Origin of the sequence: Escherichia sp. KCJ4928 (assembly GCF_004352695.1) — a bacterium.
Taxonomy (GTDB): domain Bacteria; phylum Pseudomonadota; class Gammaproteobacteria; order Enterobacterales; family Enterobacteriaceae; genus ECMA0423.
The window spans coordinates 1-47,706 of record NZ_SJWV01000015.1 but is presented as its reverse complement, the minus strand read 5'-3'; the positions used below and the strand labels follow the sequence as shown (position 1 = coordinate 47,706).

At 51.5% G+C, this 47,706-nt stretch carries 49 protein-coding genes and 1 tRNA gene; 26 read left to right on the top strand and 24 right to left on the bottom strand.

What is annotated here, in order from left to right; translation table 11 throughout:
- Window positions 1–275 precede the first annotated feature (275 nt).
- Complete coding sequence (gene cbpA, locus E0D98_RS04420) at window positions 276–1,196, top strand: curved DNA-binding protein (protein WP_000420629.1); 921 nt, start codon at window positions 276–278, stop codon at window positions 1,194–1,196.
- The gene (gene cbpM / locus E0D98_RS04415; protein ID WP_000024560.1) at window positions 1,196–1,501 is read left to right on the top strand and encodes a chaperone modulator CbpM; all 306 of its coding nucleotides are present in this window, start codon (window positions 1,196–1,198) and stop codon (window positions 1,499–1,501) included. The genes cbpA and cbpM overlap by 1 nt, the downstream gene beginning before the upstream one ends.
- Before the next feature lie 92 nt (window positions 1,502–1,593).
- Here cbpM and torD read toward each other — a convergent pair whose 3' ends face one another.
- Genes torD through torC form a run of 3 tightly spaced genes read right to left on the bottom strand, consistent with a single transcriptional unit; the run spans window position 1,594 to window position 5,908 of the window.
- Window positions 1,594–2,193, bottom strand: coding sequence for a molecular chaperone TorD (gene torD, locus E0D98_RS04410; protein ID WP_000209869.1), 600 nt, complete (start codon window positions 2,191–2,193; stop codon window positions 1,594–1,596).
- On the bottom strand, window positions 2,190–4,736 hold the full coding sequence (gene torA, locus E0D98_RS04405; RefSeq protein ID WP_001062098.1) for a trimethylamine-N-oxide reductase TorA: 2,547 nt from the start codon (window positions 4,734–4,736) through the stop codon (window positions 2,190–2,192). The genes torD and torA overlap by 4 nt, the downstream gene beginning before the upstream one ends.
- Entirely contained in the window at window positions 4,736–5,908 is a 1,173-nt protein-coding gene (torC, locus tag E0D98_RS04400) for a pentaheme c-type cytochrome TorC (RefSeq protein ID WP_001230242.1), read from the bottom strand. The genes torA and torC overlap by 1 nt, the downstream gene beginning before the upstream one ends.
- 129 nt (window positions 5,909–6,037) lie before the next feature.
- On the opposite strand from torC, the gene torR reads away from it, so the two are divergent.
- Window positions 6,038–6,730 carry a two-component system response regulator TorR gene (gene torR / locus E0D98_RS04395; RefSeq protein ID WP_001120112.1) on the top strand — a complete coding sequence of 231 codons (693 nt, stop codon included), beginning with the start codon at window positions 6,038–6,040 and terminating at the stop codon, window positions 6,728–6,730.
- Here torR and torT read toward each other — a convergent pair.
- Window positions 6,703–7,731, bottom strand: coding sequence for a TMAO reductase system periplasmic protein TorT (gene torT / locus E0D98_RS04390; RefSeq protein WP_001264955.1), 1,029 nt, complete (start codon window positions 7,729–7,731; stop codon window positions 6,703–6,705). The two genes, torR and torT, sit on opposite strands and share 28 nt — an antisense overlap.
- Window positions 7,732–7,813: 82 nt before the next feature.
- Here torT and torS point away from each other — a divergent pair, with 82 nt between their 5' ends.
- Both torS and E0D98_RS04380 read left to right on the top strand, forming a co-directional pair.
- Entirely contained in the window at window positions 7,814–10,558 is a 2,745-nt protein-coding gene (gene torS, locus E0D98_RS04385; RefSeq protein ID WP_001307096.1) for a TMAO reductase system sensor histidine kinase/response regulator TorS, read from the top strand.
- A gap of 71 nt (window positions 10,559–10,629) precedes the next feature.
- Window positions 10,630–11,703: a 4Fe-4S binding protein gene (locus E0D98_RS04380; RefSeq protein WP_000829668.1), complete on the top strand. Its 1,074-nt coding sequence runs from the start codon at window positions 10,630–10,632 to the stop codon at window positions 11,701–11,703.
- Window positions 11,704–11,750: 47 nt separating this feature from the next.
- On the opposite strand, the gene E0D98_RS04375 is transcribed toward E0D98_RS04380, so the two are convergent.
- Genes E0D98_RS04375 through cspG form a run of 4 tightly spaced genes read right to left on the bottom strand, consistent with a single transcriptional unit; the run spans window position 11,751 to window position 12,530 of the window.
- The gene (locus tag E0D98_RS04375; protein ID WP_001019197.1) at window positions 11,751–11,924 is read right to left on the bottom strand and encodes an addiction module toxin, GnsA/GnsB family; all 174 of its coding nucleotides are present in this window, start codon (window positions 11,922–11,924) and stop codon (window positions 11,751–11,753) included.
- Window positions 11,914–12,144, bottom strand: coding sequence for a protein YmcE (gene ymcE / locus E0D98_RS04370; RefSeq protein ID WP_001316982.1), 231 nt, complete (start codon window positions 12,142–12,144; stop codon window positions 11,914–11,916). The genes E0D98_RS04375 and ymcE overlap by 11 nt, the downstream gene beginning before the upstream one ends.
- Window positions 12,119–12,307 (bottom strand): cold-shock protein, encoded by a 189-nt coding sequence (locus E0D98_RS04365; protein ID WP_071524879.1) that lies wholly within the window; start codon window positions 12,305–12,307, stop codon window positions 12,119–12,121. Before E0D98_RS04365 ends, ymcE begins: the two co-directional genes overlap by 26 nt.
- A gap of 10 nt (window positions 12,308–12,317) precedes the next feature.
- Window positions 12,318–12,530: a cold shock protein CspG gene (gene cspG / locus E0D98_RS04360; protein ID WP_000066490.1), complete on the bottom strand. Its 213-nt coding sequence runs from the start codon at window positions 12,528–12,530 to the stop codon at window positions 12,318–12,320.
- A 285-nt stretch (window positions 12,531–12,815) separates the two neighbouring features.
- On the opposite strand from cspG, the gene cspH reads away from it, so the two are divergent.
- The 8 genes from cspH to etk all read left to right on the top strand — a co-directional run bounded on the left by cspH (window position 12,816) and on the right by etk (window position 21,184).
- The gene (cspH, locus tag E0D98_RS04355) at window positions 12,816–13,028 is read left to right on the top strand and encodes a cold shock-like protein CspH (RefSeq protein ID WP_000087763.1); all 213 of its coding nucleotides are present in this window, start codon (window positions 12,816–12,818) and stop codon (window positions 13,026–13,028) included.
- Between the two features lie 441 nt (window positions 13,029–13,469).
- Window positions 13,470–13,775, top strand: a complete 306-nt coding sequence (locus E0D98_RS04350) for a threonine-rich inner membrane protein GfcA (RefSeq protein ID WP_001295358.1) — start codon at window positions 13,470–13,472, stop codon at window positions 13,773–13,775.
- A gap of 106 nt (window positions 13,776–13,881) precedes the next feature.
- Complete coding sequence (gfcB, locus tag E0D98_RS04345; protein WP_001247610.1) at window positions 13,882–14,526, top strand: lipoprotein GfcB; 645 nt, start codon at window positions 13,882–13,884, stop codon at window positions 14,524–14,526.
- Window positions 14,523–15,269 carry a capsule biosynthesis GfcC family protein gene (locus E0D98_RS04340; RefSeq protein ID WP_001038062.1) on the top strand — a complete coding sequence of 249 codons (747 nt, stop codon included), beginning with the start codon at window positions 14,523–14,525 and terminating at the stop codon, window positions 15,267–15,269. Before gfcB ends, E0D98_RS04340 begins: the two co-directional genes overlap by 4 nt.
- Window positions 15,269–17,365 (top strand): YjbH domain-containing protein, encoded by a 2,097-nt coding sequence (locus E0D98_RS04335; RefSeq protein WP_000742348.1) that lies wholly within the window; start codon window positions 15,269–15,271, stop codon window positions 17,363–17,365. The genes E0D98_RS04340 and E0D98_RS04335 overlap by 1 nt, the downstream gene beginning before the upstream one ends.
- Before the next feature lie 45 nt (window positions 17,366–17,410).
- Entirely contained in the window at window positions 17,411–18,550 is a 1,140-nt protein-coding gene (locus E0D98_RS04330) for a polysaccharide export protein (RefSeq protein WP_001295357.1), read from the top strand.
- Window positions 18,538–18,984, top strand: coding sequence for a protein-tyrosine-phosphatase Etp (etp, locus tag E0D98_RS04325; protein WP_000057871.1), 447 nt, complete (start codon window positions 18,538–18,540; stop codon window positions 18,982–18,984). The genes E0D98_RS04330 and etp overlap by 13 nt, the downstream gene beginning before the upstream one ends.
- A 19-nt stretch (window positions 18,985–19,003) precedes the next feature.
- Window positions 19,004–21,184: a tyrosine-protein kinase gene (gene etk / locus E0D98_RS04320; protein WP_000208650.1), complete on the top strand. Its 2,181-nt coding sequence runs from the start codon at window positions 19,004–19,006 to the stop codon at window positions 21,182–21,184.
- A 114-nt stretch (window positions 21,185–21,298) separates the two neighbouring features.
- On the opposite strand, the gene appA is transcribed toward etk, so the two are convergent.
- From appA to hyaA, 10 genes are all read right to left on the bottom strand, one after another.
- A complete protein-coding gene (gene appA, locus E0D98_RS04315; protein ID WP_001300464.1) occupies window positions 21,299–22,597 on the bottom strand; it encodes a bifunctional acid phosphatase/4-phytase in 1,299 nt (432 codons plus the stop codon).
- Between the two features lie 79 nt (window positions 22,598–22,676).
- The gene (gene cbdX / locus E0D98_RS04310; protein WP_000270305.1) at window positions 22,677–22,769 is read right to left on the bottom strand and encodes a cytochrome bd-II oxidase subunit CbdX; all 93 of its coding nucleotides are present in this window, start codon (window positions 22,767–22,769) and stop codon (window positions 22,677–22,679) included.
- Between the two features lie 12 nt (window positions 22,770–22,781).
- Entirely contained in the window at window positions 22,782–23,918 is a 1,137-nt protein-coding gene (gene appB / locus E0D98_RS04305; RefSeq protein WP_000460803.1) for a cytochrome d ubiquinol oxidase subunit II, read from the bottom strand.
- A gap of 11 nt (window positions 23,919–23,929) precedes the next feature.
- Complete coding sequence (gene appC, locus E0D98_RS04300) at window positions 23,930–25,474, bottom strand: cytochrome bd-II oxidase subunit 1 (RefSeq protein WP_000263563.1); 1,545 nt, start codon at window positions 25,472–25,474, stop codon at window positions 23,930–23,932.
- Between the two features lie 133 nt (window positions 25,475–25,607).
- Window positions 25,608–26,465, bottom strand: coding sequence for a hydrogenase expression/formation protein (locus tag E0D98_RS04295; protein WP_000004904.1), 858 nt, complete (start codon window positions 26,463–26,465; stop codon window positions 25,608–25,610).
- A complete protein-coding gene (gene hyaE / locus E0D98_RS04290; protein ID WP_000063978.1) occupies window positions 26,462–26,860 on the bottom strand; it encodes a hydrogenase-1 operon protein HyaE in 399 nt (132 codons plus the stop codon). Before hyaE ends, E0D98_RS04295 begins: the two co-directional genes overlap by 4 nt.
- Complete coding sequence (hyaD, locus tag E0D98_RS04285) at window positions 26,857–27,444, bottom strand: hydrogenase 1 maturation protease (protein ID WP_000003671.1); 588 nt, start codon at window positions 27,442–27,444, stop codon at window positions 26,857–26,859. Before hyaD ends, hyaE begins: the two co-directional genes overlap by 4 nt.
- A complete protein-coding gene (gene hyaC / locus E0D98_RS04280; RefSeq protein WP_001186424.1) occupies window positions 27,441–28,148 on the bottom strand; it encodes a Ni/Fe-hydrogenase b-type cytochrome subunit in 708 nt (235 codons plus the stop codon). Before hyaC ends, hyaD begins: the two co-directional genes overlap by 4 nt.
- An 18-nt stretch (window positions 28,149–28,166) precedes the next feature.
- Window positions 28,167–29,960, bottom strand: coding sequence for a Ni/Fe-hydrogenase large subunit (gene hyaB / locus E0D98_RS04275; RefSeq protein WP_000107384.1), 1,794 nt, complete (start codon window positions 29,958–29,960; stop codon window positions 28,167–28,169).
- Window positions 29,957–31,075, bottom strand: a complete 1,119-nt coding sequence (gene hyaA / locus E0D98_RS04270) for a hydrogenase 1 small subunit (protein ID WP_001058323.1) — start codon at window positions 31,073–31,075, stop codon at window positions 29,957–29,959. Before hyaA ends, hyaB begins: the two co-directional genes overlap by 4 nt.
- A gap of 426 nt (window positions 31,076–31,501) precedes the next feature.
- On the opposite strand from hyaA, the gene E0D98_RS04265 reads away from it, so the two are divergent.
- The 3 genes from E0D98_RS04265 (at window position 31,502) to tusE (ending at window position 32,875) form a co-directional block, all read left to right on the top strand.
- Window positions 31,502–31,589, top strand: a tRNA-Ser gene (locus E0D98_RS04265).
- A gap of 206 nt (window positions 31,590–31,795) precedes the next feature.
- Complete coding sequence (gene yccA / locus E0D98_RS04260) at window positions 31,796–32,455, top strand: FtsH protease modulator YccA (RefSeq protein ID WP_000375136.1); 660 nt, start codon at window positions 31,796–31,798, stop codon at window positions 32,453–32,455.
- A 90-nt stretch (window positions 32,456–32,545) separates the two neighbouring features.
- The gene (gene tusE / locus E0D98_RS04255) at window positions 32,546–32,875 is read left to right on the top strand and encodes a sulfurtransferase TusE (RefSeq protein WP_000904442.1); all 330 of its coding nucleotides are present in this window, start codon (window positions 32,546–32,548) and stop codon (window positions 32,873–32,875) included.
- On the opposite strand, the gene yccX is transcribed toward tusE, so the two are convergent.
- A complete protein-coding gene (gene yccX / locus E0D98_RS04250; protein WP_000048250.1) occupies window positions 32,872–33,150 on the bottom strand; it encodes an acylphosphatase in 279 nt (92 codons plus the stop codon). The genes tusE and yccX overlap by 4 nt on opposite strands.
- 94 nt (window positions 33,151–33,244) lie before the next feature.
- Here yccX and rlmI point away from each other — a divergent pair, with 94 nt between their 5' ends.
- Both rlmI and hspQ read left to right on the top strand, forming a co-directional pair.
- On the top strand, window positions 33,245–34,435 hold the full coding sequence (gene rlmI / locus E0D98_RS04245; RefSeq protein ID WP_000116288.1) for a 23S rRNA (cytosine(1962)-C(5))-methyltransferase RlmI: 1,191 nt from the start codon (window positions 33,245–33,247) through the stop codon (window positions 34,433–34,435).
- Between the two features lie 57 nt (window positions 34,436–34,492).
- Window positions 34,493–34,810: a heat shock protein HspQ gene (gene hspQ, locus E0D98_RS04240; RefSeq protein ID WP_001295356.1), complete on the top strand. Its 318-nt coding sequence runs from the start codon at window positions 34,493–34,495 to the stop codon at window positions 34,808–34,810.
- A 44-nt stretch (window positions 34,811–34,854) separates the two neighbouring features.
- Here hspQ and E0D98_RS04235 read toward each other — a convergent pair whose 3' ends face one another.
- Window positions 34,855–35,268 carry a CoA-binding protein gene (locus E0D98_RS04235; RefSeq protein WP_000665217.1) on the bottom strand — a complete coding sequence of 138 codons (414 nt, stop codon included), beginning with the start codon at window positions 35,266–35,268 and terminating at the stop codon, window positions 34,855–34,857.
- A 172-nt stretch (window positions 35,269–35,440) separates the two neighbouring features.
- Between E0D98_RS04235 and E0D98_RS04230 the strand changes: the two genes are divergently transcribed.
- Together E0D98_RS04230 and mgsA are read left to right on the top strand one after the other, a co-directional pair.
- Window positions 35,441–36,103, top strand: a complete 663-nt coding sequence (locus E0D98_RS04230) for a DUF2057 family protein (protein WP_000847791.1) — start codon at window positions 35,441–35,443, stop codon at window positions 36,101–36,103.
- Between the two features lie 95 nt (window positions 36,104–36,198).
- Window positions 36,199–36,657: a methylglyoxal synthase gene (gene mgsA / locus E0D98_RS04225; RefSeq protein ID WP_000424181.1), complete on the top strand. Its 459-nt coding sequence runs from the start codon at window positions 36,199–36,201 to the stop codon at window positions 36,655–36,657.
- Between the two features lie 31 nt (window positions 36,658–36,688).
- On the opposite strand, the gene helD is transcribed toward mgsA, so the two are convergent.
- The gene (helD, locus tag E0D98_RS04220) at window positions 36,689–38,743 is read right to left on the bottom strand and encodes a DNA helicase IV (RefSeq protein ID WP_001377983.1); all 2,055 of its coding nucleotides are present in this window, start codon (window positions 38,741–38,743) and stop codon (window positions 36,689–36,691) included.
- 122 nt (window positions 38,744–38,865) lie between these two features.
- Here helD and E0D98_RS04215 point away from each other — a divergent pair, with 122 nt between their 5' ends.
- Window positions 38,866–39,312 (top strand): YccF domain-containing protein, encoded by a 447-nt coding sequence (locus E0D98_RS04215; RefSeq protein ID WP_001261231.1) that lies wholly within the window; start codon window positions 38,866–38,868, stop codon window positions 39,310–39,312.
- Window positions 39,313–39,321: 9 nt separating this feature from the next.
- A complete protein-coding gene (yccS, locus tag E0D98_RS04210) occupies window positions 39,322–41,484 on the top strand; it encodes a YccS family putative transporter (protein ID WP_000875044.1) in 2,163 nt (720 codons plus the stop codon).
- Here yccS and sxy read toward each other — a convergent pair.
- Window positions 41,447–42,076: a CRP-S regulon transcriptional coactivator Sxy gene (gene sxy / locus E0D98_RS04205; protein ID WP_000839153.1), complete on the bottom strand. Its 630-nt coding sequence runs from the start codon at window positions 42,074–42,076 to the stop codon at window positions 41,447–41,449. The genes yccS and sxy overlap by 38 nt on opposite strands.
- 218 nt (window positions 42,077–42,294) lie before the next feature.
- Between sxy and sulA the strand changes: the two genes are divergently transcribed.
- Window positions 42,295–42,804, top strand: coding sequence for an SOS-induced cell division inhibitor SulA (gene sulA / locus E0D98_RS04200; RefSeq protein ID WP_000288710.1), 510 nt, complete (start codon window positions 42,295–42,297; stop codon window positions 42,802–42,804).
- 356 nt (window positions 42,805–43,160) lie between these two features.
- Entirely contained in the window at window positions 43,161–44,201 is a 1,041-nt protein-coding gene (ompA, locus tag E0D98_RS04195) for a porin OmpA (RefSeq protein ID WP_000750416.1), read from the top strand.
- A 75-nt stretch (window positions 44,202–44,276) separates the two neighbouring features.
- Here the strand turns inward: ompA and matP are convergent, their stop codons facing one another.
- Window positions 44,277–44,729 (bottom strand): macrodomain Ter protein MatP, encoded by a 453-nt coding sequence (matP, locus tag E0D98_RS04190; protein ID WP_000877161.1) that lies wholly within the window; start codon window positions 44,727–44,729, stop codon window positions 44,277–44,279.
- A 185-nt stretch (window positions 44,730–44,914) separates the two neighbouring features.
- On the opposite strand from matP, the gene E0D98_RS04185 reads away from it, so the two are divergent.
- Both E0D98_RS04185 and fabA read left to right on the top strand, forming a co-directional pair.
- Window positions 44,915–46,675 (top strand): Lon protease family protein, encoded by a 1,761-nt coding sequence (locus E0D98_RS04185; protein ID WP_000156526.1) that lies wholly within the window; start codon window positions 44,915–44,917, stop codon window positions 46,673–46,675.
- A gap of 68 nt (window positions 46,676–46,743) precedes the next feature.
- Window positions 46,744–47,262, top strand: a complete 519-nt coding sequence (fabA, locus tag E0D98_RS04180) for a bifunctional 3-hydroxydecanoyl-ACP dehydratase/trans-2-decenoyl-ACP isomerase (protein WP_000227927.1) — start codon at window positions 46,744–46,746, stop codon at window positions 47,260–47,262.
- A gap of 69 nt (window positions 47,263–47,331) precedes the next feature.
- On the opposite strand, the gene rmf is transcribed toward fabA, so the two are convergent.
- Window positions 47,332–47,499: a ribosome modulation factor gene (gene rmf / locus E0D98_RS04175; protein WP_000828648.1), complete on the bottom strand. Its 168-nt coding sequence runs from the start codon at window positions 47,497–47,499 to the stop codon at window positions 47,332–47,334.
- Between the last annotated feature and the right edge of the window lie 207 nt (window positions 47,500–47,706).

Here is a 47,706-nt window from a genome sequence, read left to right as displayed (position 1 = left end):
GTATATTACTACTCATATATAGCGCCTATAAAATTTAATAAATAATGACGCCCCAGTTAAACTTAAAGTGCCTGGTTCCACTATCAAAAATCGCTCACCCTTTTTCACCTGTTTGAAATATGTTCAGCACCCCACCTTGAGGCGACCTCCTCTCCGCGATGATTTCAATAACATATTCTGTGTTGGCATATGAAATTTTGAGGATTACCCTACACTTATAGGAGTTACCTTACAGGGGTTCCTTCAATTTGTGTTGATTTACGCGAGATAACGCTATGGAATTAAAGGATTATTACGCCATCATGGGCGTGAAACCGACGGACGATCTCAAGACAATCAAGACCGCCTATCGTCGACTGGCCCGCAAATACCATCCTGATGTCAGCAAAGAACCGGATGCCGAAGCCCGCTTCAAAGAGGTCGCTGAAGCCTGGGAAGTGTTAAGTGATGAACAACGTCGCGCTGAGTATGATCAGATGTGGCAACATCGCAACGATCCGCAATTTAACCGTCAGTTCCATCATAGCGACGGTCAGAGTTTTAACGCCGAAGATTTTGACGATATCTTCTCGTCAATTTTCGGTCAGCATGCCCGCCAGAGCCGTCAACGCCCCGCCACACGCGGCCACGATATTGAAATCGAAGTGGCGGTATTCCTCGAAGAAACGCTTACTGAGCATAAGCGTACCATCAGCTATAACCTGCCGGTTTATAACGCCTTTGGCATGATCGAACAGGAAATTCCGAAAACGCTGAATGTCAAGATCCCGGCGGGCGTCGGCAATGGTCAACGCATCCGTCTGAAAGGCCAGGGGACGCCGGGCGAAAACGGCGGTCCAAATGGCGATTTGTGGCTGGTGATTCATATTGCGCCACATCCGCTGTTCGATATTGTCGGCCATGATCTGGAAATTGTAGTGCCGGTTAGCCCGTGGGAAGCGGCGCTGGGTGCTAAAGTCACCGTTCCAACACTGAAAGAAAGCATTTTGCTGACTATCCCGCCAGGCAGCCAGGCCGGGCAACGATTGCGCGTTAAAGGCAAAGGTCTGGTGAGCAAAAAACAGACCGGCGATCTGTATGCGGTACTGAAAATCGTGATGCCGCCGAAACCGGATGAAAACACTGCCGCGCTGTGGCAGCAACTGGCAGACGCCCAGTCGTCTTTTGATCCACGTAAAGATTGGGGGAAAGCATAATGGCTAATGTTACGGTGACTTTTACTATTACCGAATTTTGCCTGCATACCGGCATCTCTGAAGAGGAGTTGAATGAAATTGTCGGTTTGGGGGTGGTTGAACCGCGTGAGATCCAGGAAACAACCTGGGTATTTGACGACCATGCCGCCATCGTGGTGCAACGCGCAGTACGCCTGCGTCATGAACTGGCTCTGGACTGGCCGGGGATCGCGGTGGCGCTGACGTTAATGGATGATATTGCGCACCTGAAGCAGGAAAACCGCCTGCTGCGCCAGCGACTTTCCCGGTTTGTAGCTCATCCGTGATGTGTGTTTGCCGGATGTGATGACGCATCCGGCAACTGCCCCATAATGCCTGATGCGACGCTAAACGCGTCTTTTCAGGCGCACAAACGACGTTATCTGTTTTGGTGGTCGCTCTCCACTAACACCAGCAATAACTGGCTTAGTGCCGCGTAAAAACCAAAGCTGTCATACTGACGACAACGCACAACAAACTCTGGTAACCATTGCCACAGCGCCGTCAGTGTTTTTTGCCGCAAACTGTCGATTCTTCGCGCAGGAACGGTCCCCTCTCCCAGCGAAAAATGCAGATGGCTGAGCAATTCGAGATAGATCGCCAGATGATCTGCCGGTTCGTTGAAATTGCCGCTGGTTTCCATCCCTGCCTCAACTAACAAGCGTTTAATCTCTTGCTCGTCCTGTTTGTAGGCCGATGCATACGGCAGCGCCGCTTGTTTGTCGGTCATCAGAAACAGGCCGCAAAAGTCAGCGGCCAGTTCCAGACGGGCATCGTCACGTACTGTCAGCGTGGCAATACAGTTTTCCAGCTCATTCACCGCCGCAGCCAGCGGCGGTTCGCTTTTCAGCAACGAAAACCATTCAGCCATCTGCGCACTGGCGATTTGCGTCAGTTGTTCATCGTCCAGTTCACGGGAGAACAACTGCGCCAGCCAGGCGTAAACACAGGCAATCTGTTGTGCTGTCAGCGTGGTCATGATTTCACCTGCGACGCGGGAACATATTCGCACTGCGCCACCATCTCCACAGGGCCGTTAAACGCCGTCACCTGCTCCACGGCTCCATTGTACTTCTCAATTTCCACCAGCGTAGTGTGCGCACTGGTCGCCTGCGCCAGCTGCGAAGTACCGATGTCGATGGTCAGCACGTTGGGGTTACCGTATTTGCACAGCGCACCAGGCTCGCCGCCTTTATCTGGATCGTACCATGCCCCTTCGTGAATTCGTGCCACGCCGGGTGCATAGCGGTCAGAAACTACTGCCCCTGCCAACACCTGACCGCGAGCGTTAAAGACGCGTACCACATCACCGTTACGAATACCGCGCGCGCTGGCATCCTGCGGGTTAATGAACACTGGCTCTTTACCCGCTACCGTATATTGCTGACGCAGAGTTTCCGACTCACATAACTGCGAGTGAAGTCGGAAATCCGGATGCACAGATTGCAGATGCAACGGATACTTCTGCGAGCCGGGCCCACCGTGGGAGCGTTCGATTTTCTCAAACCACATCGGATGCCCCTGACAATCGTCGTAGTTCATATCGGCGATGGTTTTCGAGTAGATCTCAATCAGGCCACTCGGCGTGCCCAGCGGTTCGAGATCCGGATCTTCGCGGAATGCCTGGTGGCGAACAAACATCTGCGGATGGTCAAACTCGACGTACTCTTTGTTATTCCAGAAGTCATCAAACGCTGGCAGATGAACGCCGCGTCCTTTGCCTTGTTGTACACCTTCCTGCCAGATGCGTTTCAGCCAGCCCATTTCGTCCAGCCCTTCGGTAAAGGCTTCTTCGCGATTAAAGCGACGGCACAGCTCGCGGAAAATATCAAAGTCGTTGCGCGCCTCGAACTGCGGCGGCACCACCTGTTTCATGGCGATAATGCCACGGTTGGAGTGGTTGCCGTACTGGTCGAGATCGTTACGCTCAAACTGCGTGGTCGCAGGCAGCACGATATCGGCAAAGCGGCAGGTTGAGGTCCACTGGTTATCTATGGCGATAACCGTTTCCAGCTTGCGCCAGCCTTCAATAATGCGGTTGATCTGCTGATGGCGATGGAATGGGTTAGTTCCGGCAAAAATACACATTTTCAGCGGCGGCAGTTTTACCGATTTACCGTTCCAGTTGATCACTTTCCCCGGTTCGAGGATCGCATCGATAAAACGGGCAATCGGAATGGTGCTGCTGTAGCCTTTGTAATCACTGTTGTCGTGAACAGGCGGAATCGACGTAGAGCCGGAGAAACCACTCAGAATAACGCCTTTACGCCCCGGCGTGCCTGCGCCGTTATAGTGCCAGCCAAAACCAAAGCCACCACCTGGCAGGCCAATTTGCCCCAGCATCGCCGCCAGAACCACAATCATCCACGCCCACTGTTCACCGTGCTGCATACGCTGCACGCACCAGCCAGCAATAATTTGCGTTCTGTTCGCCGCCATCTGCCGCGCCAGCCCACGAATGCTTTCGGCATCAATGCCGGTCAGTTTTTCAGCCCATGCGGCATCTTTCGGCTGACCGTCTTTCTCACCCAGCAGGTACGGCAGGAACTGCTCAAAACCCACACAGTAGTTAGCGAGGAAGTTTTTGTCGTACAGGTTTTCACTGTACAGCGTATACGCCAGCGCCAGTTGCAGCGGCACATCAGTTTGCGGGTTAACCGCAATGTGCTTCACATGCTCGCGCCCCAGATACTCATGGGTGGATGTGACAACCGGATCGATGCTGATGACCTCAATTTCACCGGCGGCGACTTTCGCTTTTAGCTGCGCGTAATATTCATAAACATCGTGATCCGGGCACCACCAGTTCGCTTGCTGGTTTTTCAGCAAATCAGAGCCCCACAGCACAATGGTTTTGCTGTTCTGCAATACCAGCGGCCAGGAGGTTTGCTGTTCATACACTTCCATTGAGCCAACCACGCGCGGCAGGATCACCTGCGCAGCACCGGTAGAGTAATCTCCGCCCGTACCAACGCTATTACCATGCAAGGCAATAGCTTTCGCCAGCATCCCCGAAGCGTTATGGAACATCCCCGTCGATTGCCAACCACTGGCGGTCAGCAAGGCACTCGGCCCGTGAGTTTTCTGCACGCGTTCCAGTTCTTCATAGAACATGTCGAGGGCTTCATCCCAGCTCACGCGCACAAAACGGTTATCACCGCGCTGGGAGGTATCGCTGAGATGGCGCTTACGCAGCCAGTCCACGCGTACCATCGGATAACGAATACGCGCCGCGTTGTGTACGTGATCCGGCAATCCGGCAATCATTTTCGACGGATATTTATCCAGTTCGAACGGTTTTGCCGCCACAAAGCGACCATCCTTCACCGTCGCGCGGATAGCCCCCCAGTGCGACCCGGTAAGAATGCCCTCTTTCGAGATGACAGCGTCAGTCGCCGCTTGCGCCGCAGTCGCACGGCGCGGCGTTAACAATGACGGCCCCAGCATCCCGGCGACGGTTAAGCCGCCGAGTTGTGCCAGAAAACGCCGACGTGATGCCTGAAAGAGATCGTTATTGTTCATTATTTTTCTTCCTTCTTATCGCCGTGAGCCTTACCTGCGGTGTCAGACGCATTCATTTGCAGATATTTCAACAAGGTGCGTTCTTCACGTTTATCGAGACTGGTAAAGCCAATCATGCCGTTGAGCGTGCCGATCCAACCGTTAGCGTCAAAGTGGGCGATTTCCGGTGCGCCGTGGCACTGGTTACAGGTGCCGTTGTACAACGAATCCGCATAAGCCCAGATCGGTTTGATATCGTTCACCATGTCGCCTTTCTTCATCCACGCAGTGGCCTGCAACTTGCTCCACTCGGTATTGGTGTCGGCAACGGTGGTTTTCTCCAGCGTTTTTACCTGCTGCTGCACATCACCACGAATCGAGGCAACAAAGATGCGTTTACCTGGGAATTGGGTGAGTACACGCTGACGTCCGGCGCTTTCCGTCCAGCCGGTAATTTCAATTTGCAGCCAGTCGCCGTCACGTTTAAGGACTTTCACTTCCGAAGCAGGCAGCAGAGAACCAGAGGCTTCTTTATCGCCTTTCGCCGCATAAATTGGCTTAATATCAATAGAGTACAGCGTGTCACCACTGTCATTAGCACTGGCGCGCAGCTCATCGAACTGCTTACGGAAGCCGCTACTCATATCCGGTAACTGGTGGGCAATACCTTTATGACAGTCGATGCAGGATTGATTATCTTTCGCTGCCACCTTCATCTGACGTGCCGCTTCAGGATGCTGCTTCGCATGATCCATCGCATCGTAGTTATGGCAGGAGCGGCAGGTTGCCGAGTTGTTTTCTTTCATTCGCGCCCATTCACGCTCGGCAAGTTCCGCGCGTTTGGCTTCGAATTTTTCAGGTGTATCAATGGAGTGAGCAATAAAGGTCTGGTAGATATCATTGCTCGCTTCCAGTTTGCGCTTCACCATGCCTGGAATATCCGGCGGGATATGACAGTCATGGCATTCAGCTCGCACGCCGGAGGCGTTCTGGAAATGCACCGACTGTTTATATTCTTCATACACCGGTTGCATACTGTGGCAACTGACACAAAATTCGGTTGTGCTGGTGACTTTGATCCCAACGTGTGGCAATACAATCAGCGCAATGCCAATCACAATCCCAATTGCGACCAGCGCCAGTACCGACCAACGAGCACTGGGTCGGCGTAGCGCGTTCCAGAGTTTCCGCATAATAGCCCCTGTAAAATTATGGTTTAGTGAAGCGATCTTAATGAGCAAATATGAACAGCGGCACTGGTCAGGATGAACGGCTTACGGCAGAATATGAACAGATATGAACAGAATGAGTAAAACCCTCTGATGCCACATCACATTGTTATTGTTGAAGATGAGCCGGTTACCCAGGCGCGATTACAATCTTACTTCACTCAGGAGGGGTATACCGTTTCCGTTACAGCGAGCGGTGCCGGGCTGCGGGAAATTATGCAGAATCAGCCGGTAGATTTAATTCTGCTGGATATCAACTTACCCGATGAAAATGGCCTGATGTTAACCCGCGCCCTGCGAGAACGCTCAACGGTGGGGATTATTCTGGTTACCGGACGCAGCGATCGGATTGACCGTATTGTTGGGCTGGAAATGGGCGCAGACGATTACGTCACCAAACCGCTGGAACTGCGCGAACTGGTAGTACGGGTGAAAAATCTGCTCTGGCGAATCGACCTCGCGCGACAAGCTCAACCGCACACTCAGGACAACTGCTATCGCTTTGCCGGTTATTGCCTGAATGTGTCGCGCCATACGCTGGAGCGGGATGGCGAGCCGATTAAACTGACCCGCGCAGAGTATGAAATGTTGGTGGCATTTGTGACGAATCCGGGCGAAATTCTCAGCCGTGAACGTCTGCTACGTATGCTTTCTGCGCGTCGGGTGGAAAACCCTGACCTGCGCACCGTCGATGTGTTAATTCGTCGTTTACGTCATAAACTCAGCGCGGATTTACTGGTGACGCAACATGGTGAAGGTTATTTCTTAGCCGCTGATGTGTGCTGATAAAAATAGACCGGACGAAATCCCCCAGGTGACAGCGAGCGGCGAATATGTTCACGGTCGGCATTTTTCGGCGTCAGAACTAAAATCGGTGGGCTGACATTATCAGACACCGATTGCCCCTGTAATTGCCTGATGGCCTGCTCAACCGCCAGTTCCCCCTGCCAGACCATTTGATCGCTGGCAGCCATAATCACTCTTCCCCGCTTCAGCCCGCGATACACCTGATGTGAAAGATAAAACGACACCACGGTAAGCGGCGTTTTCAGGTTACGCCCTTCACCCATTGCCGCCTCTGCCGCAATGGCCGTTCCGGCAACGACGTCGATTTCTGGGTGGCGTTCCAGCATCTCCTGCAACAGGTTACGCTGGATTTCAATATCGTTATCACCAAGCGCAATATCAACAATACGCACCGGGCTTCCGGCAATGGCTGCGCGAAAACCCTCGACCATCTCTTTACTGCCCCCGGCATTATCGGGTCCGGGCATCAACAGCACGTTCAGTGGTTTACCGTGCGCCCATTGCACCAAATATCGCCCAGGTTGATAGCCCATCTGAAACCAGGGTACACCAACGCGGCTTTTCACCAGGGGATCATCAAGAGCATTTACCAGTTCGATCACCGGCAGATTTGCTACCTGCTTTTGCAGGTCGGGAAATGACGTAGTGCTACTACCGAGCAAAATGGCCTCTGCGCCCCACTGTTTACACTGGTCGATTTGTGCTTGCTGGGTAGCCAACTGGCTGTAGCCGCCTGCCTCCAGCACTTTTAAATCCACACCATAGCGGCGAGCTGCCTCCTGCATACCATAGTTCAACGATAACCAGTATGAATCTTTCAGGCTGGGATAAAGCGCGCACAGTTTCCATGCGCGTTTGGCTTTAAGCGGCGTAGAGGCTTGCACCGTGTAATGCTGCGCATCATGCCAGCGCAACAGGTTATCAGCCGAAAATGCCGATAACATGAAAAGGGAAAGAAGTAAAAATAGCAGTACGCGCATGATAGCCTCATCAATAATAAGGCTTTATGCTAGATGCATTCCGCTTTGCGACTCAACCTTTTTCACCTTAAGTGCACCGACCGTGAATTTAACCCTGACCCGAAGACTCTGGATGGGCTTTGCCCTGATGGCGCTGTTAACCCTGACCAGTACCCTGGTGGGATGGTACAACCTGCGCTTTATCAGCCAGGTGGAAAAAGACAACACTCAGGCATTGATTCCTACCATGAATATGGCGCGCCAGTTGAGCGAAGCCAGCGCCTGGGAACTTTTCGCCGCGCAGAACCTGACCAGTGCCGATAACGAAAAGATGTGGCAGGCGCAGGGGCGAATGCTCACCGCACAAAGCCTGAAGATTAATGCGTTGCTGCAAGCGTTACGGGAACAAGGTTTTGATACCACCGCTATTGAACAACAGGAGCAGGAGATCTCCCGTTCATTACGTCAGCAAGGGGAACTGGTGGGGCGGCGTCTGCAACTACGCCAGCAACAACGGCAACTCAGTCAGCAGATAGTCGCTGCCGCCGATGAGATCGCACGCCTGGCGCAAGGTCAGGCGAATAATGCGACAACTTCCGCTGGAGCGACCCAGGCCGGGATTTACGATTTGATCGAACAAGATCAGCGTCAGGCTGCTGAAAGTGCACTCGATCGGCTGATTGATATCGATCTTGAGTATGTTAACCAGATGAATGAACTGCGCCTTAGCGCTCTGCGGGTGCAGCAAATGGTGATGAATCTGGGGCTGGAGCAGATCCAGAAAAATGCACCAACGCTGGAAAAGCAGCTCAATAATGCGGTGAAAATTCTGCAACGTCGGCAAATACGCATTGAAGATCCGGGAGTTCGTGCGCAGGTCGCAACAACGTTAACTACCGTTAGCCAATATAGCGATCTACTGGCGCTGTATCAGCAGGACAGTGAAATCAGCACTCACCTGCAAACTCTCGCCCAAAATAACATCGCCCAGTTCGCGCAGTTTAGTAGCGAAGTCAGTCAGCTGGTCGATACCATTGAGCTGCGTAATCAGCACGGACTGGCGCATCTGGAAAAAGCGAGTGCACGCGGGCAATACAGCCTGTTATTGCTGGGAATAGTTTCTCTTTGCGCACTGATTCTGATCCTCTGGCGCGTGGTTTATCGCTCAGTCACGCGTCCACTTGCCGAACAAACGCAGGCGCTGCAACGGCTGCTGGACGGTGATATTGACTCCCCTTTCCCGGAAACCGCTGGCGTACGGGAGCTGGATACCATCGGGCGGCTGATGGATGCGTTTCGCAGCAATGTTCATGCACTGAATCGCCACCGCGAACAGCTGGCGGCGCAGGTCAAAGCGCGTACAGCTGAATTGCAGGAACTGGTGATAGAACACCGACAGGCACGGGCGGAAGCAGAAAAAGCCAGCCAGGCAAAATCGGCGTTTCTGGCGGCGATGAGCCATGAGATCCGCACACCGCTGTACGGTATTCTCGGCACTGCTCAACTGCTGGCAGATAACCCCGCACTTAACGCCCAGCGTGATGATTTGCGGGCAATTACTGACTCTGGTGAATCGTTGCTGACCATCCTCAACGATATTCTCGATTATTCCGCTATCGAAGCAGGTGGCAAGAATGTTTCGGTCAGCGATGAGCCCTTTGAACCGCGCCCGCTGCTGGAAAGTACCCTGCAATTAATGAGCGGACGGGTGAAAGGTCGCCCGATTCGCCTGGCAACGGCAATTGCCGATGATATGCCGTGCGCGTTAATGGGCGATCCACGACGTATTCGTCAGGTTATAACCAACCTGTTGAGCAACGCCCTGCGTTTTACTGACGAAGGGTACATTATCCTGCGTAGTCGCACTGATGGCGAGCAATGGCTGGTCGAAGTGGAAGACAGCGGCTGCGGTATTGATCCCGCGAAACTGGCAGAAATCTTCCAGCCATTTGTGCAGGTAAGCGGCAAACGCGGCGGCACCGGGCTGGGGCTGACTATCAGTAGCCGTCTGGCCCAGGCGATGGGCGGCGAACTGAGCGCCACCAGCACGCCGGAGGTTGGAAGCTGTTTTTGTTTACGCTTGCCGTTACGTGTTGCCACGGCACCCGTGCCAAAAACAGTCAATCAGGCGGTGCGTCTTGACGGTTTACGTTTGCTGTTAATTGAAGATAACCCGCTAACCCAGCGAATTACCGTTGAGATGCTGAACACCAGTGGTGCGCAGGTTGTTGCTGTTGGCAATGCCGCGCAGGCTTTAGAGACACTGCAAAATAGCGAACCGTTTGCTGCCGCACTGGTGGATTTTGATCTGCCGGATGTCGACGGCATTACGCTTGCCCGACAACTGGCACAGCAATATCCGTCGCTGGTTTTGATTGGCTTTAGCGCCCATGTCATTGACGAAACGCTGCGCCAGCGTACCAGTTCATTATTCCGCGGGATTATCCCTAAACCGGTGCCGCGTGAAGTGCTCGGTCAGTTACTGGCGCACTATCTCCAACTGCAAGTCAATAACGATCAATCGCTGGATGTATCGCAACTCAATGAAGATGCTCAGTTAATGGGGACGGAGAAGATCCACGAATGGCTGGTATTATTTACACAACATGCCCTGCCGCTTCTCGATGAAATCGACATTGCCCGCGCCAGTCAGGATAGCGAGAAAATAAAGCGTGCCGCGCATCAGCTAAAAAGCAGTTGCTCGAGTCTGGGAATGCGTATCGCCAGCCAGCTATGCGCACAACTGGAGCAGCAGCCATTATCTGCCCCCCTTCCACACGAAGAAATTACACGCAGTGTTGCCGCTCTGGAAGCATGGTTGCATAAGAAAGACCTGAACGCGATTTGAATCAATATCAGCCAGTTAAGAACAACTAGAATAGTGGCATTTGGTATACAACTTAACGGACTGGCAAAATCATGGCAGAGAATAAAAGAACCCGCTGGCAGCGGCGGCCAGGCACGACGGGCGGCAAATTACCGTGGAATGACTGGCGTAATGCCACGACCTGGCGTAAAGCGACGCAATTATTACTGTTGGCAATGAATATTTATATTGCCATCACGTTCTGGTATTGGGTGCGCTATTACGAAACGGCAAGTAGCACGACATTTGTCGCCAGACCGGGAGGTATCGAAGGCTGGCTACCGATTGCCGGGCTGATGAATCTGAAATATAGCCTTGTAACAGGTCAGTTACCGTCCGTCCACGCCGCCGCGATGCTGTTATTGGTCGCTTTTATCGTCATCAGTCTATTACTCAAAAAGGCCTTTTGCTCATGGTTATGCCCGGTTGGTACGCTTTCTGAATTAATCGGCGATCTCGGTAACAAACTGTTTGGTCGGCAATGTGTCCTTCCCCGCTGGCTGGATATTCCTCTGCGCGGCGTGAAGTATTTGCTGTTGAGTTTTTTTCTCTATATCGCGTTATTGATGCCCGCTCAGGCGATTCACTATTTTATGTTGTCGCCCTACAGCGTGGTGATGGACGTTAAAATGCTCGATTTCTTTCGTCATATGGGGACCGCGACATTAATCAGCGTGACCGTTTTGCTGATTGCCAGCCTGTTTATTCGCCATGCCTGGTGTCGTTATCTTTGCCCATATGGCGCGCTGATGGGCGTGGTTTCGCTATTGTCGCCGTTTAAGATTCGTCGCAATGCCGAAAGTTGTATCGACTGTGGCAAATGCGCAAAAAATTGCCCATCACGGATCCCGGTCGATAAATTAATTCAGGTACGAACAGTGGAATGTACCGGCTGTATGACTTGCGTAGAGTCATGTCCGGTAGCCTCAACATTGACCTTTTCACTGCAAAAACCTGCGGCAAATAAAAAAGCCTTTGCGTTGTCTGGCTGGTTAATGACGCTACTGGTTCTGGGGATTATGTTTGCGGTGATTGGTTACGCAATGTATGCGGGAGTATGGCAAAGCCCGGTACCGGATGAATTGTACCGACGCTTAATTCCACAAGCGCCAATGATTGGTCACTAAATTAGCAACAAGCGGAACATCACCTCGCACGGGTGATGTTCACAAAATCACATTATTTTGATTTTGACATCATAACTTTCAAGCCCGGTCATTTTTTCTCGTGCGGTGAAGCGAATTTCAGAGACTTCTTTCCCTGTATTCTTGTTCAGCTCGGCGATTTTTTGCGCGATAAAGTCGGCGATTTCCGTTTCGGCTTGTTTTTTTAACTCTTCAATATTCACTGTTAACCTCTTCTGGTCTTGAAAGACAGCAACACGCCAGTAAGGTGTTGGTTCCCGGTACCCTGGTCAGGTAAGAAATGTTATAAGCCATCTCCCCGAAAGATTCAATAATCAACAGGTTATCGCTTACTATACATACAGCGTTGAAGAAAAATAAGGCAGATATAAAAAAGGCTCCACGAGGGAGCCTGATATTATTTTGTGAAATCCAGCGGCGCATGGTCCGTGCGTATTTGCAGCGCGACGTTATCAAAGGTGATCATCGTCGATTTACAAAAAATACACTTAGCGCCCAAAGGGTTTCGCTCCGTCACATCGAATGCCGATGTACGGTACTGTGAACCATGACAACATGGACAGCGGAAATGGAGATGTTGAGTAATAACGGCAACCTTAGAGCGTAACAACGTTCGCTGCCGCGGGGCCACGTTGCCCCTGCTCAATAGAAAATTCAACTTTCTGATTTTCGTTCAGCGTGCGGAATTCATTGCTCTGGATGGCAGTGAAATGGACGAAAACGTCTTTGCTGCCATCATCAGGAGTGATAAAGCCAAAACCTTTATCTGCGTTAAACCATTTTACTAAACCAGTCATTTTATTAGACATATTTTACTTCCTTCATTTTGGGCCTTTCGGCAAACAGGGCTTTAATACAGAAACTACTTAGTGTTCAGGAGAGAGACTCAAAAGAAGGGGATAATGCCTGATAATGAGAACTGCTTTAGTAAACTACTTTGTATGCTGTCTGTCTTTCAAACCGACGCAGCTATTAACGCATGATAATTGAGATTAAGCAAATTTTATTTTAGCCGTCCGGCGGTCTTAAATATCGCTGGCTTTATTTTATTAACCCCGTATAGTGCAGCGCAGTATTTTCAGTAAGGAATTTGTTTGTCCCGTAAAATGACAGGAATTGTCAAAACCTTTGATCGCAAAAGCGGCAAAGGATTCATTATCCCCTCCGACGGTCGTAAAGAAGTTCAGGTCCATATTTCCGCATTCACTCCCCGCGACGCAGAAGTGCTTATACCAGGATTACGTGTGGAATTTTGCCGCGTAAATGGCCTGCGAGGACCAACAGCGGCAAATGTTTATCTCTCTTAATATGACGCTGCTTGTTTAAAGCTGACTGGTTTTATTGGAATAGTGCAATAGTCAACATCATACATTATAACATCAGTTACTTTTCCACAAAGAAACTAATCCATTTAAGCGAATATCTCTGCACCTAATAGTTATAAATGCCATTTAACAGCCAGTTATAGTACCACTTGAAACTATATTACCAACAATAATTAATAGCTTTCGTAACAATTTCCTTATCTTTAATTTGTATTTTGCTAAGATTTATCTTATGCTCACAAGTCGTATTTCCAGAGGGGGATAGTTAACAATCTTATATTTCCCTCTGCGCGCCTTTCCTACCCGCAGTATATAGTGCAAGCGGTATGAGGAAAGGGAGATTTCACAAGGATGTTATACTCAAAGTAGACAATCCTGATCTCAAGCGTACGTATTGTCCATGCGATGAATAAAGGAAAAGTTATGAAACACAAGCTTTCTGCAATCCTTATGGCCTTCATGTTGACGACGCCAGCTGCGTTTGCTGCCCCTGAAGCAACAAACGGGACCGAGGCAACGACGGGTACTACTGGCACCACAACGACCACTACCGGCGCAACCACGACTGCTACTACCACTGGTGGCGTGGCTGCTGGCGCTGTCGGCACGGCGACAGTTGTCGGTGTGGCAACGGCTGTTGGTGTGGCGACGTTGGCAGTTGTTGCAGCAAATGACAGTGGCGATGGCGGTTCTCATAACACCTCAACCACCACGTCCACTACACGCTAATACTGCTTTAACGCGTCGAAATTAAAGTTAAATGATACCCGGTTGCGATATTCGTACCGGGCTTTAGAGATTTGCATTTTTTTAATTAACCTTTCAAGGATTAAAGGTGCGCCCTCTTATTTTATCGATTTTCGCACTATTTCTTGCGGGATGTACGCACAGCCAGCAAAGTATGGTCGATACATTTCGCGCCAGCCTTTTCGATAATCAGGATATCACCGTAGCGGATCAGCAGATCCAGGCGTTGCCTTATTCCACGATGTATTTACGCCTTAATGAAGGGCAACGAATCTTTGTGGTACTGGGATATATAGAACAAGAACAAAGCAAATGGTTATCCCAGGATAACGCCATGCTGGTTACCCACAATGGACGTCTTTTAAAAACCGTCAAACTTAATAATAATCTGCTGGAAGTGACAAATTCCGGGCAGGACCCTCTGCGTAACGCGCTGGCAATAAAAGATGGCAGCCGCTGGACGCGCGATATTCTCTGGAGTGAAGACAACCATTTTCGCTCTGCGACCCTGAGTTCTACTTTTTCCTTTGCTGGATTAGAGACGCTGAATATTGCGGGTCGCAATGTGCTGTGTAATGTCTGGCAGGAAGAGGTGACTTCCACGCGGCCAGAAAAACAGTGGCAAAACACATTCTGGGTCGATTCGGCTACTGGCCAGGTTCGTCAAAGTCGGCAAATGTTAGGCGCAGGGGTTATTCCCGTAGAAATGACGTTTCTTAAACCCGCACCATGAATAAATTACAGTCGTATTTCATTGCCAGCGTACTTTACGTAATGACACCCCATGCCTTTGCGCAAGGAACGGTGACTATTTATCTGCCTGGCGAACAACAGACACTTTCCGTTGGCCCCATGGAAAATGTTGTCCAGTTGGTGACACAACCGCAACTGCGCGATCGCCTCTGGTGGCCTGGTGCCTTGCTGACCGACTCTGCGGCGAAAGCTAAAGCGCTTAAAGACTACCAACATGTCATGGCACAGCTTGCTTCCTGGGAAGCAGAAGCTGACGACGATGTGGCGGCAACGATTAAATCCGTGCGCCAGCAGTTACTCAATCTCAATATCACTGGTCGCTTACCGGTCAAACTGGACCCTGATTTTGTACGAGTGGATGAGAACAGCAATCCCCCGTTGGTCGGGGACTATACGCTCTATACCGTACAGCGTCCGGTGACTATTACTCTGCTGGGTGCGGTTTCTGGGGCTGGGCAATTGCCTTGGCAGGCAGGCCGTAGCGTTACCGATTATCTGCAAGATCACCCCCGCCTTGCAGGCGCGGACAAGAATAACGTTATGGTGATTACGCCTGAGGGTGAGACTGTCGTCGCCCCTGTTGCCCTGTGGAATAAAAGACATGTGGAACCACCGCCTGGCAGCCAGCTTTGGTTGGGCTTTTCTGCGCATGTACTGCCCGAAAAATATGCTGATTTAAATGACCAGATTGTGTCTGTTTTAACGCAACGTGTTCCTGACTGATGAAGAAGAATTCTTATCTTTTAAGCTGCCTGGCCATTGCCGTCTCCAGTGCCTGTCATGCTGAAGTATTAACCTACCCGGATCCGCTGGGTTCGTCGCAATCAGACTTTGGCGGCACAGGATTGTTGCAGATGCCAAATGCGCGCATCGCACCGGAAGGTGAATTCAGCGTCAACTACCGGGATAACGATCAATACCGGTTCTACTCCACCTCCGTGGCGCTGTTCCCATGGCTGGAAGGCACCATTCGTTATACGGATGTGCGCACACGCAAATATAGCCAGTGGGAAGATTTCAGCGGCGATCAGTCATACAAAGACAAATCATTCGATTTTAAACTTCGCCTGTGGGAAGAAGGTTACTGGCTACCGCAAGTGGCGTTTGGCAAACGTGATATTGCTGGTACGGGTCTGTTTGACGGTGAGTATCTGGTGGCCAGCAAGCAAGCGGGGCCATTTGATTTCACCCTCGGGATGGCATGGGGCTACGCCGGTAATGCGGGCAATATTACCAACCCGTTTTGCCGGGTGAGCGATAAATATTGTCATCGCGCAGAGTCTCACGATGCGGGCGATATCAGCTTTAGCGATATCTTTCGTGGCCCGGCTTCCATCTTTGGCGGCATTGAGTATCAAACGCCGTGGAATCCCCTGCGTCTGAAACTCGAATACGATGGCAACAATTACCAGAATGATTTCGCTGGCAAACTGCCTCAGGCAAGCCATTTCAACGTCGGCGCAGTTTATCGCGCTGCCAGCTGGGCAGATCTCAACCTGAGTTATGAACGCGGTAACACGTTGATGTTTGGCTTCACGTTACGGACCAATTTCAACGATCTGCGCCCTGCCCTGCGCGATACGCCAAAACCGGCATATCAACCTGCGCCTGAATCTGAAGGATTGCAGTACACCACAGTAGCGAACCAACTTACCGCGCTGAAGTACAACGCAGGTTTTGAAGCACCGGAAATTCAGCTGCGCGATAAGACGCTGTATATGTCTGGTCAACAATACAAATACCGTGATTCTCGCGAAGCGGTCGATCGTGCCAACCGGATTCTGGTGAATAACCTGCCGCAAGGCGTTGAGAAGATTAGCGTGACGCAAAAGCGCGAGCATATGGCGATGGTGACTACCGAAACCGACGTAGCCAGCCTGCGCAAACAGCTGGCTGGTACAGCGCCTGGTCAATCAGAGCAACTTCAACAACAACGTGTTGAAGCAGAAGATCTTTCTGCCTTTGGTCGGGGCTACCGTATTCGTGAAGATCGCTTTAGCTACTCTTTCAACCCAACACTTTCACAGTCGCTGGGCGGCCCGGAAGATTTCTATATGTTCCAGCTGGGGCTGATGTCCAGTGCCCGCTACTGGTTTACCGACCACCTGCTGCTTGATGGCGGTATTTTCACCAATATTTACAACAACTACGACAAGTTTAAGTCTTCGCTGTTGCCCGCGGACTCTACCCTGCCCCGCGTGCGCACGCATATCCGTGACTACGTTCGCAATGACGTTTATCTCAACAACTTGCAGGCGAACTATTTTGCTGACTTAGGCAATGGTTTCTATGGCCAGGTGTATGGCGGTTATCTGGAAACGATGTATGCCGGTGTCGGTTCCGAGCTGCTTTATCGCCCGCTAGATGCCAGCTGGGCGCTGGGTGTGGACGTTAACTACGTGAAGCAGCGTGACTGGGACAACATGATGCGTTTCACCGATTATTCCACGCCAACAGGTTTCGTGACGGCTTACTGGAACCCGCCGACGCTCAATGGCGTACTGATGAAACTTAGCGTTGGGCAATATCTGGCAAAAGATAAAGGCGCAACGATCGACGTCGCCAAACGCTTTGACAGCGGCGTGGCGGTAGGGGTATGGGCGGCAATCAGTAACGTATCTAAAGATGACTACGGCGAAGGCGGCTTTAGTAAAGGTTTTTATATCTCGATTCCATTCGACTTGATGACCATTGGACCTAACCGCAACCGCGCGGTGGTTTCGTGGACACCATTGACGCGTGATGGTGGACAAATGCTGTCACGCAAATACCAGCTCTATCCAATGACGGCAGAGCGAGAAGTACCGGTTGGACAATAACCTGACGTAATTCATAACATTACATTGACTGATAAATATAAACCAATGAAAAAGAACATTTTTAAGTTTTCGGTACTGACATTGGCTGTTCTGTCTTTGACAGCATGTACCCTTGTTCCTGGTCAGAATTTATCGACCAGTAACAAGGATGTCATTGAACTACCTGACAATCAGTATGACCTGGACAAAATGGTCAATATCTATCCCGTCACGCCAGGATTGATTGATCAGTTGCGCGCCAAACCGATTATGTCGCAGGCTAACCCGGAGCTGGAGCAGCAAATCGCAAACTATGAATATCGTATCGGGATTGGTGATGTGTTGATGGTTACGGTCTGGGATCACCCGGAACTAACCACCCCCGCAGGGCAATACCGTAGCGCCAGTGATACCGGCAACTGGGTTAACGCCGATGGTGCGATTTTCTACCCCTATATTGGTCGCCTGAAAGTGGCCGGGAAAACACTTACCCAGGTACGCAACGAGATTACAGCGCGTCTCGATTCAGTCATTGAAAGCCCGCAAGTCGATGTCAGCGTCGCGGCGTTCCGATCGCAAAAAGCGTACGTCACCGGCGAAGTCAGCAAATCGGGTCAGCAGCCGATTACCAATATTCCTCTGACCATCATGGATGCGATTAACGCCGCGGGCGGTCTGACCGCAGATGCAGACTGGCGCAACGTGGTGCTCACCCAGAATGGCGTAAAGACCAAAGTGAACCTCTATGCGCTGATGCAGCGTGGCGACTTGCGCCAGAACAAACTGCTGCACCCGGGCGATATTTTATTTATTCCGCGCAACGATGATCTGAAAGTCTTCGTGATGGGTGAAGTGGGTAAACAGAGCACGCTGAAAATGGACCGCAGCGGTATGACCCTGGCGGAAGCGCTGGGTAACGCTGAGGGTATGAATCAGGATGTCGCTGATGCGACGGGGATTTTTGTTATTCGTGCAACGCAAAACAAGCAGAATGGCAAAATCGCCAATATTTATCAGCTGAATGCGAAGGACGCATCGGCAATGATACTCGGAACGGAATTCCAGCTTGAACCTTACGACATTGTTTATGTCACTACCGCGCCGCTGGCTCGTTGGAACCGTGTGATTTCTCTGCTGGTACCGACGATTTCCGGGGTGCATGACCTGACAGAGACTTCACGGTGGATTCAAACATGGCCCAACTAAAATTTAACTCAATCCTGGTGGTTTGTACCGGCAACATTTGCCGTTCGCCCATTGGCGAGCGCTTGCTGCGTAAACGTCTGCCGGGCGTAAAAGTCAAATCGGCAGGTGTTCATGGTCTGGTAAAACACCCTGCAGATGCGACAGCGGCAGATGTTGCCGCTAATCATGGCGTATCTCTTGAAGGACATGCCGGACGTAAGCTCACTGCTGAGATGGCACGAAATTACGATCTGATTCTGGCAATGGAGTCGGAACATATTGCTCAGGTTACCGCAATTGCTCCCGAGGTCCGCGGGAAGACAATGCTGTTTGGGCAATGGCTGGAACAGAAAGAGATCCCGGATCCCTATCGTAAAAGTCAGGACGCATTTGAACATGTCTACGGTATGTTGGAGCGCGCCAGTCAGGAATGGGCGAAGCGCCTCAGCCGGTAATTTGAGTTTATAAAATACGATGACAACTAAAAATATGAATACGCCACCAGGCAGCACTCAGGAAAATGAGATCGATCTGCTTCGTCTGGTCGGCGAGTTATGGGATCACCGTAAGTTTATTATCAGCGTGACCGCGTTATTCACGCTGATCGCTGTCGCTTACTCGCTGTTAAGTACACCAATTTATCAGGCAGATACTCTGGTCCAGGTTGAGCAAAAACAGGGCAACGCCATTCTCAGCGGCCTGAGCGATATGATCCCTAACTCATCGCCCGAGTCTGCACCGGAGATCCAACTGCTGCAATCGCGCATGATTCTCGGTAAAACCATTGCTGAACTGAATCTCCGCGACATAGTTGAGCAGAAGTATTTTCCGATTGTGGGTCGCGGCTGGGCGAGATTAACCAAAGAAAAACCAGGTGAGCTGGCGATCAGCTGGATGCATATTCCACAACTGAATGGTCAGGATCAGCAACTGACACTCACGGTTGGGGAAAACGGCCACTATACACTGGAAGGTGAAGAGTTCACCGTCAATGGTATGGTCGGCCAGCGTCTGGAAAAAGATGGCGTTGCGCTGACTATCGCGGACATTAAGGCCAAACCAGGAACACAGTTTGTCCTGAGCCAGCGTACCGAACTGGAAGCGATTAACGCATTGCAGGAAACCTTTACCGTTAGCGAACGCAGTAAAGAAAGCGGGATGCTGGAACTTACCATGACTGGTGATGATCCCCAGTTGATTACTCGTATTCTGAACAGCATCGCTAACAACTATTTGCAACAGAATATCGCTCGCCAGGCGGCGCAGGATTCACAAAGCCTTGAATTCTTACAGCGCCAGTTACCTGAAGTGCGCAGCGAGCTGGACCAGGCGGAAGAAAAACTCAACGTTTATCGCCAGCAGCGCGATTCGGTTGACCTTAACCTGGAAGCCAAAGCCGTTCTTGAGCAGATTGTGAACGTTGATAATCAACTCAATGAGCTGACCTTCCGCGAGGCAGAGATCTCCCAGCTGTATAAGAAAGATCACCCAACTTATCGTGCGCTGCTGGAAAAACGCCAGACGCTGGAGCAAGAACGCAAACGCCTGAATAAGCGGGTATCGGCAATGCCTTCCACCCAACAGGAAGTGTTGCGTTTAAGTCGTGACGTAGAAGCGGGCCGTGCGGTATATCTGCAATTACTTAACCGCCAGCAGGAGTTGAGTATTTCGAAATCCAGTGCCATTGGTAACGTGCGGATTATCGACCCGGCAGTCACTCAGCCGCAGCCAGTGAAACCGAAAAAAGCGTTGAATGTGGTGCTTGGTTTTATTCTTGGCCTGTTTATTTCTGTGGGTGCCGTGCTGGCGCGTGCGATGTTGCGTCGTGGTGTAGAAGCCCCGGAACAACTGGAAGAGCACGGCATCAGCGTTTATGCCACTATCCCAATGTCCGAGTGGCTGGATAAACGCACCCGTCTGCGTAAGAAAAATTTATTTTCTAATCAGCAGCGCCATCGTACTAAAAATATCCCCTTCCTGGCGGTGGATAACCCGGCGGATTCTGCTGTGGAAGCCGTACGTGCGCTACGAACCAGTCTGCATTTCGCTATGATGGAGACGGAGAATAACATTCTGATGATCACCGGTGCGACGCCAGACAGTGGTAAAACGTTTGTCAGTTCAACTCTGGCAGCGGTGATCGCCCAGTCCGATCAAAAAGTGTTATTTATTGATGCCGACTTACGCCGTGGTTATTCGCATAACCTGTTTACCGTGAGTAATGAACATGGCTTGTCGGAATATCTGGCAGGTAAAGATGAGCTCAACAAAGTGATCCAGCATTTTGGCAAAGGAGGCTTTGATGTGATTACTCGCGGTCAGGTGCCACCTAACCCGTCTGAACTGCTGATGCGCGATCGGATGCGTCAATTACTGGAATGGGCGAACGACCATTACGATCTGGTGATTGTCGATACGCCGCCGATGCTGGCGGTGAGTGATGCCGCGGTCGTGGGGCGTTCTGTTGGCACCAGCCTGCTGGTTGCGCGTTTTGGCTTGAACACCGCCAAAGAGGTGAGTTTGTCAATGCAGCGTCTGGAACAGGCAGGCGTCAATATTAAAGGCGCTATCCTCAATGGTGTGATTAAACGCGCCAGCACCGCTTACAGTTACGGCTATAACTATTACGGTTATAGTTACTCCGAGAAAGAGTAAAACTGAAAGTGGCCGGATGCGGCGTGAACGCCTTTTCCGGTCTACGCATTAGACAGTTCTTCGTTTGTCATCAGCCTCAGAGCATTCAGGTAACTGAATGCTCTTTTTTATGCATTACAAACTGCACGCCGGTATGCGTGCTTCATTCACGATTTGCGTAAAACCTGCCAACGAACACATGCCCTGCGCATTTCGCTCTTCACATCCTGCCAGGGTCAGTTTCACCTCTCCGGGCGGCGTATTTAATGACAGCGGCGTTTTATCACGCATCTGCTGTAAAGTCTGGAAGACCAGCGAAACCTGAATCCACTGGCTGTTATCGCTTAGCCGACGCCAGCGTTCAAACACCAGTTCACCACCTGGCGGCGTGTTATCCGGCTGACCGGGAAGCGTCCAGTTGAGCTCCAGTGCGCCGCCGAGATTTGCCAGATTAGTATCGTGTCCGGCGATAAACAGCACTGAAGTGGGTAATGTCACACCATACGCCTGTTTTTGCGGTGGATGGGGCGTCAACGCTGTCTTGATCAAATCTAATAACGGGGTGGCGCGGCTGCGGGCAACCTCTGGCGTGCGTTGTAGCAAATAAAATTGCGCGTTATGCAAACTTAGCAAGGTGTTCCACTGGTGTGAATCGGTGATCCTTCCCCACCCCGGCTCCGGCATTCCCTGTGCTTGTTGCAGGAGAAATATCTCCGTCAGCATTGATGCGAGGCTTACCGCACCGGTTAATGAGACATTGTCGGCGCTCACCTTGAGTTCCGATGGTAATGCCTGCGTTAATGAACAGCTTTCGTCCTGTTTCTCACGTTTAAGGCACAAGTTTGATTGCGGAAAATTAAGCACCCGTTCCAGTTCGCGAAACGCCGTTTGCCGATGCCCGGTAAAGTCAGCAATTGACCCTCCTGCCCTGCTGAGGATCGCGTCAGTCACGTTCGCGTTATCCAGTTGGCAAACGCCAGTTTTTAGAGGATTAAATAACGGATCGGGACTGGACGTATCTGCCTGGGTATGTACGGTTATTGCACAGTCAGGTGCCAGCCCGGCGGCGAAGGCTTCGCCTGTTTTACGGGTACGCTCGTCGACATCAGCAATAATCGCGACCTGACCAGACTGCGGGCAGCCCTTTTTCGCCAGCAATCCGTCGGCTACCAGACGCTGGCGTTGGTAATGTCCGAGATAGGCGATTAGCTCACCACCGCGCGGTGTCAGCCAACCCAGTTTTACCGGCCAGGTTGGCCATGCGTCTGGGGTGACATCCTGCATCAGTTGCGTGGCCTTGGTTGGAGCACGCACACCATGACGACTGACAATCACCACACTTTCCAGCTTCAGCTCCGGCTCACTCTGAGCGAATGCAGATTGCGGGGTTAACGGAATCAGAAGAGATAAAAATGGGATTAAGATCGCTTTCATCGATATGTTTCCGCTTTTCATATCTGACATTATTGATTGCCTGATGCGATGCTAATGCGCCGCATCAGGCCTACGTTCGTTAACTTTTCAGACGCGGGTCCAGCCATACCAACACAAGGGTGGAGAGCGAACACATCAACAAAATGCCGACGAACCAAAGTAAATACCACATTGTTCCTGCTCCTTAGTACAACTCGTTTTCGTTACGGCGGAGAGTTTCTGTTGTCATGCGTCCCCACATTTTGTAGTAGCTCCAGAGAGTGTAGAGCAACACAATGGGCAAAAATATCAGCACGATTACCAACATAATGCTCAGCGTCAGCTGACTGGAAGTGCTGTCCCACAACGTCAGGCTGGAGATTGGACTCACGCTTGACGGCATGACAAAGGGGAACAGCGTGATGCCTGCCGTGAAAATCACGCCAAATTGCATCAATGACGCCATTAAAAATCCCCAACCCGGGCGACCACGATAAATCGCCATCACCGTCAGCAATGGGCAGAAGAACCCCAGCAGCGGGAAGATCCACAAAACGGGCGATTCGACGAAATTATTCATCCAGGCACCAGGTAGCACTGCCACCAGTTTCATTAACGGATTGGAAGGACCGTTAGCATCCTGGGCGAGCAGTACAAAGCCATCAATACCGACCCACAGCCAGTAACCCGCCAGCAAAAAGCACAGCATCACCAACAGTGCAGCGCGTTTGGTGGCCAGCTGTGAACGCAGATGAATCACACCAACAGTTTTCAGTTGTAACCAGACGCCACCTTGCAAAATCACCATCCCAAGGCTGAGCAATCCGCACAATAAAGGGAATGGCGTCAGCAGTTGCCAGAAGCTGCCGAGATACTCCACGCGTAATTGCGGTGTGAAGGCAAACGGCACGCCGAGCAATAAGTTGCCGAAGGCGATACCGAAGACTACCGGCGGCACCAGACTGCCGATGACCAGACCGGCGTCCCACATTTTACGCCAGCGTGCATCGGCGATTTTTCCGCGATAATCAAAGGCCAGCGGGCGGAAGAACAGTGAGCACAGCACCAGGATCATCGCCACATAAAAGCCGGAAAACGCCGCTGCATACACTCTGGGCCAGGCGGCAAATAATGCCCCACCAGCGAGGATCAACCAGACCTGGTTGCCTTCCCAGTGTGCACCAACGCTGTTTATCACTATCCGGCGTTCATCATCATTACGCGCCACCAGCGGCAGCAGACAGCCGATCCCCATGTCAAATCCGTCGGAGATCATAAAGACCACCAGGATCACGCCAATCAGCAGCCACCAGATGAAGCGCAATGTTTCATAATCAAACATGATTTTCTCCTTTACCCCTGTTGCTGCGTCGGTTGTTCACTCTGCATCGCGCTCGGCCCCAGACGGGCATATTTCTGCATCAGGTAGACTTCGGCGATTAAGAACAGGGTGTAAAGCCCTACGATCATGATCAGTGAGAAAGCCAGTTGTCCTGTGGTTAAAGCGGAGTGCGCGGAGTATGTCGGTAAGATGTCCTGTATCGCCCACGGCTGACGACCAAACTCGGTCATAAACCACCCGGCTTCAATCGCAATCCACGGCAACGGCAAACTCCAGAGCGCCATTTTCAGCACCCAGCGATGCTGGTCGATTTTGCCACGCAGCGTCTGGACAAGCGCAATCAGCATCACCAGTAGCAGCAGGGAACCACAGCCCACCATGATGCGGAAACTCCAGAATACCGGCGCAACCTGAGGTATCGCGCCACGCATCGCCGCCTGGTACTGTGCGGCTGTGACATGATTCATATCCGGCGCATAGCGGGAGAGCAACATGCCGTAGCCCAGGTCACCTTCCAGTTCCCGGAATGCCTGCAACACATGCGGCTCACGATTGCCTTGCGATATTTCCTGCATTAACAGCCAGGCCATACGTCCGCGTTGCAAGCGTGGGTAGGTTTCAGCCATCAAATTCTTCAGACCCGGCACGGGTTTATCTAATGAGTGAGTGGCGAGGATCCCTAGCAGCGCGGGAATTTTGATGGCAAAGGCGTTACGCTCTTGATCCTGTTCCGGCCAGGCAACCACATGGAACGGTGCAGGTGCAGGTTCCGTTTGCCACTCCCCTTCCATCGCCGCCAGTTTTACCGGTTGTACTTGCGCGACTTCATACGCAGAACTGTCTCCGAGTTGCAGGGTACCGATAATCGCCAGAGTACCGAAGACGGAACCGATGGCAAACGAACGTAATGCGACATCGCGCTCCCGTCCGCGCAGTAAATACCAGGCGCTGATCGCCATAATAAACATGGCCCCGGTCACGTAGCCCGCCATTACGGTGTGCACAAATTTCACCTGGCTGACCGGGTTAAAGACCAGCTCGCTGAAGCTGGTCATCTCCATACGCAGGGTGTCGATATCAAAATGCGCACCGGTCGGGTATTGCATCCAACCGTTGGCATTCAATATCCACAACGCAGAGAGATTTGAACCGAACGCCACCAGCCACGTCACCAGCAGGTGCTGGTATTTATTCAGCCGTTGCCAGCCGAAGAAGAACAGCCCGACAAAGGTGGATTCGAGGAAGAAGGCCATTAATGCTTCCATCGCCAGTGGTGCGCCAAAAATATCGCCCACATAGTTGGAATAGAATGACCAGTTAGTACCAAACTGAAACTCCATGGTCAGGCCGGTAGCCACGCCAAGAGCAAAATTGATACCGAAGAGCTTACCCCAGAAGCGCGTCATATCGCGGTAGATTGTTTTGCCGGTGACCACGTAAATGGTTTCCATGATAGCCAGCAAAAAAATCAGCCCCAGGGTAAGGGGTACAAATAAAAAGTGATACAGCGCGGTCAGAGCAAACTGCCAGCGCGATAAATCAATGACATCCCACATGCGCACTCCTGTAGGCGAAGAGAGAAAAATAACCCGATAATGGTAGATCTCCCTCTTTATCCTGAAACTCTACGACCAGAGGTATTCGCCGATTGCGATATTCATAAGACTGAAAGCGATACTTACCGTCTTTTTACGTCGGTGCAGCTTCCGCCAGCCACTGACATACCTCGCTAAGCCGCTGCGCAGAGTCGACCAAATCTTCTGGCGCTGCCAGCACCACTTCCGGTATTGGGCAGATTTCATAACTTTCCAGTAACGGGCCTTTTAAGGTGTCCGTACAGCGTAAATGCCAGACATGGCGTAACCCCGTGGCGTTGATATAGCTCTCGCCATAGCCAATGGTACGAATCTGAATATTTCCCGGCCCACAGAGACGTGAGAGAAAAAGCCGATCAGCCTCGCTGATGGGTAATTGCGTCAGATTAATGCTGTGCGGCTGCGCGTCGGGGTTACGTACATGTGCCAGTAACTCATGCGCCAACGGTAGGCCATTCATCAGGCCATCAATGGGCGGCGGTAACAGCGAATCTGTCGGCAAGAGATTTTGCGTTACCGCCTGCCACAACGCCAGCGGCGCGCAGCCAGCCTCCAGTTTGTCCTCCAGCAACTTTTCGCCGCGACGTCTGCGCACCCGCCATAATCCGCAGAAGATCGCCTCCTGTATTTCACTTTCACTGTCGTCAGCCTGCTGAATGCGCACTGACACTTCCCCTTCCCCGAGAAGCGTATTGATAAAGTGACGATCGTCGGCGTTGAGATTTAACAGATCGACTGCCAGCACCTCGCCCAACGGCGGTTGGCGTTCGCTTAGTTGATGTTGTAACTCGTTTAACAGCGCAATCACCTGCGGGCTGTGAGCACATTGCTCCAGGGCCGCCATACTCGGTTCATCATTCACCTGACAGGTGATCGGCAGTGGATTCATGCTGAAACTGTCATCGTTCGGTTGCGTTCCTGGCCCCAGCAGATGGAAAAAAGTTTCGCTCATGAGGCACGCTCCTGCTGCGGTTCGACAAGCCCGCGCATCAGGTTTATCAGTTCCGCCCACGGGTGAATACCATTCAGCACGCCGCGATAGTTTCCGCCGGTAAACACTAAAGTGGCAGGAAAGCGAAAGACGCCAAAGCGATCGCCGATGGCTTCGCTCTGCTCAAGGTCAGCAATCGCCACCTGCCATGTATAGTCGGGAAACTCGCGCAGTAATTCGCCAATCATTACCGGATTATCGCTGACCTCTGGCGTGCGTTTCGGGTCACTGCTTAATAACACCACGCCGTCTGGCGCTTGCGTAAGCCAGTCGTCAAGACGGGATTCACTGACTGGCGTCCAGCCGCGCGCCAGCATTCGTTGCCACAACGCATCAAATGGCGTGTCGTTGCTCATCCCTGCTCCTCCTGTGTCATCCGGTACTGGCGCAAGCGAACGCCTTCGTAATTTTCCATCGACAGACAGTCATAATTGAGACAGCGCGATTCATTAGCCGGTTGCGGCACAATTCCCCACGCAGCCAGCTGCGCCAGCGCCGCCTGTTCCGCAGCGGGCAGTTGCTCCCGTGCCAGTTCGCTCAGGCTACCGCCGTAGTCGTCGAGCATTGCGGGTTGCAGACCGACGAGGGCAATATGTGCTGGCAGATGTCCGCGGATATCCGCCAGCGCCAACACTTCGGAGAAACTGTTCTGATGCAGGCTCATTTTCTTCGCGCTGAGATAAGCCGGAATGCGTTCTCCGGCATAGGTTCGCAGCGTTCCAGGTTCCAGCCCGTAGTCAATGGCATCGAGAATCAACAGATGGCTGGCGCTTTCGACATACCCCAGCAAGTTCAGTCCCTGAGTACCGCCATCGACAATCTCCACATACTCGGGCCAGTGGTAATGGGCATACAGCCGTTCCGCCACCCGCACGCCGAAGCCTTCATCGGCCCACAGCAGGTTGCCCAGCCCCATGACCACCACGCGTTGCTCGCTCATGAACGCTCCTTGTTACTTATTTTGCCAAATTTGTGGCTACGGTAGCCGTTGACCATGGTGGAGATCACCGTGTCGTCGGACATGATGTCTTCACGCAGCGCCATGTAGACATGACCGATCACAAACGCGCCAATCAGCCACATCCCCAGCCGATGCCAGCTGTGAATGTCCATTGAGTTGCCACCCGTCCAGTAGAAAAATTCCACCACATAACGGAACGGCGCAAAAATAGCGTACTGGCTGTGTTCGCTGTACAGCGCAAAACCAGTGATGATCATAAAGACCGACATCAGGAAATAGCCGAACATCGCCGCCTGGGCGATGGGATTATGGCCTATATCGGCACTCGGACGTTTTGCCAGAAACAGATACCAGCGGATTTCATACCACACGCCCTGCCACCAGCTTTTACGCCATACCGGCACGATAAACAGCTCGCGGGAGTATCGATTGCCAACAAAAGCCCAGTAGATCCGCATCAGCAAAACCACGGTAAAAACCATCCCGGCGCTGAAGTGAATTAACCTGATGTAGCCCATATAGAACAGATACGTCGCCTCGCCGCTGACGGAAGGTAGCGGCTTGCCGATAAAGTATCCGGTGACCATCAACACCGCCATGCATAACACCGTCAACCAGTGCCAGATGCGGACTGGCGCTTCAAAGACATAGTGGCTGACAACGTTGTCGCTTTTCTGTTGCATGATGATTCTCCTTCGCTGTTAACGCACCTGCACGGAGATCAGCTCGCTACCGTCGTCGCCCAGCACGTGTGTTGAACAGGCGAGGCACGGGTCAAAGCTGTGCAGAGTACGCAGGATCTCCAGCGGTTGCTCGGGGATCGCCATTTTGGTGTTCATCAGCGCCGCTTCATAAGCGCCAATCTGCCCTTTGGGATCGCGCGGGCTGGCGTTCCAGGTGGTCGGCACCACGCACTGGTAGAGATCAATCTTGCCATCGCGAATGGCGGCCCAGTGGCCTAACGCCCCGCGCGGCGCTTCGGTAAAACCGACACCACGGCACTCTGTCGGCCAGGTTGCAGGTTCCCATTTTTCAGTGGAAGCAGTGGCGAGATTGCCGTTTTTCAGGTTGGTCATCAGCTTGTCGAAGAAATACTGCAACTTACCTGCGGCCCACTGCGCTTCGTGCGCGCGGCACAAAATGCGGCCCAACGTTGACTGGATACCGGAAAGCGGCAGGTTCAACGCCGACATCATGCGATCGACCGACTCAACGGTCGCAGCATCGCCTTTGTGATAAGCGATTAACGTGCGTGCCAGCGGCCCCACTTCCATCGCGTTACCGCGCCAGCGTGGCGCTTTGATCCACGAGTAGCGTTCCTGTTCATTCAGCTGCTGAATGTTGGTATCGCTGCCTTTGACATCGCCGGGGTTGTACCACGGGTCGGTAATGCCATCGAATGGATGACGCCCGACCTGATCGTTGGGATAACGATACCAGGCGTGGTCGACAAACTCCTGCACCTGCTGCGGATCAACCAAATCCACTGGCAGCACATTGTTGAAGTCGCCGTTAATCACCGCGCCGCCAGGCATCAGCAGACTTTTCTCGCCAAAGTCGTTGGCAATATCCGGGAATGCGCCGTAGCTGAGAACGCATTTATCAGAAAGACCAGTGCCGATTTCGCTCCACGGTTTGTTGAACTGACCGATGGCTAAGGCGTCGGGGATCATCACGTTGTTAATGAAGTCCGCCGTGCGGGTGATAATTGACTGCACCAGGTTCAGGCGTTCCATATTGACTGCCCCGACCGCGCCGCTTTCGTCAATGTTGATGGCGCAAGGCATCCCGCCGACAATCCAGTTTGGATGCGGGTTTTTACCGCCAAAGACCGCGTGGATTTTGACAATTTCACGCTGGAAATCGAGAGCTTCGAGATAGTGGGCAAAGCCCATCAGGTTAGCTTCTGGCGGCAGTTTGTACTGCGGGTGCCCCCAGTAGCCATTGCGGAAGATCCCCAACTGCCCGCCTTCAACAAATTTTTTCAGGCGGTTTTGTACGTCGAAGAAATAGCCAGGGGATGATTTCGGCCAAGAGGAGAGACTTTGCGCCAGTTCGGAGGTTTTCCGCGGGTCGGCTTTCAGCGCATCTAACACATCGATCCAGTCCATCCCGGCAAGCTGATAGAAGTGCACCAGATGATCGTGGCACCAGAGCGTTGCCAGCATAATGTTGCGGATGATATTGGCGTTGTCCGGCACTTTAATACCGATAGCATCTTCGATGGCGTAAACCGAAGCCAGGGCGTGTACGCCAGTACAGACGCCGCAGATACGTTCAACGAACGCCCACGCATCGCGCGGGTCGCGCCCTTGCAGAATGATCTCCAGCCCGCGAAACATGGTGCCGCAGGAGACGGCATTGGTGATCACATTCTGATCGTTAATATTCACTTCGCAGCGCATGTGGCCTTCGATGCGCGTAATCGGGTCGACCACCAGGCGGCGTCCGGCATTATTGATGGTGTATCCCTGAGTTTCGTACTGAGTGCTCATGCCTGTTTATCCTCATTGCCTGGCTGATGTTCGGTTTCTGTAGGTTGCTGGTTATGACGTCTGCGCTGGTCAACGGCGCTGGCGACTGCGTGCACACCAACAGCCGCTGCCACCACGCCAAGCGCGGTTAAACCGACGGTATCGGCAGTGGAATGAGTACCCATTTGCGGAATATCGACCACGCGGCTGTAGAACGAACCGCGATCCCAGAAACCATTTTCCGCACAGCCCAGGCAGCCGTGACCAGACTGGATTGGAAAAGAAACGCCATCATTCCAGCGTGTGGAGGAACAGGCGTTATAGGTGGTAGGCCCTTTGCAGCCCATTTTGTACAGGCAGTAACCTTTGCGGGCAGCGTCATCATCCCAACTCTGGACGAACTCTCCGGCGTCGAAGTGGGCGCGGCGATAGCATTTATCGTGGATTCGCTGACCATAGAACATCAGCGGACGGCCCATTCTGTCGACATCTGGCAAGCGATCAAAGGTCACCATGTAAGTAATGATGGCGCTCATCACATCCGGGATCGGCGGGCAGCCAGGTACTTTGATAATGGGTTTGTCGGTGATGACTTTGTCGATAGGCGTTGCCTGCGTCGGATTGGGCCGCGCGGCCTGCACGCAGCCCCAGGACGCGCAGGTTCCCCAGGCGATAATCGCGCTGGCTCCGGCAGCGGCACGTTTGAGTTTCTCAATAAACGGTCGACCGCTGCTGATACAGAACATCCCCTGCTCGCCCAGCGGCGGATTACCTTCTACTGCGAGGATATATTTGCCATTGTATTGCGTGATGATGTCTTCGAAGACTTCTTCCGCCTGGGTTCCGGCGGCAGCCATCAAAGTATCGTCATAATCGAGGGAAATCAGGGAAAGGATGACGTCCTTCGCCAGTGGGTGAGCGGAGCGGATAAAAGATTCGGTACAGCAGGTGCATTCCAGACCGTGGATCCATACCACCGGAATGCGGGGTTTGTTCTCCAGCGCCCAGGCAATCTTTGGTGCCATTCCCGCGCCTAATCCCAGCGACGTGGCAGCCAGACTACAATATTTGAGAAAGCTGCGCCGGGTAACGCCCTGACGCCGCATGGCCTGGTAAAATGTTTCCTCGTTATTCATATCGCACGTCTCTTCTCCTAGCAACACCGGCAGGACACCGGGCGCTTATGGTCGGCAAGCGACGTCCCTGTAGCAAGGCAAACCATCGCTTCACGTGAGATGCTGAAAACGAAAGCTCATCCTTCTGCACTGGCACACGTCGCCAGAAAGTATTGTTAATAAAGCGTAGTGAAACTTTTGCACAAAACAATACAAACTGTGTGGATTTATCTTTTAGCGATAAAAATGGACCTATTTTTCTTTTTGCCGGGCGGTGGGGATGTTTAGCCGGTTGCTAAACGAGTAAAAGAGAAGGAATTCATGGTGATGAAATGATCAATCTGCTGTTATTTCACGCTATCAATGCACTTTTGGCTGTTTTTCAGGCAAACAAACAAATTAGGGGTTTACACGCCGCATCGGGATGTTTATAGTGCGCGTCATTCCGGAAGTGTGGCCGAGCGGTTGAAGGCACCGGTCTTGAAAACCGGCGACCCGAAAGGGTTCCAGAGTTCGAATCTCTGCGCTTCCGCCAAATAAGATAAGGGGTTAGCTAAATGCTAACCCCTTTTTCTTTTGCCTGTCGAAATTCTCAGGGCCTTATATTTGCTTAATGACCTGATAATCCGCTGTTAAACCTGTTCCAGATCAAATGCGTAAAGATGGGTAAAACTTCTGGGTGCCCTTACGCATTATCATTATGCTGCTTAATTAATTACATCTGTCATAGAGAGTGACTCAATGGATCGTATTGTTAGTTCTTCACATGACCGTACATCACTGCTTAGCACCCATAAGGTGCTGCGTAATACCTATTTTCTGCTGAGCCTGACGCTGGCCTTTTCGGCGATTACCGCAACTGCCAGTACGGTGCTGATGCTGCCATCTCCGGGTCTGATTCTGACGCTGGTGGGTATGTATGGTTTGATGTTCCTGACCTATAAAACGGCGAATAAGCCGACCGGGATTATCTCCGCATTCGCCTTTACCGGTTTTCTGGGTTATATCCTCGGACCTATTCTGAACACCTATCTGTCTGCCGGAATGGGTGACGTAATCGCTATGGCACTGGGCGGAACGGCGTTAGTGTTCTTCTGCTGCTCTGCATATGTGCTGACCACCCGCAAAGATATGTCGTTCCTCGGCGGTATGCTGATGGCGGGTATTGTGGTGGTGCTGATTGGTATGGTTGCTAATATCTTCCTGCAACTGCCTGCTCTGCATCTGGCGATCAGCGCGGTCTTCATTCTGATCTCCTCTGGCGCTATCTTGTTTGAAACCAGCAACATCATTCATGGCGGTGAGACGAACTATATTCGTGCCACGGTTAGCCTGTATGTTTCGCTGTACAACATCTTCGTCAGCCTGCTGAGCATTCTGGGCTTCGCTAGCCGCGATTAATCTCACCCGCTAACACTTTCATAGCCTCGCTTTATGCGGGGCTTTGTTTTTTGTTACACTGCCGCCAGTCTGATTAAGGTAGTAATAATTATGCTGATCTTCGAAGGTAAAGAGATAGAAACGGATACCGAAGGCTATCTCAAAGAAAGCAGCCAGTGGAGTGAGCCGCTGGCTGTGGTGATTGCAGAGAACGAAGGGATTTCGCTGTCGCCAGAACACTGGGAAGTGGTGCGTTTTGTGCGTGATTTCTATCTGGAATTCAATACTTCTCCGGCGATTCGTATGCTGGTAAAAGCGATGGCGAATAAATTTGGCGAAGAAAAAGGTAACAGCCGTTATTTATATCGACTGTTTCCGAAAGGTCCGGCTAAGCAAGCCACCAAAATTGCTGGCCTGCCAAAACCGGTAAAATGTATTTAACGGATACGAAAATCGGCTAATTCCCCCGAGGGATGATGCGGCTCGCTAAGCACCCGTTCCACACGCGCAGAACGCGGGCCGCCACTCTTTAACCACTGCATTAATTTTTCCACCTGCCCTTCTTCACCGCAGGCAACCACTTCCACGCTGCCATCGTCAAGATTTTTGGCGTACCCGGTTAAACCCAGTCTTTTCGCTTCATACTGTGTGGTGTAGCGAAATCCTACGCCCTGAACTCGCCCGTAAACCCAGGCAATTATGCAGACTTTCGACATTGCTGCTCTCCTTATCCTTAATGGACGCGTTGCAAATCCATGGAAAACTCCGGACAATGACGCCCATTTCTTTGCATCGACAGAAAAGTAAATTATGAGTGTACGTTTAGTGTTAGCCAAAGGGCGCGAAAAATCATTACTTCGTCGCCATCCGTGGGTCTTTTCCGGGGCCGTTGCCCGCATGGAAGGTAAAGCCAGCCTCGGTGAAACCATCGATATTGTTGATCATCAGGGAAAATGGTTAGCACGCGGCGCTTATTCGCCAGCTTCGCAAATCCGGGCGCGCGTCTGGACGTTTGACCCGTCTGAGTCTATCGACATTGCTTTTTTTTCCCGCCGTTTGCAACAAGCACAAAAATGGCGTGACTGGCTGGCGCAAAAAGATGGCCTCGACAGCTATCGTTTAATCGCCGGAGAATCTGATGGCCTGCCGGGTATTACTATCGATCGTTTCGGTAATTTTCTGGTGCTGCAACTGCTGAGTGCTGGCGCAGAATATCAGCGCGCGGCATTAATTAGTGCCCTGCAAACGCTGTACCCGGAATGTGCGATTTACGATCGCAGCGATGTTGCGGTACGTAAAAAAGAAGGGATGGAGCTGACCCAGGGCCTCGTCACCGGCGAGTTGCCACCTGCCCTGCTGCCGATTGAAGAACACGGCATGAAACTGCTGGTGGATATTCAGCACGGACACAAAACGGGCTACTACCTGGACCAGCGAGACAGCCGCCTGGCTACCCGCCGCTACGTTGAAAATAAACGTGTGCTGAACTGTTTCTCCTATACCGGTGGTTTCGCCGTATCGGCACTGATGGGCGGTTGCAGCCAGGTTGTCAGCGTTGATACCTCCCAGGAAGCGCTGGATATTGCACGGCAGAACGTTGAGCTGAACAAACTGGATCTGAGCAAGGCTGAGTTTGTCCGTGATGATGTCTTTAAATTGCTGCGTACTTATCGCGATCGCGGTGAAAAATTTGACGTTATCGTGATGGACCCGCCGAAGTTTGTTGAGAATAAAAGCCAGTTGATGGGCGCGTGTCGTGGCTATAAAGATATCAACATGCTGGCGATTCAGTTGCTGAATGAAGGCGGTATTCTCCTGACTTTCTCCTGTTCCGGTCTGATGACCAGCGATTTATTTCAGAAAATCATCGCGGATGCCGCAATTGATGCCGGCCGTGATGTACAATTTATAGAGCAGTTCCGTCAGGCAGCCGATCATCCGGTGATCGCTACCTATCCGGAAGGGCTATATCTGAAAGGGTTTGCCTGTCGCGTCATGTAACTTGAAATGTGGAATTTTACCCTTATATCAAAGGTAAAGATTTCCCGGGAGGTGACTATGATTGCCAGCAAATTCGGTATCGGCCAGCAGGTCCGCCATTCCCTGTTAGGTTATCTCGGAGTGGTCGTGGATATCGACCCGGTTTATTCGCTCTCTGAACCTTCGCCTGATGAGCTGGCGGTAAATGACGAGCTTCGCGCCGCTCCGTGGTATCACGTAGTGATGGAGGACGATAACGGCCTACCGGTTCATACCTACCTGGCTGAAGCCCAGCTAAGTAGCGAATTGCAGGATGAACATCCTGAACAGCCATCCATGGATGAGCTGGCGCAGACCATCCGCAAACAACTCCAGGCCCCGCGTCTGCGTAACTGATCCCTGAACGAATCCCCGGAAGGTTTTTGCCTTCCGGGGATTTTTTATTTGGCCAGGCCCAGGCGAGGGATCTCAATAGCCGGGCAGCGATCCATCACCACATTCAACCCGGCATCCCGTGCCAGTACTGCCGCTTGCTCATTAATCACCCCCAGTTGCATCCAGAGGGTTTTCGCGCCAATGGCAATAGCTTCCTGTGCCACGCCCCACGCCGCTTCTGAATTACGGAAAACATCGACCATATCGACCTTTTCCGGAACGTCTGCCAGCGTGCCATACCCCTGCTGGCCCAGCAGCGTTTTGCCGGCAACTTTTGGCGAAACCGGAATGACGTGATACCCCTGGTCGAGTAGATATTTCATCACGCGATAGCTGGGACGATCGGGTTTGTCGCTTGCCCCCACCAGCGCAATGGTGTGAGTGGACGTTAAAATGCCTGCAATATCGGTTTCTTTCATTATTTCCTCCAGACTGTTTAACAAAGTGTACGACAAAGCCGACATGCCAACCATGCAGCTAATACGAATGAATGAGAGCAAAAGCGGGAAATATGTCTATATGTTAGTAAGTATGATTAAAGAAAAATTTTGACACATTATTATTCGGGCGGTCTTTTGACAGGAGCTACCTATGAAAACCGGCATCGTGACCACCTTGATTGCATTATGTTTGCCGGTATCCGTTTTTGCCACCACGCTGCGGCTTTCAACCGATGTCGATCTTCTGGTACTCGACGGCAAGAAGGTTTCCAGCTCTCTGCTGCGCGGTGCGGACAGCATTGAACTGGATAATGGACCGCATCAGTTAGTGTTTCGCGTTGAGAAGACGATTCATCTTTCCAATAGTGAAGAACGGCTGTATATCTCCCCACCGCTGGTGGTCAGTTTTAATACCCAGCTCATCAACCAGGTCAATTTTCGCCTGCCTCGCCTGGAGAATGAGCGGGAAGCTAACCATTTTGATGCCGCGCCGCGCCTTGAATTGTTGGATGGCGATGCGACGCCGATTCCGGTAAAGCTGGATATTCTCGCCATTACCTCAACGGCAAAAACGATTGATTATGAGGTCGAGGTTGAACGCTATAACAAATCCGCGAAACGCGCTTCACTACCGCAATTTGCCACGATGATGGCAGATGACAGTACGCTGCTTTCGGGTGTTTCCGAGCTGGATGCTATTCCACCGCAGTCTCAGGTGCTCACAGAACAACGGCTGAAGTATTGGTTTAAACTGGCTGACCCACAAACGCGAAATACTTTCCTGCAGTGGGCGGAAAAACAACCATCTTCCTGAGATTTTTGTGCCTGTGCGCAGGCTTTTTCGGTCTTTATCTTGCAGCGATAAGTGCTTACAGTAATCTGTAGGAAAGTTAACTACGGATGTACATTATGGAACTGACGACTCGCACTTTACCTGCGCGGAAACATATTGCGCTGGTGGCACACGATCACTGCAAACAAATGCTGATGAGCTGGGTGGAACGGCATCAACCGTTACTGGAACAACACGTACTGTATGCAACAGGCACTACCGGTAACTTAATTTCCCGCGCGACCGGCATGAACGTCAACGCGATGTTGAGTGGCCCAATGGGGGGTGACCAGCAGGTTGGCGCATTGATCTCAGAAGGGAAAATTGATGTATTGATTTTCTTCTGGGATCCACTAAATGCCGTGCCGCACGATCCTGACGTGAAAGCCTTGCTGCGTCTGGCGACGGTATGGAACATTCCGGTCGCCACCAACGTGGCAACGGCAGACTTCATAATCCAGTCGCCGCATTTCAACGACGCGGTCGATATTCTGATCCCCGATTATCAGCGTTATCTCGCGGACCGTCTGAAGTAATATTGCACAGGTGGCAAACGCCACCTGTTTCTTACGGTTTTCTCGCCACCGGCACATCCAGATTTTTCAGTATTTCCACAAAGGGAGAGGGATTCTCTTTGTTAAACAGTGCCCATACCCGATGGCGTGCCCGGGTCAGCGCCACGTACATTAACCGCCGTTCTTCAGCGTCCGGGAAATCCTCAACCGGTGGCAGTAGCGCCTCTTCCATAATCGACTCCCGCGCCGCAGCCGGAAAACCATCACTTCCCTCCTGCAAGCCAACGATGATGACGTAATCCGCCTGTTGCCCTTTGCTGGCATGAATGGTCATAAAGTCGATTTGCAACTTCGGCCAGCGTGTTGCCGCTTTTTCCAGGCTGGCAGGCCTCATGTGATGGTAACGCGCCAGGATCAGAATGCGCTCTTCCGGTTTGGCATAACCAGAGAGCTTATCCAGCAAAGCGTCAAGTTGACTCTCATCCAATAACGTGACGGCTTTTTTGTCTCCATTGGTTAAGCTGTTTAGCGGCTTTTTCAGCTGGCCTGGGTTCTGCTGAATAAACCGGTTTGCCACCTCACCGATACGACTGTTAAAACGGTAAGTCGTGTCTAAATCACAGCGATCGCCTTCACCAAAGTTTTCATGGAAAGCGGTGGTGAGCGACATTTGCGCACCGCTGAATCGGTAAATCGCCTGCCAGTCATCACCAACGGCGAACAACGTCGTCTGACTGTTTTGCTTGCGTAATGCCGCTAACAACGCTGCCCGCTGCGGCGAGATATCCTGAAATTCATCAACCAGAATATGCTTCCACGGGCTGATAAAGCGACCTTTCTCCAGAATCACAATCGCCTGATGAATAAGGCCCGAAAAATCGACAGCGTTTTCTGCCTTCAGCGCACCTTTCCAGGCTTTTAATAACGGGGCCATCAACTTGATACGTTTACTGAACAGATCGCGAATCTCTTCGGGTGCACTGGCAATCATTTCTGCCTGTGCACCACCGTGCATCCGCATCAGACTTACCCAGCGATCGAGGCGAGAGGCAAGGCGACGCTGTAATTTTTCATCATCCCAGAAGTTACCTTCTGGCACTGACCACTGCATTTCTTCCGTCAGCCATTGCCGCCAGCCCTTCGCCTGCGCTTTCTTTTCGCTGCATTGCTTGCGCCACTCAGCAATAAAGAGTTCATGACGGGCAGCGGTATCATTTTCCAGTTTGCTGACTATCGGAACTTTTTTGCTGCCCTGCTGAATAATATGCAGCGCCAGCGCATGAAACGTGCGTGCGGTAATGTCTTCGGTATGTAGCCGTTCGCGAATCCGCTCGTCCATCTCTTCAGCGGCTTTGCGACCAAACGCCAGCAATAAAATTTGCTCAGGGGACGCTTCACCACGCGCCAGCAACCAGCCTGCACGGGCCACCAGCACCGACGTTTTTCCGCTTCCTGCACCTGCCAGCACTAACAGAGAATGCTCGCCATTAACGACTGCCCGGGCCTGCGCCGGATTCAGCGGTGAAGACTCGACCTGGCGGAAAAAATCCGCATACTCGGTAAGCATGGCTTCGGTATACGCCTGGTTATGCTGCAACCGAGCGCTTTCAATATCTTTCAACCAGGCCTGACATTTACGCCACGCCTCACGGCAGTTATCGAATTCTTCCAGTCGGTTAACCGGCAACGGCAACGCCGACATAGCCTGGCGGATTTGTTGCTGAACGCCAGAGGTTTGCTCACGCGTCAGCCATTTATTTTCTCCAGTGCGCGTGGCAATCAAATCCAGTTGCTGGCGTAAAACACCAGACGCAATTTCGCTCATCTCGCCACTCCACCGCTGCCAGTGAGCATCAAGATGATGGTAAAAACGCTGCGTCTCGCCCCATTCGGTGCCGTGCAGACGCACCACTTTTTCGTCCGGCAGTACAAATTCCAGCTCGCCCCATACCAGACCGCGCTTACAGTGAATCGCCAGTAATTGATTGAAAGGAATAAGGTATTCGTGGCGATCGCCGGAGACTTTAATCCCGGCATTGAGGATCACCGCCCGATCGTAAGGGTGCTGTGCCAGACGTTTTCCAAGCGTTGTCGCTTTCAGTTCCATGACTCTGTAGATCCACACGAAATTATTTCTTATCAGTGTAACCGTCAGAGAAAACGTGCTCCAGCCCAAAAAAACGTTACAATTGCCGCCCATTACTGAAAACCACAGTAAAGCGAGGTTTTATGCGTACCGTTTTGAACATTCTGAACTTTGTGCTTGGCGGATTTGCCACCACTCTGGGCTGGCTGTTGGCGACTCTGGTCAGTATTATGCTGATTTTTACCTTACCGCTGACACGATCCTGCTGGGAGATCACTAAACTGTCTCTGGTGCCTTATGGCAATGAAGCTATTCATGTCGATGAACTGAACCCGGCTGGCAAAAATGTGCTGCTGAATACTGGCGGTACGGTATTGAATATTTTCTGGCTGATTTTCTTTGGCTGGTGGTTATGCCTGATGCACATTGCAACGGGCATCGCACAATGTATTTCAATCATTGGCATTCCTGTCGGCATTGCGAACTTTAAAATTGCCGCTATTGCACTATGGCCGGTTGGTCGTCGCGTGGTATCGGTAGAAACGGCGCAAGCTGCGCGTGAAGCCAATGCACGTCGTCGTTTTGAATAATCCACTAATATGGCCTTTATGCTAAGTCCTTTGCTCAAACGCTATACCTGGAACAGCGCCTGGCTGTATTACGCGCGTATTTTTATTGCGCTTTGTGGAACCACAGCGTTTCCGTGGTGGCTGGGTGATGTAAAACTGACGATTCCGCTAACGCTGGGGATGGTGGCAGCGGCGCTGACCGATCTCGATGACCGACTGGCGGGACGTTTGCGTAACCTCATCATTACGCTGTTCTGCTTTTTTATCGCCTCGGCCTCAGTAGAATTGCTGTTTCCCTGGCCCTGGCTATTTGCGATTGGCTTAACGCTCTCTACCAGCGGCTTCATTTTGCTCGGCGGTCTGGGTCAACGCTATGCAACAATTGCCTTCGGTGCATTGCTGATCGCCATTTACACTATGTTGGGAACATCACTGTATGAGCACTGGTATCAGCAGCCGATGTATCTGCTGGCCGGTGCCGTCTGGTACAACGTCCTGACACTTATTGGTCATCTGCTGTTCCCGGTCCGCCCGCTGCAGGACAACCTGGCGCGTTGCTATGAACAACTGGCGCGTTATCTTGAGCTCAAGTCGCGCATGTTTGATCCTGATATTGAAGATGAAAGCCAGGCACCGCTGTACGATTTGGCTCTCGCCAACGGTCAGCTGATGGCGACATTGAATCAGACGAAACTCTCGCTGCTGACCCGCTTACGTGGCGATCGTGGTCAACGGGGAACGCGTCGCACGCTGCATTATTACTTTGTCGCACAGGATATTCACGAGCGTGCCAGCTCTTCTCATATTCAGTATCAAACATTGCGTGAACATTTTCGCCACAGCGACGTGCTGTTCCGTTTTCAGCGGCTGATGTCGATGCAGGGCCAGGCGTGCCAGCAACTGTCACGCTGTATTTTGCTGCGTCAGCCTTATCAACATGATCCGCATTTTGAGCGCGCTTTTACGCATATTGATGCTGCGCTGGAGCGGATGCGCGATAACGGCGCGCCTGCCGATTTACTTAAAACACTGGGATTTTTGCTGAACAATTTACGCGCCATTGATGCCCAACTGGCAACAATTGAATCAGAACAGGCCCAGGCACTGCCCCATAATAATGACGAAAATGAGCTCGCTGATGATAGCCCGCACGGATTGAGTGATATCTGGCTGCGTCTTAGCCGTCACTTCACGCCGGAATCCGCCCTCTTCCGTCATGCGGTAAGAATGTCGCTGGTGTTGTGCTTCGGCTACGCCATCATTCAGATAACCGGAATGCATCACGGGTATTGGATCTTGCTGACAAGTTTGTTTGTCTGCCAGCCAAACTATAACGCCACGCGCCACCGCCTGAAGTTAAGGATTATTGGTACGCTGGTCGGTATCGCCATTGGCATTCCTGTGCTGTGGTTTGTACCGTCACTGGAAGGGCAGCTGGTGCTACTGGTTATTACCGGCGTGCTCTTTTTTGCCTTCCGTAACGTGCAATATGCCCATGCAACGATGTTCATCACACTTTTGGTGCTACTGTGTTTTAACTTGCTGGGTGAAGGTTTTGAAGTAGCGTTACCTCGCGTAATCGATACGCTGATTGGTTGTGCCATTGCGTGGGCGGCAGTGAGCTACATCTGGCCTGACTGGCAGTTTCGCAATCTGCCGCGAATGCTCGAACGCGCCACAGAGGCCAACTGCCGGTATCTCGATGCCATACTGGAGCAATACCATCAGGGGCGTGATAACCGTCTGGCGTATCGTATTGCCCGCCGCGATGCACACAACCGTGATGCTGAACTGGCGTCGGTGGTATCAAATATGTCCAGCGAACCGAACGTTACCCCGCAAATTCGCGAAGCCGCGTTTCGGTTGCTGTGCCTTAACCATACGTTTACCAGCTATATCTCAGCCCTCGGTGCTCACCGGGAGCAGTTAACTAATCCTGAAATTCTGGCGTTTCTTGATGACGCAGTTTGCTATGTTGATGACGCGTTACATCATCAACCTGCTGATGAAGAACGCGTCAATGAGGCATTAGCTAGCCTGAAACAGCGGATGCAGCAACTTGAACCACGGGCAGACAGCAAAGAACCTCTGGTTGTACAACAAGTTGGATTATTGATTGCATTACTGCCTGAGATTGGTCGTCTGCAACGCCAGATTACTCAAGTTCCGCAGGAAACTCCTGTTTCGGCGTAAGAGAGTCAGCCCATTCTGCAAGCTCCTGGCGGCGTGCCACCGGGAGCGCAGCTTCATGAATGCCGATAATGGCACCTTCAAGCATAAACAGAATCTTTTCTGTCACCAGACTGTTTTGCTGCCGCAGTCGCAACCAACACATTTTTGCCCCAAGTATACGTAACGCCCGTACATCCTTAATCCCCACCTCCCCGAGAATCGCTTCCAGATGAAAAGACATATTGGGCAAATCTTTCAGTCTTTCCCGGGTATTGCGCGTGCTTTTCTCTTTCAGCGCTGCATCGAGAGAATATTTCGACAGACGCACCAGCTTCAGTTGATTTCGCCATAGACTTTCATCAACCCGATAGTAATTGAGGGTAACGGATCGGCCACACTTTTTATATGTCAGCCAGACAGGCGGATGTTTTACACAGTACTGTGCACTTTGCTCACAAGCCCGAAGATACAACTCACCATCAGAAACCATCGCAAACACCGTGTCGTCAACGGTCAGGCTGTAACTGCCAAACAATGATCGGTATTCAATTGTGCCCAACGTTGCCAGGTATTCTTGTGATTTATAGATCCGCTTATAGGAGAGGCTTTTCATAAAATTCCTTTTAAAATCATAACATAAAAGAATGATTCACATTAACGGATCCGTTAACTACGAAAATAGGCAACTTATTCTTAAGGGGCAAGATTAATTTATGTTTTCCCGTCACCAACGACAAAATTTGCGAGGCTCTTTCCGAAAATAGGGTTGATCTTTGTTGTCACTGGATGTACTGTACATCCATACAGTAACTCACAGGGGCTGGATTGATTATGTACACTTCAGGCTATGCACATCGTTCTTCGTCGTTCTCATCCGCAGCAAGTAAAATTGCGCGTGTCTCTACGGAAAACACTACAGCCGGGCTTATCAGTGAAGTTGTCTATCGCGAAGATCAGCCCATGATGACGCAACTTCTACTGTTGCCATTGTTACAGCAACTCGGTCAGCAATCGCGCTGGCAACTCTGGTTAACACCGCAACAAAAACTGAGTCGGGAATGGGTTCAGGCATCTGGGCTACCCTTAACGAAAGTAATGCAGATTAGCCAGCTCTCCCCTTGCCACACTGTGGAGTCAATGGTTCGCGCTTTACGCACGGGCAATTACAGTGTGGTGATCGGTTGGTTGGCAGATGATTTGACTGAAGAAGAGCATGCTGAACTTGTTGATGCGGCAAATGAAGGTAACGCTATGGGGTTTATTATGCGTCCGGTAAGCGCATCCTCTCACGCCACGAGACAACTTTCCGGGCTAAAAATTCACTCTAATTTGTATCATTAAGTAAATTTAGGATTAATCCTGGAACTTTTTTTGTCGCCCAGCCAATGCTTTCAGTCGTGACTAATTTTCCTTGCGGAGGCTTGTCTGAAGCGGTTTCCGCGATTTTCTTCTGTAAATTGTCGCTGACAAAAAAGATTAAACATACCTTATACAAGACTTTTTTTTCATATGCCTGACGGAGTTCACACTTGTAAGTTTTCAACTACGTTGTAGACTTTACATCGCCAGGGGTGCTCGGCATAAGCCGAAGATATCGGTAGAGTTAATATTGAGCAGATCCCCCGGTGAAGGATTTAACCGTGTTATCTCGTTGGAGATATTCATGGCGTATTTTGGATGATAACGAGGCGCAAAAAATGAAAAAGACAGCTATCGCGATTGCAGTGGCACTGGCTGGTTTCGCTACCGTAGCGCAGGCCGCTCCGAAAGATAACACCTGGTACACTGGTGCTAAACTGGGCTGGTCCCAGTACCATGACACTGGTTTCATCAACAACAATGGCCCGACCCATGAAAACCAACTGGGCGCTGGTGCTTTTGGTGGTTACCAGGTTAACCCGTATGTTGGCTTTGAAATGGGTTACGACTGGTTAGGTCGTATGCCGTACAAAGGCAGCGTTGAAAACGGTGCATACAAAGCTCAGGGCGTTCAACTGACCGCTAAACTGGGTTACCCAATCACTGACGACCTGGACATCTACACTCGTCTGGGTGGTATGGTATGGCGTGCAGACACTAAATCCAACGTTTATGGTAAAAACCACGACACCGGCGTTTCTCCGGTCTTCGCTGGCGGTGTTGAGTACGCGATCACTCCTGAAATCGCTACCCGTCTGGAATACCAGTGGACCAACAACATCGGTGACGCACACACCATCGGCACTCGTCCGGACAACGGCATGCTGAGCCTGGGTGTTTCCTACCGTTTCGGTCAGGGCGAAGCAGCTCCAGTAGTTGCTCCGGCTCCAGCTCCGGCACCGGAAGTACAGACCAAGCACTTCACTCTGAAGTCTGACGTTCTGTTCAACTTCAACAAAGCAACCCTGAAACCGGAAGGTCAGGCTGCTCTGGATCAGCTGTACAGCCAGCTGAGCAACCTGGATCCGAAAGACGGTTCCGTAGTTGTTCTGGGTTACACCGACCGCATCGGTTCTGACGCTTACAACCAGGGTCTGTCCGAGCGCCGTGCTCAGTCTGTTGTTGATTACCTGATCTCCAAAGGTATCCCGGCAGACAAGATCTCCGCACGTGGTATGGGCGAATCCAACCCGGTTACTGGCAACACCTGTGACAACGTGAAACAGCGTGCTGCACTGATCGACTGCCTGGCTCCGGATCGTCGCGTAGAGATCGAAGTTAAAGGTATCAAAGACGTTGTAACTCAGCCGCAAGCTTAAGTTCTCGTCTGGTAGAAAAACCCCGCTGCTGCGGGGTTTTTTTTGCCTTTAGTAAATTGAACTGACTTTCGTCAGTTATTCCTTACCCAGCAATGCCTGCAGATCCTGCTTCAGAGAAGACATTTTATTCGCGTATTTCTCTTTGTTTTCCGCATCTTCAATCAGCTGAACAATCGTTTCAGAAAGCGTTTTACCGCGACGCTGCGCAAGACCAGCCAGACGTTGCCAGACAATAAATTCCAGATCGATCGATTTTTTGCGCGTATGCTGGTGTTCCGCATTAAAATGGCGCTTTCGTCTTGCCCGAATGGTTTGCTTCATGCGATTGACCAGTTCCGGATTCATATGCTTGTCAATCCAGCCATTTACCAGCACGGGTTCATTTTCGAGCGAGAGCAACACATCGACGGCTTCCTGGGCGGCACTGGCTTCTATGTAACGGGTGATTAACTCCCCTTCGCGATGCTTCTTCACCAGATACTTCCATTTCCAACCGCTTTCAAGATTTTCAAGTTGTTGATATTTCATAGCGATCTCAATGTTACCGTGTAACTCTTTACAGAATATCAGCTTTTTAGGCCAGTGAAGAAAAGAATCTCCATCCTGTGAGCTTTAACGCCCATGCCAGGAGTATTGTCGGTGCTTTCTACGTGTGCTGTAGTGCCGGTTACGGTATAATCGCGGCTTTGACAACAGACTAAAAAACATCAACTTTGACCATTACGAAACTTGCATGGCGTGACCTGGTTCCTGATACCGATAGCTATCAGGAAATATTTGCTCAGCCACATTTGATTGACGAAAACGATCCTTTATTCAGTGATACTCAACCGCGACTGCAATTCGCACTGGAGCAGTTGCTGCATACGCGAGCATCCTCCTCTTTTATGCTGGCGAAGGCCCCGGAAGAGTCTGAGTATCTGAATCTTATTGCCAATGCCGCGCGTACGCTACAAAGCGATGCAGGCCAACTGGTGGGCGGTCACTATGAGGTTTCCGGCCACTCCATCCGCTTACGTCACGCAGTGAGTGCAGATGATAATTTTGCGACTTTAACGCAAGTTGTCGCTGCCGACTGGGTAGAAGCGGAGCAACTCTTTGGCTGCCTGCGCCAGTTTAATGGCGACATTACCCTGCAGCCTGGTCTGGTGCATCAGGCAAATGGCGGTATTCTCATCATCTCTTTGCGTACACTGCTGGCGCAACCTCTGCTGTGGATGCGGCTGAAAAATATCGTTAACCGCGAGCGTTTTGACTGGGTTGCGTTTGATGAGTCGCGCCCTCTCCCCGTCTCTGTGCCTTCGATGCCATTGAAGCTGAAAGTCATTCTGGTAGGCGAACGCGAATCATTGGCTGATTTCCAGGAGATGGAGCCAGAGCTTTCAGAGCAGGCTATTTATAGCGAATTTGAAGATACTCTGCAGATTGTCGATGCAGAGTCAGTAACCCAGTGGTGTCGCTGGGTGACATTTACCGCCAGACATAATCACTTACCTGCACCGGGAGCGGATGCCTGGCCGGTACTTATCCGCGAAGCAGCACGCTACACCGGTGAACAAGAAACACTTCCGCTTAGCCCGCAGTGGATCCTCCGCCAGTGTAAAGAGGTCGCCTCCCTGTGTGATGGCGACACCTTCTCCGGCGAGCAGCTAAACTTAATGCTGCAGCAGCGTGAATGGCGCGAAGGTTTCCTCGCTGAACGTATGCAGGATGAGATCCTTCAGGAGCAAATCCTGATTGAAACCGAAGGCGAACGCATCGGGCAAATTAACGCCCTTTCGGTCATTGAATTTCCGGGTCATCCACGCGCTTTTGGCGAACCTTCTCGCATTAGCTGCGTTGTGCATATTGGCGATGGTGAATTCACCGACATCGAACGCAAAGCGGAGCTTGGCGGCAATATCCATGCGAAAGGGATGATGATCATGCAAGCGTTCCTGATGTCGGAACTACAGCTTGAGCAACAGATCCCCTTCTCAGCATCGCTGACATTTGAGCAGTCATACAGTGAAGTTGATGGAGATAGTGCCTCGATGGCTGAACTCTGCGCCCTGATAAGCGCCCTCGCCGATGTGCCGGTGAATCAGAGTATCGCTATCACAGGTTCAGTCGATCAGTTCGGTCGCGCCCAGCCGGTCGGTGGTTTAAATGAGAAAATCGAAGGCTTCTTTGCTATTTGCCAGCAACGTGAGTTAACCGGGAAACAAGGTGTCATTATCCCCACAGCTAACGTTCGCCATTTAAGTCTTCACAGTGAACTGGTGAAAGCGGTAGAAGAAGGCAAATTCACCATCTGGGCAGTAGACGATGTGACTGACGCACTGCCGTTATTATTAAATCTGGTGTGGGATGGCGAAGGCCAAACGACGCTGATGCAAACCATCCAGGAACGTATCGCGCAAGCATCGCAACAGGAAGGACGTCACCGTTTTCCATGGCCATTACGTTGGCTGAACTGGTTTATTCCGAACTGATCGGACTTGTTCAGCGTACACGTGTTAGCTATCCTGCGTGCTTCAATAAAATAAGGCTTACAGAGAACATGGTAGATAAACGCGAATCCTATACAAAAGAAGACCTTCTTGCCTCTGGTCGCGGTGAACTGTTTGGCGCTAAAGGCCCGCAATTGCCAGCACCGAACATGCTGATGATGGACCGTGTGGTCAAAATGACCGAAACGGGTGGTAACTTCGACAAAGGGTATGTTGAAGCAGAACTGGATATCAATCCGGATCTGTGGTTCTTCGGATGCCACTTTATTGGCGATCCGGTTATGCCGGGATGCCTGGGCCTGGACGCAATGTGGCAGCTGGTAGGGTTCTACCTCGGCTGGCTGGGCGGCGAAGGTAAAGGCCGCGCGCTGGGCGTTGGCGAAGTGAAATTCACTGGTCAGGTACTGCCGACAGCGAAAAAAGTGACCTACCGTATTCACTTTAAACGCATTGTTAACCGTCGTCTGATTATGGGCCTGGCGGATGGCGAAGTGCTGGTTGATGGTCGTCTTATCTATACCGCCAGCGACCTGAAAGTCGGTCTGTTCCAGGATACGTCTGCCTTCTGATTATAATCAGACAGAGTATCAAAAGGCGAAACCTCCGCAATGCGGAGGTTTCTTTTTAAAGAGACAGAATCAGGCCATTACTACCCTGTCCGCCATGGCTTCTCGCCAGCCTCCCAGCCATTGTGACCTTTGATTCAGCGTCTGATAGGGACACATTTCTTTTGAGCGTCCGGCGATGCCGGCCTGATAACCACGTTGATGTGCCCGTTCCAGGCGATCTCGTTTTTGTCTCTTCATGCCTCGTTTCCCTCATACTGGTTTCTGGTGGAAAAGAAAACAGTGATTACTAAATGTGCAATCACAGTTAAGCAATACCGCGAATCATAACTGCCGTCAATGCGCAAAATTCACGCCACTGTCATATTTGTGAGCTACACGGGCATGTCGGTTGTACAAAAAATGTGAAGAGGAACAAATTTTTCCGCACGTTAGAAACAAAAAAAC

What these genes read in the sequence shown, in the direction of transcription:
- cbpA (WP_000420629.1), top strand. Translation starts at nt 276, where the DNA reads ATGGAATTAAAGGATTATTACGCCATCATGGGCGTGAAACCGACGGAC.
- cbpM (WP_000024560.1), top strand. Translation starts at nt 1,196, where the DNA reads ATGGCTAATGTTACGGTGACTTTTACTATTACCGAATTTTGCCTGCAT.
- torD (WP_000209869.1), bottom strand. Translation starts at nt 2,193, where the DNA reads ATGACCACGCTGACAGCACAACAGATTGCCTGTGTTTACGCCTGGCTG.
- torA (WP_001062098.1), bottom strand. Translation starts at nt 4,736, where the DNA reads ATGAACAATAACGATCTCTTTCAGGCATCACGTCGGCGTTTTCTGGCA.
- torC (WP_001230242.1), bottom strand. Translation starts at nt 5,908, where the DNA reads ATGCGGAAACTCTGGAACGCGCTACGCCGACCCAGTGCTCGTTGGTCG.
- torR (WP_001120112.1), top strand. Translation starts at nt 6,038, where the DNA reads ATGCCACATCACATTGTTATTGTTGAAGATGAGCCGGTTACCCAGGCG.
- torT (WP_001264955.1), bottom strand. Translation starts at nt 7,731, where the DNA reads ATGCGCGTACTGCTATTTTTACTTCTTTCCCTTTTCATGTTATCGGCA.
- E0D98_RS04380 (WP_000829668.1), top strand. Translation starts at nt 10,630, where the DNA reads ATGGCAGAGAATAAAAGAACCCGCTGGCAGCGGCGGCCAGGCACGACG.
- ymcE (WP_001316982.1), bottom strand. Translation starts at nt 12,144, where the DNA reads ATGCGCCGCTGGATTTCACAAAATAATATCAGGCTCCCTCGTGGAGCC.
- cspG (WP_000066490.1), bottom strand. Translation starts at nt 12,530, where the DNA reads ATGTCTAATAAAATGACTGGTTTAGTAAAATGGTTTAACGCAGATAAA.
- E0D98_RS04350 (WP_001295358.1), top strand. Translation starts at nt 13,470, where the DNA reads ATGAAACACAAGCTTTCTGCAATCCTTATGGCCTTCATGTTGACGACG.
- E0D98_RS04340 (WP_001038062.1), top strand. Translation starts at nt 14,523, where the DNA reads ATGAATAAATTACAGTCGTATTTCATTGCCAGCGTACTTTACGTAATG.
- E0D98_RS04335 (WP_000742348.1), top strand. Translation starts at nt 15,269, where the DNA reads ATGAAGAAGAATTCTTATCTTTTAAGCTGCCTGGCCATTGCCGTCTCC.
- E0D98_RS04330 (WP_001295357.1), top strand. Translation starts at nt 17,411, where the DNA reads ATGAAAAAGAACATTTTTAAGTTTTCGGTACTGACATTGGCTGTTCTG.
- etp (WP_000057871.1), top strand. Translation starts at nt 18,538, where the DNA reads ATGGCCCAACTAAAATTTAACTCAATCCTGGTGGTTTGTACCGGCAAC.
- etk (WP_000208650.1), top strand. Translation starts at nt 19,004, where the DNA reads ATGACAACTAAAAATATGAATACGCCACCAGGCAGCACTCAGGAAAAT.
- appA (WP_001300464.1), bottom strand. Translation starts at nt 22,597, where the DNA reads ATGAAAGCGATCTTAATCCCATTTTTATCTCTTCTGATTCCGTTAACC.
- cbdX (WP_000270305.1), bottom strand. Translation starts at nt 22,769, where the DNA reads ATGTGGTATTTACTTTGGTTCGTCGGCATTTTGTTGATGTGTTCGCTC.
- appB (WP_000460803.1), bottom strand. Translation starts at nt 23,918, where the DNA reads ATGTTTGATTATGAAACATTGCGCTTCATCTGGTGGCTGCTGATTGGC.
- appC (WP_000263563.1), bottom strand. Translation starts at nt 25,474, where the DNA reads ATGTGGGATGTCATTGATTTATCGCGCTGGCAGTTTGCTCTGACCGCG.
- E0D98_RS04295 (WP_000004904.1), bottom strand. Translation starts at nt 26,465, where the DNA reads ATGAGCGAAACTTTTTTCCATCTGCTGGGGCCAGGAACGCAACCGAAC.
- hyaE (WP_000063978.1), bottom strand. Translation starts at nt 26,860, where the DNA reads ATGAGCAACGACACGCCATTTGATGCGTTGTGGCAACGAATGCTGGCG.
- hyaD (WP_000003671.1), bottom strand. Translation starts at nt 27,444, where the DNA reads ATGAGCGAGCAACGCGTGGTGGTCATGGGGCTGGGCAACCTGCTGTGG.
- hyaC (WP_001186424.1), bottom strand. Translation starts at nt 28,148, where the DNA reads ATGCAACAGAAAAGCGACAACGTTGTCAGCCACTATGTCTTTGAAGCG.
- hyaB (WP_000107384.1), bottom strand. Translation starts at nt 29,960, where the DNA reads ATGAGCACTCAGTACGAAACTCAGGGATACACCATCAATAATGCCGGA.
- hyaA (WP_001058323.1), bottom strand. Translation starts at nt 31,075, where the DNA reads ATGAATAACGAGGAAACATTTTACCAGGCCATGCGGCGTCAGGGCGTT.
- yccA (WP_000375136.1), top strand. Translation starts at nt 31,796, where the DNA reads ATGGATCGTATTGTTAGTTCTTCACATGACCGTACATCACTGCTTAGC.
- tusE (WP_000904442.1), top strand. Translation starts at nt 32,546, where the DNA reads ATGCTGATCTTCGAAGGTAAAGAGATAGAAACGGATACCGAAGGCTAT.
- yccX (WP_000048250.1), bottom strand. Translation starts at nt 33,150, where the DNA reads ATGTCGAAAGTCTGCATAATTGCCTGGGTTTACGGGCGAGTTCAGGGC.
- rlmI (WP_000116288.1), top strand. Translation starts at nt 33,245, where the DNA reads ATGAGTGTACGTTTAGTGTTAGCCAAAGGGCGCGAAAAATCATTACTT.
- hspQ (WP_001295356.1), top strand. Translation starts at nt 34,493, where the DNA reads ATGATTGCCAGCAAATTCGGTATCGGCCAGCAGGTCCGCCATTCCCTG.
- E0D98_RS04235 (WP_000665217.1), bottom strand. Translation starts at nt 35,268, where the DNA reads ATGAAAGAAACCGATATTGCAGGCATTTTAACGTCCACTCACACCATT.
- E0D98_RS04230 (WP_000847791.1), top strand. Translation starts at nt 35,441, where the DNA reads ATGAAAACCGGCATCGTGACCACCTTGATTGCATTATGTTTGCCGGTA.
- mgsA (WP_000424181.1), top strand. Translation starts at nt 36,199, where the DNA reads ATGGAACTGACGACTCGCACTTTACCTGCGCGGAAACATATTGCGCTG.
- helD (WP_001377983.1), bottom strand. Translation starts at nt 38,743, where the DNA reads ATGGAACTGAAAGCGACAACGCTTGGAAAACGTCTGGCACAGCACCCT.
- E0D98_RS04215 (WP_001261231.1), top strand. Translation starts at nt 38,866, where the DNA reads ATGCGTACCGTTTTGAACATTCTGAACTTTGTGCTTGGCGGATTTGCC.
- yccS (WP_000875044.1), top strand. Translation starts at nt 39,322, where the DNA reads ATGGCCTTTATGCTAAGTCCTTTGCTCAAACGCTATACCTGGAACAGC.
- sxy (WP_000839153.1), bottom strand. Translation starts at nt 42,076, where the DNA reads ATGAAAAGCCTCTCCTATAAGCGGATCTATAAATCACAAGAATACCTG.
- sulA (WP_000288710.1), top strand. Translation starts at nt 42,295, where the DNA reads ATGTACACTTCAGGCTATGCACATCGTTCTTCGTCGTTCTCATCCGCA.
- ompA (WP_000750416.1), top strand. Translation starts at nt 43,161, where the DNA reads ATGAAAAAGACAGCTATCGCGATTGCAGTGGCACTGGCTGGTTTCGCT.
- matP (WP_000877161.1), bottom strand. Translation starts at nt 44,729, where the DNA reads ATGAAATATCAACAACTTGAAAATCTTGAAAGCGGTTGGAAATGGAAG.
- fabA (WP_000227927.1), top strand. Translation starts at nt 46,744, where the DNA reads ATGGTAGATAAACGCGAATCCTATACAAAAGAAGACCTTCTTGCCTCT.
- rmf (WP_000828648.1), bottom strand. Translation starts at nt 47,499, where the DNA reads ATGAAGAGACAAAAACGAGATCGCCTGGAACGGGCACATCAACGTGGT.